Annotated in this window: 49 protein-coding genes (2 of these 49 cut by a window edge); 20 read left to right on the top strand and 29 right to left on the bottom strand. The window is 68.5% G+C overall.

Annotation, left to right across the window (positions count from 1 at the left end; genetic code table 11):
- The 5 genes from AC4D14_RS08285 to csrA form a co-directional block, all read left to right on the top strand.
- Positions 1–426 carry the 3' portion of a flagellar biosynthetic protein FliR gene (locus AC4D14_RS08285; protein ID WP_490901377.1) on the top strand. Its footprint begins 333 nt before the window's first position, so only the last 426 of its 759 coding nucleotides appear in the window; its start codon lies off the left edge, out of view; the stop codon is at positions 424–426.
- Positions 426–1,526 (top strand): EscU/YscU/HrcU family type III secretion system export apparatus switch protein, encoded by a 1,101-nt coding sequence (locus AC4D14_RS08280; RefSeq protein ID WP_490901375.1) that lies wholly within the window; start codon positions 426–428, stop codon positions 1,524–1,526. Before AC4D14_RS08285 ends, AC4D14_RS08280 begins: the two co-directional genes overlap by 1 nt.
- 150 nt (positions 1,527–1,676) lie before the next feature.
- Entirely contained in the window at positions 1,677–3,671 is a 1,995-nt protein-coding gene (locus tag AC4D14_RS08275; RefSeq protein ID WP_490901532.1) for a flagellar biosynthesis protein FlhA, read from the top strand.
- The gene (locus AC4D14_RS08270; protein ID WP_490901373.1) at positions 3,646–4,548 is read left to right on the top strand and encodes a hypothetical protein; all 903 of its coding nucleotides are present in this window, start codon (positions 3,646–3,648) and stop codon (positions 4,546–4,548) included. The genes AC4D14_RS08275 and AC4D14_RS08270 overlap by 26 nt, the downstream gene beginning before the upstream one ends.
- 19 nt (positions 4,549–4,567) lie before the next feature.
- The gene (gene csrA, locus AC4D14_RS08265; protein WP_490901372.1) at positions 4,568–4,822 is read left to right on the top strand and encodes a carbon storage regulator CsrA; all 255 of its coding nucleotides are present in this window, start codon (positions 4,568–4,570) and stop codon (positions 4,820–4,822) included.
- A 179-nt stretch (positions 4,823–5,001) separates the two neighbouring features.
- Here csrA and AC4D14_RS08260 read toward each other — a convergent pair whose 3' ends face one another.
- Both AC4D14_RS08260 and AC4D14_RS08255 read right to left on the bottom strand, forming a co-directional pair.
- Positions 5,002–5,817 carry a sigma-70 family RNA polymerase sigma factor gene (locus AC4D14_RS08260; RefSeq protein WP_490901370.1) on the bottom strand — a complete coding sequence of 272 codons (816 nt, stop codon included), beginning with the start codon at positions 5,815–5,817 and terminating at the stop codon, positions 5,002–5,004.
- A gap of 247 nt (positions 5,818–6,064) precedes the next feature.
- Positions 6,065–6,544, bottom strand: a complete 480-nt coding sequence (locus tag AC4D14_RS08255; protein WP_490901369.1) for a hypothetical protein — start codon at positions 6,542–6,544, stop codon at positions 6,065–6,067.
- Positions 6,545–7,005: 461 nt separating this feature from the next.
- Between AC4D14_RS08255 and AC4D14_RS08250 the strand changes: the two genes are divergently transcribed.
- Both AC4D14_RS08250 and AC4D14_RS08245 read left to right on the top strand, forming a co-directional pair.
- On the top strand, positions 7,006–8,757 hold the full coding sequence (locus AC4D14_RS08250) for an ABC transporter transmembrane domain-containing protein (protein WP_490901368.1): 1,752 nt from the start codon (positions 7,006–7,008) through the stop codon (positions 8,755–8,757).
- A 31-nt stretch (positions 8,758–8,788) separates the two neighbouring features.
- Positions 8,789–10,555 (top strand): ABC transporter ATP-binding protein, encoded by a 1,767-nt coding sequence (locus tag AC4D14_RS08245; RefSeq protein ID WP_490901530.1) that lies wholly within the window; start codon positions 8,789–8,791, stop codon positions 10,553–10,555.
- An 18-nt stretch (positions 10,556–10,573) separates the two neighbouring features.
- Here AC4D14_RS08245 and AC4D14_RS08240 read toward each other — a convergent pair whose 3' ends face one another.
- The 3 genes from AC4D14_RS08240 to AC4D14_RS08230 form a co-directional block, all read right to left on the bottom strand.
- Positions 10,574–11,065, bottom strand: a complete 492-nt coding sequence (locus AC4D14_RS08240; protein WP_490901366.1) for a PTS sugar transporter subunit IIA — start codon at positions 11,063–11,065, stop codon at positions 10,574–10,576.
- A 68-nt stretch (positions 11,066–11,133) separates the two neighbouring features.
- Positions 11,134–12,858, bottom strand: coding sequence for a glycerol-3-phosphate dehydrogenase/oxidase (locus AC4D14_RS08235; protein ID WP_490901364.1), 1,725 nt, complete (start codon positions 12,856–12,858; stop codon positions 11,134–11,136).
- A 50-nt stretch (positions 12,859–12,908) separates the two neighbouring features.
- Positions 12,909–14,048, bottom strand: coding sequence for a GuaB3 family IMP dehydrogenase-related protein (locus AC4D14_RS08230; protein WP_490901362.1), 1,140 nt, complete (start codon positions 14,046–14,048; stop codon positions 12,909–12,911).
- A 393-nt stretch (positions 14,049–14,441) separates the two neighbouring features.
- On the opposite strand from AC4D14_RS08230, the gene AC4D14_RS08225 reads away from it, so the two are divergent.
- Entirely contained in the window at positions 14,442–16,085 is a 1,644-nt protein-coding gene (locus tag AC4D14_RS08225) for a ribonuclease J (protein ID WP_490901528.1), read from the top strand.
- Between the two features lie 118 nt (positions 16,086–16,203).
- Positions 16,204–17,046, top strand: a complete 843-nt coding sequence (locus AC4D14_RS08220; RefSeq protein ID WP_490901361.1) for a PhzF family phenazine biosynthesis isomerase — start codon at positions 16,204–16,206, stop codon at positions 17,044–17,046.
- Between the two features lie 41 nt (positions 17,047–17,087).
- Here the strand turns inward: AC4D14_RS08220 and AC4D14_RS08215 are convergent, their stop codons facing one another.
- Complete coding sequence (locus AC4D14_RS08215) at positions 17,088–17,867, bottom strand: SDR family oxidoreductase (protein WP_490901360.1); 780 nt, start codon at positions 17,865–17,867, stop codon at positions 17,088–17,090.
- 478 nt (positions 17,868–18,345) lie between these two features.
- Between AC4D14_RS08215 and AC4D14_RS08210 the strand changes: the two genes are divergently transcribed.
- The 3 genes from AC4D14_RS08210 (at position 18,346) to AC4D14_RS08200 (ending at position 20,652) form a co-directional block, all read left to right on the top strand.
- Positions 18,346–18,825 (top strand): DUF2243 domain-containing protein, encoded by a 480-nt coding sequence (locus AC4D14_RS08210; RefSeq protein ID WP_490901358.1) that lies wholly within the window; start codon positions 18,346–18,348, stop codon positions 18,823–18,825.
- Positions 18,826–18,833: 8 nt separating this feature from the next.
- Positions 18,834–19,634, top strand: a complete 801-nt coding sequence (locus tag AC4D14_RS08205) for a cytochrome c oxidase assembly protein (protein WP_490901356.1) — start codon at positions 18,834–18,836, stop codon at positions 19,632–19,634.
- Between the two features lie 172 nt (positions 19,635–19,806).
- Positions 19,807–20,652: a phosphatidylinositol-specific phospholipase C/glycerophosphodiester phosphodiesterase family protein gene (locus tag AC4D14_RS08200; protein ID WP_490901354.1), complete on the top strand. Its 846-nt coding sequence runs from the start codon at positions 19,807–19,809 to the stop codon at positions 20,650–20,652.
- 497 nt (positions 20,653–21,149) lie between these two features.
- On the opposite strand, the gene guaB is transcribed toward AC4D14_RS08200, so the two are convergent.
- From guaB to groES, 3 genes are all read right to left on the bottom strand, one after another.
- Positions 21,150–22,715 (bottom strand): IMP dehydrogenase, encoded by a 1,566-nt coding sequence (gene guaB, locus AC4D14_RS08195; protein WP_490901527.1) that lies wholly within the window; start codon positions 22,713–22,715, stop codon positions 21,150–21,152.
- Positions 22,716–22,873: 158 nt separating this feature from the next.
- On the bottom strand, positions 22,874–24,487 hold the full coding sequence (gene groL / locus AC4D14_RS08190) for a chaperonin GroEL (RefSeq protein ID WP_490901352.1): 1,614 nt from the start codon (positions 24,485–24,487) through the stop codon (positions 22,874–22,876).
- Positions 24,488–24,559: 72 nt separating this feature from the next.
- A complete protein-coding gene (gene groES / locus AC4D14_RS08185; RefSeq protein ID WP_028280864.1) occupies positions 24,560–24,856 on the bottom strand; it encodes a co-chaperone GroES in 297 nt (98 codons plus the stop codon).
- Between the two features lie 236 nt (positions 24,857–25,092).
- Between groES and AC4D14_RS08180 the strand changes: the two genes are divergently transcribed.
- Positions 25,093–26,325 (top strand): THUMP-like domain-containing protein, encoded by a 1,233-nt coding sequence (locus AC4D14_RS08180; RefSeq protein ID WP_490901349.1) that lies wholly within the window; start codon positions 25,093–25,095, stop codon positions 26,323–26,325.
- On the opposite strand, the gene AC4D14_RS08175 is transcribed toward AC4D14_RS08180, so the two are convergent.
- Positions 26,322–27,530 (bottom strand): MFS transporter, encoded by a 1,209-nt coding sequence (locus tag AC4D14_RS08175; protein ID WP_490901348.1) that lies wholly within the window; start codon positions 27,528–27,530, stop codon positions 26,322–26,324. The genes AC4D14_RS08180 and AC4D14_RS08175 overlap by 4 nt on opposite strands.
- Before the next feature lie 100 nt (positions 27,531–27,630).
- Here AC4D14_RS08175 and AC4D14_RS08170 point away from each other — a divergent pair, with 100 nt between their 5' ends.
- On the top strand, positions 27,631–28,221 hold the full coding sequence (locus AC4D14_RS08170) for a TetR/AcrR family transcriptional regulator (RefSeq protein ID WP_490901346.1): 591 nt from the start codon (positions 27,631–27,633) through the stop codon (positions 28,219–28,221).
- A 155-nt stretch (positions 28,222–28,376) separates the two neighbouring features.
- On the top strand, positions 28,377–29,075 hold the full coding sequence (locus tag AC4D14_RS08165) for an HAD family hydrolase (protein ID WP_490901344.1): 699 nt from the start codon (positions 28,377–28,379) through the stop codon (positions 29,073–29,075).
- A 60-nt stretch (positions 29,076–29,135) separates the two neighbouring features.
- On the opposite strand, the gene AC4D14_RS08160 is transcribed toward AC4D14_RS08165, so the two are convergent.
- On the bottom strand, positions 29,136–29,951 hold the full coding sequence (locus AC4D14_RS08160) for a shikimate 5-dehydrogenase (protein ID WP_490901342.1): 816 nt from the start codon (positions 29,949–29,951) through the stop codon (positions 29,136–29,138).
- A 138-nt stretch (positions 29,952–30,089) separates the two neighbouring features.
- Between AC4D14_RS08160 and AC4D14_RS08155 the strand changes: the two genes are divergently transcribed.
- Together AC4D14_RS08155 and AC4D14_RS08150 are read left to right on the top strand one after the other, a co-directional pair.
- Positions 30,090–31,229 (top strand): glutamate--cysteine ligase, encoded by a 1,140-nt coding sequence (locus AC4D14_RS08155; RefSeq protein WP_490901340.1) that lies wholly within the window; start codon positions 30,090–30,092, stop codon positions 31,227–31,229.
- A gap of 471 nt (positions 31,230–31,700) precedes the next feature.
- Complete coding sequence (locus AC4D14_RS08150) at positions 31,701–32,033, top strand: alpha/beta fold hydrolase (protein ID WP_490901338.1); 333 nt, start codon at positions 31,701–31,703, stop codon at positions 32,031–32,033.
- 53 nt (positions 32,034–32,086) lie between these two features.
- Here the strand turns inward: AC4D14_RS08150 and AC4D14_RS08145 are convergent, their stop codons facing one another.
- A complete protein-coding gene (locus tag AC4D14_RS08145) occupies positions 32,087–32,248 on the bottom strand; it encodes a hypothetical protein (protein ID WP_490901336.1) in 162 nt (53 codons plus the stop codon).
- Positions 32,249–32,559: 311 nt separating this feature from the next.
- On the opposite strand from AC4D14_RS08145, the gene AC4D14_RS08140 reads away from it, so the two are divergent.
- On the top strand, positions 32,560–33,261 hold the full coding sequence (locus AC4D14_RS08140; protein ID WP_490901334.1) for a TetR/AcrR family transcriptional regulator: 702 nt from the start codon (positions 32,560–32,562) through the stop codon (positions 33,259–33,261).
- 90 nt (positions 33,262–33,351) lie between these two features.
- Here AC4D14_RS08140 and AC4D14_RS08135 read toward each other — a convergent pair whose 3' ends face one another.
- The 3 genes from AC4D14_RS08135 to AC4D14_RS08125 all read right to left on the bottom strand — a co-directional run bounded on the left by AC4D14_RS08135 (position 33,352) and on the right by AC4D14_RS08125 (position 37,221).
- Positions 33,352–34,497: a mannitol-1-phosphate 5-dehydrogenase gene (locus tag AC4D14_RS08135; RefSeq protein ID WP_490901333.1), complete on the bottom strand. Its 1,146-nt coding sequence runs from the start codon at positions 34,495–34,497 to the stop codon at positions 33,352–33,354.
- Complete coding sequence (locus AC4D14_RS08130; RefSeq protein WP_490901332.1) at positions 34,497–36,434, bottom strand: PTS mannitol transporter subunit IICBA; 1,938 nt, start codon at positions 36,432–36,434, stop codon at positions 34,497–34,499. Before AC4D14_RS08130 ends, AC4D14_RS08135 begins: the two co-directional genes overlap by 1 nt.
- A gap of 61 nt (positions 36,435–36,495) precedes the next feature.
- Positions 36,496–37,221 carry a TetR/AcrR family transcriptional regulator gene (locus AC4D14_RS08125; protein ID WP_490901330.1) on the bottom strand — a complete coding sequence of 242 codons (726 nt, stop codon included), beginning with the start codon at positions 37,219–37,221 and terminating at the stop codon, positions 36,496–36,498.
- Between the two features lie 119 nt (positions 37,222–37,340).
- On the opposite strand from AC4D14_RS08125, the gene ptsP reads away from it, so the two are divergent.
- Complete coding sequence (ptsP, locus tag AC4D14_RS08120; RefSeq protein ID WP_490901329.1) at positions 37,341–39,026, top strand: phosphoenolpyruvate--protein phosphotransferase; 1,686 nt, start codon at positions 37,341–37,343, stop codon at positions 39,024–39,026.
- 100 nt (positions 39,027–39,126) lie between these two features.
- Here ptsP and tsaD read toward each other — a convergent pair whose 3' ends face one another.
- The 7 genes from tsaD to AC4D14_RS08085 all read right to left on the bottom strand — a co-directional run bounded on the left by tsaD (position 39,127) and on the right by AC4D14_RS08085 (position 44,976).
- On the bottom strand, positions 39,127–40,203 hold the full coding sequence (tsaD, locus tag AC4D14_RS08115; protein ID WP_490901327.1) for a tRNA (adenosine(37)-N6)-threonylcarbamoyltransferase complex transferase subunit TsaD: 1,077 nt from the start codon (positions 40,201–40,203) through the stop codon (positions 39,127–39,129).
- Positions 40,200–40,673 (bottom strand): ribosomal protein S18-alanine N-acetyltransferase, encoded by a 474-nt coding sequence (gene rimI / locus AC4D14_RS08110; protein ID WP_490901325.1) that lies wholly within the window; start codon positions 40,671–40,673, stop codon positions 40,200–40,202. The genes tsaD and rimI overlap by 4 nt, the downstream gene beginning before the upstream one ends.
- Positions 40,670–41,359, bottom strand: a complete 690-nt coding sequence (gene tsaB / locus AC4D14_RS08105; protein WP_490901323.1) for a tRNA (adenosine(37)-N6)-threonylcarbamoyltransferase complex dimerization subunit type 1 TsaB — start codon at positions 41,357–41,359, stop codon at positions 40,670–40,672. The genes rimI and tsaB overlap by 4 nt, the downstream gene beginning before the upstream one ends.
- 9 nt (positions 41,360–41,368) lie before the next feature.
- Complete coding sequence (gene tsaE / locus AC4D14_RS08100) at positions 41,369–41,881, bottom strand: tRNA (adenosine(37)-N6)-threonylcarbamoyltransferase complex ATPase subunit type 1 TsaE (RefSeq protein ID WP_490901526.1); 513 nt, start codon at positions 41,879–41,881, stop codon at positions 41,369–41,371.
- Positions 41,882–41,972: 91 nt separating this feature from the next.
- Positions 41,973–43,136 (bottom strand): alanine racemase, encoded by a 1,164-nt coding sequence (gene alr / locus AC4D14_RS08095; RefSeq protein ID WP_490901322.1) that lies wholly within the window; start codon positions 43,134–43,136, stop codon positions 41,973–41,975.
- The gene (locus AC4D14_RS08090; protein WP_490901320.1) at positions 43,133–44,251 is read right to left on the bottom strand and encodes a carbohydrate kinase family protein; all 1,119 of its coding nucleotides are present in this window, start codon (positions 44,249–44,251) and stop codon (positions 43,133–43,135) included. Before AC4D14_RS08090 ends, alr begins: the two co-directional genes overlap by 4 nt.
- Before the next feature lie 191 nt (positions 44,252–44,442).
- Positions 44,443–44,976, bottom strand: coding sequence for an ester cyclase (locus tag AC4D14_RS08085; protein ID WP_490901318.1), 534 nt, complete (start codon positions 44,974–44,976; stop codon positions 44,443–44,445).
- Between the two features lie 74 nt (positions 44,977–45,050).
- Here AC4D14_RS08085 and AC4D14_RS08080 point away from each other — a divergent pair, with 74 nt between their 5' ends.
- Entirely contained in the window at positions 45,051–46,412 is a 1,362-nt protein-coding gene (locus AC4D14_RS08080) for a family 4 glycosyl hydrolase (protein WP_490901316.1), read from the top strand.
- Here AC4D14_RS08080 and AC4D14_RS08075 read toward each other — a convergent pair.
- The 7 genes from AC4D14_RS08075 to AC4D14_RS08045 all read right to left on the bottom strand — a co-directional run.
- Positions 46,409–46,909, bottom strand: a complete 501-nt coding sequence (locus AC4D14_RS08075; protein WP_490901314.1) for a GNAT family N-acetyltransferase — start codon at positions 46,907–46,909, stop codon at positions 46,409–46,411. The two genes, AC4D14_RS08080 and AC4D14_RS08075, sit on opposite strands and share 4 nt — an antisense overlap.
- A complete protein-coding gene (mgrA, locus tag AC4D14_RS08070; protein WP_490901313.1) occupies positions 46,909–47,955 on the bottom strand; it encodes an L-glyceraldehyde 3-phosphate reductase in 1,047 nt (348 codons plus the stop codon). The genes AC4D14_RS08075 and mgrA overlap by 1 nt, the downstream gene beginning before the upstream one ends.
- A gap of 9 nt (positions 47,956–47,964) precedes the next feature.
- Complete coding sequence (locus tag AC4D14_RS08065; RefSeq protein WP_490901311.1) at positions 47,965–49,518, bottom strand: FAD-dependent monooxygenase; 1,554 nt, start codon at positions 49,516–49,518, stop codon at positions 47,965–47,967.
- A gap of 2 nt (positions 49,519–49,520) precedes the next feature.
- Positions 49,521–51,275, bottom strand: coding sequence for a malto-oligosyltrehalose trehalohydrolase (gene treZ / locus AC4D14_RS08060; protein WP_490901310.1), 1,755 nt, complete (start codon positions 51,273–51,275; stop codon positions 49,521–49,523).
- Positions 51,272–53,590 (bottom strand): malto-oligosyltrehalose synthase, encoded by a 2,319-nt coding sequence (treY, locus tag AC4D14_RS08055; RefSeq protein WP_490901309.1) that lies wholly within the window; start codon positions 53,588–53,590, stop codon positions 51,272–51,274. The genes treZ and treY overlap by 4 nt, the downstream gene beginning before the upstream one ends.
- Before the next feature lie 121 nt (positions 53,591–53,711).
- The gene (gene glgX, locus AC4D14_RS08050) at positions 53,712–55,898 is read right to left on the bottom strand and encodes a glycogen debranching protein GlgX (RefSeq protein WP_490901307.1); all 2,187 of its coding nucleotides are present in this window, start codon (positions 55,896–55,898) and stop codon (positions 53,712–53,714) included.
- Between the two features lie 141 nt (positions 55,899–56,039).
- Positions 56,040–57,326: the 3' portion of a bifunctional ADP-dependent NAD(P)H-hydrate dehydratase/NAD(P)H-hydrate epimerase gene (locus tag AC4D14_RS08045; RefSeq protein WP_490901305.1), read on the bottom strand. The gene runs 273 nt beyond the window's last position; only the last 1,287 of its 1,560 coding nucleotides appear in the window; the start codon falls outside the window, past its right edge; it ends in the stop codon at positions 56,040–56,042.

Below are 57,326 nucleotides of genomic sequence, written 5' to 3'. Positions count from 1 at the left end.
GACCCGCAGTCGCTGATCAACGGCGCCCAGTTCACGCGCCTTTTCCAGATGATCGCCGTGGCGCTCATGTTCTCCTCCGACGCCTACCAGCTGATCCTTGGCGGACTCGTGGGCAGCTTCACCGCGATCCCCCTCGGCGGCGGCATTTTCCTTCCCGACCCGACCTCGACGCTCGTTGCAGCCCTGACCGGGATGTTCGTTTCGGCCGTGCAGATCGCCGGACCCCTCGCGGTTGTCCTCTTCCTCGCCGACGTTGGCCTCGGGCTGCTGAACCGGGTGGCGCCGGCGCTTAACGTCTTCGCCCTTGGCTTCCCCCTGAAGATCCTGCTCACCCTTTCCCTCGGATCGGTGGTCCTGCTGGCTTTGCCGCGGGTTGTCTCATCGCTGACCCAGGAAGCCCTCACCGCCCTGATGGGACTCGGATAATGGCCGACGACCAGTCCCAGGAGCGCACAGAGCAGGCCACCGAGAAGCGCATGAAGGAAGTCCGGGCCAAGGGACAGCTTTCGAAGTCCTCGGACATGACCGCCTGGCTGGGCATCGGGGCAGCTGCCCTGATGCTGCCCTCCACGCTAGATGCAGCGACCGACGCGGCCGCCGACCAGCTGTTCCTTGTCCGAAGCATCGCCGCCGTGCCCGACCCCGGCGTCGCCCTCGATGCGCTCGGACAGGGGCTGGGCTCGATCGGTGCGACGCTTCTGCCCCTGCTCCTGACGGTGGTCGCCGCGGTCCTGCTCGGTGCCGCCGCGCAGGGCGGGATCCAGTTCAAGAAGTTCAAGGGCAAGTTCGAGCAGTTCAACGTTGTCACAGGCATCCGCAACACCTTCGGGATGCAGGCGCTGTGGAACGGCGTGAAGGCCGTGCTGAAGACCGCCGTCCTCGGCGCTGTTCTCTATTCCGTGATCCAGGGCCTGCTTCCGCTGCTGATGAGTGCCGGTGGGATGAGCATCACTGCGCTGCTTGAGGCGGCGGGCGGCGGTGTCGGTTCGCTCATCCAGTTCGCGGTGGCCGCAGGCATCGCCCTGGCCGTGGCCGACGTCTTCGTTGTAAGCAGGCGGAACCGCAAGAAAACCCGGATGACCCGCAAAGAGGTCAAGGACGAGAACAAGAGCACCGACGGCGACCCGCTCATCCGCTCCCAGCGCCGTGCGCGACAGATGGCCATGAGCCGCAACCGCATGATTTCCGCCGTCGCCAGCGCGGACGTGCTCCTTGTGAACCCCACCCACGTGGCCGTCGCGCTCAGCTACGAGCCGGGCGTCTCGGCACCGCGGGTCGTCGCCAAGGGCGCCGGACCCGTCGCCGCGAAGATCCGCGAGAAGGCCGAGGCCGAGGGGGTGCCGATGGTCAGGGACGTTCCGCTGGCCCGTGCCCTTCACGCGGCCTGCGACCTGGGTTCGGAAATCCCGCCGGAATTCTATGCCGCGGTGGCCGGGGTTCTCGCGTTCGTGCTGCGGCTCCAGCAGCGCGGCAAGCCCTCGGGCGTCCACACGGCCGCCTCGCCGTCGGGATCCTTCCTTGACTGACACCAGCGCCACCCCGGCCCGTTCCGGGCCTGCGGCGCCGCTTCCAGAACCAATCTTCCCGCCGTGGTGCGGGGCCCGTGAGCGAAGGACAACTCCGTGAACCTGCTGTTCTCAAGACTGGCCGTGCCGATCGGCGTCGTCGGCATCATCATGCTGCTGATTGTGCCCGTGCCCGCCGGGCTGCTCGATTTCCTCATCGCCGCAAATATCCTGCTTGCCCTTGTAGTCCTGCTCACCTCAATGTTCGTGCAGAAGCCGCTCGACTTCTCGGTGTTCCCCTCACTGCTGCTCGTTGCCACCCTGTTCCGGCTCGGCCTCAACGTCGCTTCAACACGGCTCATCCTCGGGGAGGCCCACGCGGGGAAGATCATCGAGGCGTTCGGGCAGGTCACTGTCGGCGGGAACATCATCATCGGGGCGGTGATCTTCCTGATCCTCGTCGTGATCCAGTTCCTCGTTGTCACCAAGGGCGCCGAGCGTGTGGCCGAGGTCGGTGCCCGGTTCACCCTCGACGCAATGCCTGGCAAGCAGATGGCCATCGACGCCGACCTCAACGCTGGCCTGGTCACCGACGAGCAGGCCAAGGAACGCCGTGCAGAAGTATCGGCGGAGGCCGACTTCTACGGCGCCATGGACGGGGCCTCGAAATTCGTCAAGGGCGACGCGATCGCCGGCATCATCATCCTGCTCATCAACCTCATCGGCGGGGTGTGCATCGGCATGGCCATGCACGGCATGCCCGCCCCCGAGGCGCTGCGCACCTACGCCATCCTGACCATCGGCGACGGCCTCGTCACGCAGATCCCGGCGCTGCTCATGGCGGTGGCGACCGGCATGATCGTGACCCGTTCCAACGCCGAATCGGACATGGGGACCACCGCCTCCAAGCAGCTGGCCCAGTCGCGCAACGCGCTGCTGATTGCGGGGACCGCCGCTGTCGCCCTTGCGCTCATTCCGGGGATGCCCAAGCTCCCGTTCCTGCTTGTCGGAGCGGCGCTGGTCTTCACCTCGCAGCGGATCAAGGCCGGTGAGGCCGCAGCCGCGAGCGCAGCGCTGCGGGAGGCTTCAGCGCCGGCCGAGGTGCAGCCCGAGACGCCTGAGGAACTCATCCGGCGCCTGCGTGTCCAGCCGCTTGAAATCCTGCTCGCCGCCGACCTCGTCGACACCGTCACCGGCGCCTCGGATGATCTCCTCGCGCGGGTACGGAGCCTGCGCCAGAAGATCGGGATGGACCTTGGCTTCGTCATTCCCCCGGTCAATGCCCGCGACAGCCTCGACCTCCCCCCGGGCACCTACGCCATCCGCATCGGCGGCGTCGAAGCGGGGCGGGGCGAGGCTCCGGCGGGCAAGGTGCTGGCCCTTGGGGACTTCCTCGACGCCCTGCCCGGGACCGCGACGATGGAGCCCGTGTTCGGGCTGCCCGGCAAATGGGTGCCGGCAGCGATGGCGCATAGTGCCCAGATGACCGGTGCCACCGTCATCGACCGGGTTTCGGTGCTCGTCACCCACCTCTCCTCGATCGTGACCGCCAACGCCGCCCGGCTGCTCACCCGTGAGGACGTGCGCCTGCTGACCGAAAGCGTGAAGGAGGCGAGCCCTTCGGCCGTGGAGGAGCTCGTGCCGGCGCTGCTCTCGCTCGCGGAGGTGCAGCGGGTGCTCCAGGGCCTCCTCGAGGAGCACGTGCCGATCAATGACCTTCCACGGATCTTCGAATCCCTCACCCTGCGGGCGAAGGTCTCCTCCGACCCCGAAGGGCTCGTGGAGGCCGCCCGGCGGGCGCTCGGCCCGGCCCTGGCGGTCCGGCACCTCAATGAGGGCCGGCTCAACGTCATCATGATCGAACCGGGCCTTGAGCAGTCGCTGCTTGAGGGACTGCGTCCGGCGGAGGGCGGCAGCCAGATCCTCATCGACGCCAACCGCATCGAGGCGCTGCTCGCGTCGCTCACCTCCGCCGTCGCCGCGGCGACGGCGGAGGGGCACGAACCGGTGCTCGTCTGCGCCCCGCTGATCCGCCCCGCGGTGCGGCGTCTGGTTTCCGCACGGGTCGGCGGGCTGCCGGTACTGTCCTACCAGGAAGCGCAGTCAGCCAACGTCCCCATCGACACGATAGGAGTGGTCCGTGGCGCCGAACCGGTATCACCTTAGCGGGCCAACGATCGACGCCGTGCTGCGCAGGGCGCGCATCGAATACGGCCCCGACGCGGTCATTGTCCGCGCCGAGGCCGTGACCGTCGGCGGTCTTGCGGGGTTCTTCGCCAAGCACCACTACGAGGTGACTGTGGAGGTGCCCGATGCTTCGGCTCCGTCGACCGATCCCCTGCCCATCCTCCCGTCGCGGGGCGGGATCGCGGCCCTGCTCGCCGATGCGGACCGCGCAGAGGCGGAGATCAACGCGGCGGGAACGGCAAGCGCGGTCTCCGTGTCGACCGAGACCCGGACCTTCAATTCCTTCCTTGAGGAACTGACGACGACGGTCAGGCCGCCGGCCCGCCCCGCTGCGGCCCCCGAGCCGCTGACCTCGCCCGGGGCGTGCATCGTGGTGGCCGGACCCGGGCAGGACGCCCTCGACGCGGCGCGGGCCGTGCGGTCCGCGGCCGGCACGACAGCCCTCTACACGGCAGGGGCGCTCCGGGTGGAGGGTATCCCCTTCCTCTCCAACCGGCGGCAGGGCCTCGAAGCGCGGGCGGAGGCCGTGCTGGCCCGCTCACCCCTCGTTATTGCGTTCGGGCTGGGCCGGCCGGCCGAGACGTTCGCGCACATGCCGGCACTTCAGGCGCTCAATGCCGACCAGCTGTGGGTGGCCGTCGACGCGACGCGCAAGCACGAAGTAACGGTCTCCTGGGTTGAGGCGGTAGAGGCGGCCACCGAGGTGAGCGGCGTCGCAGCCTTTTCCTTCGCCGACACGCAGACTCCGGAGAGCGTCTCGGCGCTCAGCCTTCCGGTCGTGTGGATCGACGGCGCTCCGGCCGGAGCGCCGTCACTTCCGTCGGGAACGGCCCGCGGTTTCACCGCCGGTCCCTGAAGAAAGATAGGCTTTCACTGTGCTGGTACTGACGCGGAAATTCAACGAAAAGATTCATATTGGCGACAACATCGTCATCACCATTCTTGAATCGCGCGGTGATGGCATCAAGATCGGCATCGAGGCCCCCCGCGGGATCAAGATCCAGCGCGGCGAAATCCTCCAGGCCGTGATCGAAGCCAATCTCTCGGCCAGCGGCTCGAGCGACGGCGCCGAGGACCAGCTCCGGGAGCTGCTCAAGGCAACGGACAAGGAAGCGGAGAGCGGTTCCTGACCGGTTGGGGTGTGCGGCGCTGCCTCCGCCCTTGTGTGCCGGCCCTTGTGCGTCGGCCATGGGTGTTGCCGATGGGTGTTGCCCATTGGTGTTGCCCGGCAGGTGCCGTCAGGGCCGCGTTGTCAGGCCGGTGTCGGGGCCGCGTCGTCCGGGTGGTTCCTGTCGGGGACGGAGCGCCGTCAGGCCGAGGCGGGCACCATTGCAGGCCGGTGGCGCGGCGCAGCGGCGCCCGAGGCGGTTGCCGCTGCGAGGGAGCCAAGGTAGGCGTTGCGGCGGGCGGACTTGATCCGTGACTCCGGCTCGTGCTTTCCGCCCTCGTGGTCCGGGTACACCGTGGCCATGCCGTCGCGCAGCAGCCGGATGGCTTCGGAGCGCTGCTGGGACACGGCCGAGTGCGTCGATCCGAACTCCTCGGCCAGGTCCTTCACCGGGCGGTCCTCGAAGTAGGTCTGCTCGATGATGTACCGCATCTTTTCGGGCAGGGCCTCGACGGCCGCCCGCAGGTAGCGGGTCTGTTCGGAAACCAGGAGGGATTCCTCCGGTGTGGCGATCGTTGCGGCAAGCGCCTCGGGCATCGTCTCGTCAAGGGCGGAGACGGTCCGCGCAGCGTCGGCGAGCGTTGCGCCAACCGCTTCGGGGCTCACGCCGAGGACGTCGGCGATCTCCGCGGTCGAGGGGTTGCGCTGCAGGGCCCCGGTGAGGACCTCGGTGACGGCGAGGGTGGCCTTGATCTTGCGCCGGGTGTCGCGGCTTGCCCAGTCGGAGGAGCGCATGTCGTCGGCGAATGCGCCGAGGATCCGGCGCCGCGCGAAGGTTCCAAACCGCACCCCGATCTCGGGGTCGAACGACCGCGCCGAGGAGACGAGGGCGAGCGCGCCGGCTCCGGCAAGGTCGTCGCGCGAAAGGTGGGCGGACTTTGCACAGACTTCGGAAACCAGATAGCCCACCAGGGGAAGATTCTTCAGAACGAGTTCGTTGCGCTCTTCACTGTTCAACGTGGCTGCCCCCTTCAAGCGAAATCCGATATAAGCACGGGCGGTGCGGCGTTCGTGAATGTGCCATTCGGTTTGCCGCCCTAAGGGAACGGAAAACCTCCCGTTTTCCAACACTAGGACGGGGAATCCTGCGGAAATCACCAAGTGCAAAAACAGCAGGTAATTCCTCTAGAAATCCTGCGCTGATCCTGCGCTTAACCGTGGATTGCCGGCTAACGGCGGCGGGAGTGCCGCCGGGGGGTGTCGATCAGGCCCAGCCGCGGGCGGCGAGAGTGCGGGCGCGCGCCATCGCCTCGCGGGAGGAAGCGAGCAGTTCGTATCCGGAACCGCTGGTGCGGCGCAGGTCGTAGGCCCACTGGAATTCGTCGGCGGCGGCCTGGTACCGGCCCTCCTCAAAGAACCGCCTGCCGATCTCGTAGCGGACCTGCGCCTCACGCGCCGGGGTCCGGGCCCTGCGCAGCGCCGCCTCCTGCAGCTCCGCGGCTTCCCACCAGCGGAACTGGCGCAGGCGCACGTAGGCGAGCAGCAGCAGCGTCGTGTACCGTTCTCCGCGCTCGCGCAGGATCGCCTGGACTTCGCGCTCGGCCTCATCGAAGCGGTCGAGCAGCGCAAGGATCCATACCCGCTCCACGGGAGGGGCCTCGTCGAGCCTTGACTGCATCTCCGTGCGGTCAAGGACAACGTCCCGCAGGCTCAGCGGATCAGTGCGCCATGCTTCGTCCGGCACCGGATTGTTCCTTCCTTGCTGATTCTCGATTGGTGGGGCGTGGCGGGGGCTTCGGGCTGCGGTAAATGTGCCGGGGCCCGGCTGCGCCGATAAATTGCACCGGATGAGACTATATCGGACACCCGGCGGTGTTCGCCGCCGCCGCTATTGTGGGGCGGTGCGCCGCGCGGGAATTGCCGGGCACCCGATATAGCAAGCATGCTTTCATTTCCGCGCAATTCGGAAATGGCCGGGCCTGCGGCGGCGCTGCTTTATCGCATAACGCCGATTCGGCAGGATGAATTTATCCCGGCGCCATTGTTCGTGCCCGCGGAAAACCGGGCGGGCCGCCCGCCCTCCTCGCGCCGCCGGCAGACGCGCCGCGCGGACGGCGGTCCGAAGTGTCCTGTTCGAGGCTCCCGGCGAGAAGTGATTGGGTAACCTCTATCACTTCTCCGCTTGACGGTCTAGGATGAGTTCTCGTGCGCTCCTATCCCTATCCCGACCCCGGTGCTCCGGAGCTCCGCTCCCCTGCCCGGTACCTCCTGTGGCTTGCCTCAAAGCAGAAGGCGACGCTTGCCGCCGGAGCCTTCCTCGGCGCCGTATGGATGGTGGCGCAGGCCCTCATGCCGTTCATCCTCGGCCGAGCGCTTGACAACGGGATTCTCGCAGGGAACCCCTCGGCACTGGCGGTGGAGGTGCTGATCCTGCTCGGGCTGATGGTCGTCCAGGCCGCGGCCGACACGCTCGGGCACCGGGTTGCCGTGAGCAGCTGGCTTCAGGCCTCCTTCAAGTCGGTGCTGCTGGTTGGCCACAAGATCACCTCCACCGGTGAGGCCCTGCCGAATTCACTCTCCACCGGCGAAGTCGTTTCGACGGCGGCATCGGATGTGTTCCGTCTGGGCGAGGTTTTCGACGTGGCGGCGCGCCTTGCGGGAGCAGTCGCGGCGTGGCTGGCCGTCAGCGCACTGATCAGCCGGACCTCCGGGCTGCTGGGACTGCTGGTGCTGGTGGGCGTTCCGGCCTGCTGCGCGCTGCTGCTGTTCGTGGTGCGCCCGATGCAGGAACGTCAGCGCGAGCAGCGCGCCGCCGCCGGCAAGATGACCGCCGTCGGAGCCGACACCGTTGCAGGCCTGCGCGTGCTGCGCGGGATCGGCGGCGAGCACATCTTCGTGGACCGCTACCGCGCCAAGTCGGCCGTGACCCGCGACTCGGGAATCCGCGTTGCCCACTCGCTGGCGGACCTCGAGGCATCCCAGGTGTTCATCGCCGGGGCGTTCAGTGTTGTGTTCACCTGGGTGGGGGCGGTGCTCGTGCTCGGCGGAGACATCACGCCGGGAGAACTCGTTGCGCTGTACGGGTTCTCGGTGTTCCTGATGACGCCGATCCGCACCGCCGCCGACGCCGTGTCCCGTTTCATCCGGGCCCACGTCGCCGCACGGAAGATCATCGCCGTACTTCGGGTGGAGCCGGGAGTCCGCGACCCTGCCGGCAGAGGTGCCGCCGGCAGTGACCCTGCGGGCAGCGAGCCGCCGCCGGCGGCAGGTGCGCCCTTGGTTGACGCGGCGAGCGGCCTGGCGCTCCGCCCGGGCCGGCTCACCGCGCTCGTTTCGGCCGATGCCGCAGGCGCCGCAGCCCTTGCCACGCGGCTTGGGCGCTTCGACGACAAGGTGCTCGAAACCGCCGAGGTGCGCTGGGGTCCGTCGGTCCTGCGCAGGGTCGCGCGCGGCCATATCCGCCGCCGCATCGTCGTCAGCGAGGCAAGCCCCCAGCTCTTCACCGGATCGCTGCGCTCCGGGCTCGATCCGCACCAGCGCCACGGCGACGCCGCGATCCTTGAAGCACTTGAAGCAGCAAGCGCCCTCGACATCCTCAACGGCGTGGAGGACGGGCTCGACCATGAGGTGACCGAACGCGGCCGCGGGTTCTCCGGTGGTCAGCGCCAGCGCATCGTCCTGGCCCGCGCGCTGCTCACCGGGGCGGAGAACCTCGTCCTGATCGAACCGACAAGCGCCGTCGACGCCCACACCGAGTCGCGGATCGCCGCCCGGCTCCGCGGTGCCCGCGGCCGGCCGGAGCTGACAACGCTGATCGTGACCACCAGCCCCATGCTGCTCGGCGTCATGGACGACGTGGTGTTCCTCGAGGACGGAACGGTCAGCGACGCGGGCCGGCACCGGGACCTGATGGCAAGCAACCCAACGTACAGGAATGTTGTGATCCGCAGTGAGTGAAACCCGGCCGCAGACCGAAGAACCACAGGCAATGGCGCAGCCGCCGGCCCCCGCCCCCGCCCCGGACAAGCTTCCCGTTGCGGGCGGGCCGGCCGTGCGCGCCGAGGCGGCACGGCTGGTCCGTCGGCACAAGCGCGGACTCGGTGCCGTCATCGCCCTGTATGCCGGTTCAGCAGTCGCCGGCCTGGCCGGCCCGCTCCTGCTGGGGCAGGTCGTTGACGCGGTGATCGGCGGAACCACAACCACCTACGTCTCCGGGATGTCGCTGCTCATGCTCGGGTTCCTGCTCGTGCAGTCCCTGCTGCGGCGGTTCGCCGTGCGTGCCGGGATGGTGTTCGGGGAGAACGTTTTCGCCCAACTGCGCGAGGACTTCCTTGAGCAGGTCACCGCCCTGCCGCTGTCCACCGTGGAGAAGGCCGGAACGGGCGACCTCGTGGCCCGGACCACCAACGACATCGACGCCGTGTCCCATACCGTACGCTTTGGGGTTCCCCAGGTCGTTGTCTCAGTGATCACCATCGTGCTCACCCTTGCCGCTGCCGTTGTCGCCTCTCCGGTGCTGTCCATCGCCCTCCTGGTGGGACTTCCCCTGCTGTACCCGGTGACCCGGTGGTACCTGCGGCGCAGTTCCTCCGGCTACCAAAAGGAACGGGAGACCTACGCCGTCGTCAACGGCGTGGTCACCGAAACCATCGAAGGGGCGCGCACCGTTGACGCGCTCGACCTCGGCGGCGTCCGCCGGGGACGCCTAGATGATGCCCTGAAGGCAAGCTACTCGGCGGAGCGCTACACGCTGTGGCTGCGCACCGTGCTCTTCCCCGCCGCCGACATTGCCTTCTGGCTGCCCGTCGCCGCGGTCCTGCTGTGGGGCGGCTGGCTGGCCTCCCTGGAGATCGTCACGCCCGGGGCGGTCGCGGCGGTTGCCCTGCTCGCCGTCCGGCTGATCGACCCGGTCGACCTGCTCATAATGTGGACCGATGAGATCCAGGTCGGTGCCGCCTCCCTCGCGCGGATCATCGGCGTCAAGGACGTGCCTCCAGACCGGTGGGCGACAACGGCCGAGCCCGCCACCGAGGACATCGTGCTCACCGGGGCGACCTACGCCTACCGGCCAGGGCACAACGTGCTTCACGGCATCAACCTGTCCCTGCGGCGCGGCGAACGGCTGGCGGTCGTCGGCCCCTCGGGTGCCGGAAAATCCACGCTGGGACGCCTGATCGCGGGAATCCACCCGCCCACCGCCGGATCGGCCACCGTGGGCGGGGTTCCGCTGGTTGACCGTCCGCTGGATCAGCTCCGGCGGGAGGTCGCCCTCGTCACCCAGGAGCACCACGTGTTCGTGGGCTCCGTCGCCGACAACGTTCGGCTGGGCCGGGCCGACGCCTCGACTGCGGAGATCGCCGGGGCCCTCGGCGCCGTCGGCGCGCTCTCCTGGGCCGAGGCCCTCCCGGAGGGCCTCGAAACGGAAGTGGGGTCCGGTGCCTGGGAACTGACGCCGGCCCAGGCCCAGGAGCTCGCCCTGGCGCGCCTGATCCTGGCCGATCCGCACACCCTCGTCCTTGACGAAGCGACCTCGCTGATCGACCCGCAGGCCGCACGCGACCTCGAACGCTCGCTCAACGTGGTCCTTGAGGGGCGCACGGTCGTCGCAATAGCGCACCGGCTCCACACCGCCCACGACGCCGACCGCGTGGCGGTCGTTGAGGACGGCAGGATCACCGAGCTCGGCTCGCACGATGAGCTGCTGGCGCTCGGGGGCTCCTACGCCTCCCTGTGGCACTCCTGGCGCAGCGAATAACCGCCGCGTCGCGCGGGGTCAGTGGTCGAAGAAGATCAACGACGAGTTGATCAGTTCAGCGACCACCTCGGCGTCGTGGGCGCGGCGCAGGGATTCGCGGAAGTTCTCCTTGAACAGGCTGCGGGCGATCGTAGCGAGCACCTCGAGGTGCTCCGAGAAGGATGAGGCGGGGGTTGCGATGAGCAGCACCAGGGTCGCGGGACCGTCGACGGCGCCGAAATCGAGGCTGTACCCGTACCGGGCCACACCGACGGCGATCGAGGTCTGGGTCACGTACTCGCTGCGCGCGTGCGGCAGGCCCACTCCCCCGGGCAGGCCGGTGGCCATCTGGTGCTCGCGGGAATTCACCTGGTCGAGGAACGCACCGAGATCGGAGATTCGCCCTGCGGCATGCAGCCGGGCCGCCAGCTGTGCGCTCGCATCTTCCTTGGAGGACGCCTCCATCTCGAGGATCACCAGGTCCGGTGTCGTCAGCTCGGCGTCGTGCAGCTCCAGGGACCGTTCACTCACATTGTGCCTCTCATCGTGCCCGCAGCCGTCACCACACCACAGTGTCCACGCCGGGGTGCGGCCGTTCCCTAGCTTACCGGGACGATGTCCTCCGCACCCATGCGGGCACTGTCGGCCGAGACGTCGTCGGGCTGTTCCTGGCTGAGCCGCTCCGCCTGGACGCGGGCGAGGTAGTGCTTGACCTCGCGGGCGACCTGCTGCTCGCTCCAGCCCAGCAGCGGGCCCATCAGGTCGGCGACCACCGGGGCGGCCGAGACGCCGCGGTCCCAGGACTCGATGGAGATCCGGGTGCGGCGGGTGAGGATGTCTTCGATGTGGCGCGCCCCCTCGTGGGTGACGGCGAAGACCGCCTCGGCGGCGAGGTAGTCGTCGGCACCAGGCAGCGGCTCGCCGAGCGCCGGGTCGGACTTGATGAGTTCAAGAATCGAGTCCGCCTGCGTGCCGTACCGCTGGAGCAGGTGCTCCACACGTGCGACGTGGATTCCGGAGTCCTCGGCCATCCGGGCCCGCTTGTTCCATGCCGCCTTGTACCCTTCGGCTCCAAGCAGCGGCACCGAATCGGTGCAGCTCTCGGGGACCCGCTCGTCAAGGGCGCGGGAAGCCTCGTCCACGGCGTCCTTGGCCATGACCCGGTAGGTGGTCCACTTGCCGCCGGCGACAACCACGAGCCCGGGCACCGGGTGGGCGACGACGTGCTCGCGGGAGAGCTTCGCCGTCGAGTCGCTTTCCCCGGCCAGCAGCGGGCGGAGCCCCGCGTAGACGCCCTCGACGTCCTCCCGCGTCAGGGGCCGCTTGAGCACCCGGTTGACGTGCTCGAGGATGTAGTCGATGTCCTGCGAGGAGGCTGCCGGGTGGGCCTTGTCGAGGTCCCACTTTGTGTCGGTGGTACCGATGATCCAGTGCCTGCCCCAGGGGATGACGAAAAGGACCGACTTCTCGGTGCGCAGGATCAGCCCGACTGTCGACTGGAACCGGTCCCGCGGGACAACGAGGTGGATGCCCTTTGACGCGCGCACCTTCAGCTGCCCGCGGTCAGTCACCATCGCCTGTGTCTCGTCGGTCCACACTCCTGTGGCGTTCACGACCTGCTTGGCGCGGATGCTGAACTCCTCGCCGGTCTCCTGATCCTTGACCTGGGCACCGACAACCCGCTCCCCCTCGCGCAGGAAATTCACGACGGTGACCCGGTTGGCTGCCTGCGCCCCGTAATGCACGGCCGTGCGGATCATGTTCACCACGTACCGGGCGTCGTCGACCTGGGCGTCGTAGTAGCGGATCGAGCCCACCATGGCGTCCTTCTTCAGGCTGGGCGCCGCGCGCAGCGTGCCGCGCCGGGTGAGGTGCTTGTGGAAGGGCACACCGCGCGAATGTCCGCCGCCGATGCTCAGGGCGTCGTAGAGCGCGATGCCGGCCCCCACATAGGGGCGTTCAAGGAAGCGCTTCGAGAGCGGGTATAGGAACGGCACTGGCTTCACCAGGTGCGGGGCGATGCGCTGGATGAGCAGTCCGCGTTCCTTGAGGGCCTCCTGCACGAGGGCGAAGTCGAGCATCTCAAGGTAGCGCAGCCCGCCGTGGATCAGCTTGGAGGACCGGGACGATGTCCCCGAGGCCCAGTCGCGGGCCTCGACGATGCCGGTGCTCAGCCCCCGGGTCACGGCGTCGAGCGCGGAGCCGACGCCGACAACGCCGCCACCGACGATGAGGATGTCAAGTTCCTTGCCCGGCCCGCTCGTGGCTTTCAGGGCCTCGATTGCCTCACTGCGGTACTCGGGACTTAGTGCTCCTGCTGCCATGGCCGTAACCCTCCGGAACGTTGAGTTCTGCGTAAGCCAACTCTAGGCAATCAATCGTTTGAAACATAGGGAGAGAGAACAACCTCCACCCGCTGGAATTCCTTCAGGTCGGAGTAGCCGGTGGTGGCCATGGCGCGGCGCAGGGCGCCGATGACGTTCGAGGTTCCGTTGGTGTGGTGGGAGGGTCCCCACAGCACCTCCTTGAGCGATCCGACCGTGCCGATGTTGACGCGGTCGCCGCGGGGGAGCTCGGCGTGGTGCGCCTCCTGGCCCCAGTGCCAGCCCTTGCCCGGGGCCTCCTCTGCACGCGCAAGGGCCGAGCCGAGCATCACGGCGTCGGCGCCCATGGCGATCGCCTTGACGATGTCACCGCTGGCGCCCATGCCGCCGTCTGCGATGACGTGGACATAGCGTCCGCCGGATTCGTCCATGTAGTCGCGGCGGGCCGCCGCCACATCGGAGATGGCCGAGGCGAGCGGGGAGTGGATGCCAAGCGCCCGGCGCGTGGTCGTCGTCGCCCCTCCCCCGAAGCCGACAAGGACGCCGGCCGCGCCGGTGCGCATGAGGTGAAGCGCGGGCGTGTAGCCGGCGGCGCCGCCGACGATCACGGGAACGTCGAGTTCGTAGATGAACTGCTTGAGGTTCAGCGGTTCTTCGTTCTTCGAAACGTGCTCGGCGGAAACCGTTGTTCCGCGGATCACGAAGATGTCGACGCCGGCGGCGAGGACCGTCTTGTAGAACTGCTGGGTGCGCTGGGGCGTCAGCGAGCCGGCGACCGTCACCCCGGCCTCGCGGATCTCGGCGAGGCGGCTGGTGATCAGATCGGCCTGGATGGGCGCCGCATACAGTTCCTGCATGCGGCGGGTCGCGGCGGGGCTGAAGTTCTCCTTGCTCAGCCCCGCGATCTCGTCGAGGACCGGCTGCGGGTCCTCGTAGCGGGTCCAGAGCCCTTCGAGGTTGAGCACGCCGAGCCCGCCGAGCTGTCCCATCGCTATGACCGTTGCCGGCGACATGACCGAGTCCATCGGCGCCGCGATGACGGGCATCTCGAACTGGTACGCGTCGATCTGCCAGCTCACCGACACATCGAGCGGGTCGCGGGTGCGCCTCGAGGGCACGACCGCGACATCGTCGAGGGAGTACGCTCTGCGTCCACGCTTGGCACGGCCGATCTCAATCTCATAAGTCACTGCTCTAGGTTATCCCAGCGGCGTAACCCCGGCGCCGGACGGCTCCACCGGGGCCGGTCCCGGGCGCCCTGATTAGCCGTTACCCTTCGCGCGGAATAGAGTTGCACTAAGGAACAACCCTGCAGCGAAGCGAATGAGCAGCATGGCCGATGGCGTGGTGACCGGTGCACCCTCCTACGAAGGGGGCATTCACGCATCGGCGCAGCTGACCGACTCCGCCCGCGCTTTGAGCCCGGGCGGCCCGTACACGTCCGCTCCAGGTGGCGCAGCGCTGAGCCAGACCTATTTCACGGCGCGGGCATCTGCCCCGCTCCGACCTTAACGAGAGAACATTAATCTGTGAATAAATCACCTGCCGTCCTGAAAGCGCCTCCCGCACTGGCGAAGGGCGCAATGCGGATTGTCGCCCTTGGCGGAATCGGGGAAATCGGCAGAAACATGACCGTTTTCGAATTCGCTGGCAAACTGCTGATCGTCGACTGCGGAGTGCTCTTCCCCGAAGACCACCACCCCGGCGTCAACCTGATCCTCCCCGACTTCTCCTCCATCCGTGACCGCCTCGACGACGTCGTCGCAGTCGTGCTCACGCACGGCCATGAGGACCACATCGGCGGCATCCCCTACCTGCTCCGGGAGCGCGCGGACATTCCCCTGGTCGGCTCCCAGCTCACCCTCGCCTTCGTTGAGGCCAAGCTGAAGGAACACCGGATCACTCCGAAGACCGTTCAGGTCAAGGAAGGCGACCGCCGGACGATGGGCGGCTTCGACCTCGAATTCGTCGCCGTGAACCACTCGATTCCCGACAGCCTCGCCGTCGCGATCCGCACCCCCGCCGGCATGGTGCTCCACACCGGCGATTTCAAGATGGACCAGTTCCCGCTTGACCGCCGCATCACCGACCTGGCCGGCTTCGCCCGCCTCGGCGCGGAAGGGGTTGACCTGTTCCTCACCGACTCCACGAATGCCGACGTTCCCGGCTTCACCACCTCGGAAAAGGACCTCGGGCCTGCGATCGACGCCGTCTTCCGCACCGCACCGCGCCGCATCATCGTCTCGAGCTTCGCGAGCCACATCCACCGCATCCAGCAGATCATCGACACCGCCCACCGGCACCGCCGCAAGGTCGCCTTCGTCGGCCGCTCGATGGTGCGCAACATGACCATCGCGGCGGACCTTGGGTACCTCAACATCCCGCAGGGCCTGCTCGTCGACTTCAAGAAGCTCGAACGCACCGACGACCACAAGGTGGTCCTCATCTGCACCGGATCCCAGGGCGAACCGATGGCCGCCCTCTCCCGCATGGCCAATAAGGACCACGCCATCCGCATTGCCGAGGGCGACACCGTGCTGCTTGCGAGCTCGCTGATCCCCGGCAACGAGAGCGCCATCTACGGCATCATCAACGCGCTGACCGAAATCGGCGCGAACGTGGTGCACAAGGGCAACGCGAAGGTCCACGTCTCGGGCCACGCCAGCTCCGGTGAGCTCGCCTACTGCTACAACATCGTCAAGCCCCGCAACGTCATGCCGGTGCACGGCGAATGGCGCCACCTGCGCGCCAACTCGGAGATCGCCGTCGCGACGGGCGTTGACCCGCGCAACGTCGTCATCGCCGAAGACGGGGTCACCGTCGACCTCCACCGCGGACGGGTCACCGTCTCGGGCAAGGTGCCCGCCGGTCTCGTCTTCGTTGATGGGGCGAGCGTCGGCGGCATCACCGAGGAAACCCTCCGCGAGCGGCGCCGCCTGGCCGAGGAGGGCTCGGTGACCGTGCTCGCCATTATCGACGCCGAAACCGGCACGATGACCGAACCCCCGGAGTTCTTCATCCAGGGCTTCTCCTGCGATCCGGCCGACCTCGACAAGGCCGGCACCGCCGTCGAGAAGGCCCTCGCCGATGGACCCTCCGGCCGCCAGGGCGGACGCGGGGCCCGCACGCTGGACCCCGAAGCCGTCATCGAGCGGGCCACCGCCAACTGGATGCGGCGTTTCTACAACCGCACGCCGGTGATCACCGCGATCGTCGTCGACGCCTAGGCAGTTGCTCGGCCGGTATCCTCCTCACCGGTTCTTTGTTCACCGCTCCTTCCTCCGCCGGGCGGGTTTTGCCCGGCGGAGGCTGGCAGCTGCCTGCCGGACATGCGACGGTTGATCAATGACTGAAATCCTTCGTTTCGCCGCCTTCACCGACAGCCCTTCCGGCGGAAACCCGGCTGGGGTCGTCCTTGACGCGAGCGGGCTCTCCGGGGCCCAGATGCAGCAGATCGCCGCCGACGTCGGCTATTCGGAGACGGCCTTTGCCACGCAGGACGGGCCGCGCGATTTCCGCCTGCGCTACTTCAGCCCGCTCGCTGAGGTGGCCTTCTGCGGCCATGCGACAATCGCCGCCGGCGTCGCCCTGGCGCGGCGGAACGGCCCGGGCGAGCTGCGGTTCGCCACGGCGGCCGGGGAGATTGCCGTCTCAACCACCGCGCACAGTGGAGGCCACAGTGCTGCGCTGCGCAGCGCCCCCACTCGGACCCGCCCGGCGTCCGACGCGGAAACCGCGCAGGCTCTCGCCGCGCTGGGGTGGGCAGAGCAGGACCTGGACCCGGCCTTTCCGCCGCACGTCGCGTTCGCGGGCAACGACCATCTGGTGCTCGCCGCGGGGACACGGGAGCGGCTTGCCTCCCTCGACTATGACTTCCCGGCTCTGAAGAACCTGATGACCGACCGCGGGTGGACAACCGTCCAGCTGTTCTGGCGCGAGAGCGCGGGCGTCTTCCATTCCCGTAACCCGTTTCCGGTGGGCGGAGTGGTTGAGGATCCTGCCACCGGCGCTGCCGCCGCGGCGCTCGGCGGGTACCTGCGCGCACTGGGGCAGGTGAGTGGGCCCGCCACCTTCACCATCCTCCAGGGCGAGGACATGGGCCGGCCCAGCAAGCTGGCCGTCACCGTGACGCCCGACGACGACCGGGTCACCGTGGCGGGAACCGCCGTGCCGCTGGCGGCACCCTAAGCGGAGCCGGTCCAGCCGGGCGGCGGGGTCTTTCCGCCGGCTTAGCGGTTGCTGGCCCACTCCGCGTAGCTCGAACCCAGAACCAGTGGATCTTCGGGGATATTGCTCCTGCGCCGGAGGGCCTCACCCGCCCGACCAGGCAGGGGCAGTCGCAGCCGAACTGCCTTCCGCCCGCGCGCGCGCAGGTAGTCCTGGGCGAACTCGCCGGCCGGCTTCAGTTCTGGTCCCGCGATGTCCTGGGCCATTCCCCGCGTTCCGGAGGTCAGGAGGTCGCACAGGCGGCCTGCGACGGCGGACGGCTCGATCGGCTGGAACCAGGCACCACCGAAGTAGGGGCAGAGCCTTACGGGTGCGAGGGATGAGTGGAGGGAATCGAGGAAGGTGTGGAACTGGGTAGCGCGCTGGACGCAGGCGTCGAGCCCCGAGCCGAGGTAGGCCTGCTCCTGGGCGACCTTTGCCTGGTAGTAGCCAAGGGGCGACCTGTCGACCCCGGTGATGGAAAGCAGGACCGCCCTGCCGACCCCTTCGGCGGCCGCGGCATCCAGCAGGCGCACCGGCCCCTGCACCAGCGTCTGCTGCTGGGCCCTGCGCGACTTCGCATTCGTCACGTCGATCAGCGCCTCCGCACCCCGCAGTGCGGTCCGGAGGCCCGCTCCGGTTGAAACGTCGGCAACCCGGTGCGTTGGCCCCTGTCCCGATGCCGGACCGTTCCGCGGCCCGCTGCGGGACACGACCGTGACGTCTAATCCGCGGCGCAGCAACTCCTCGGTCACGAGAGAGCCGATGGCGCCCGTTCCTCCGATCACAGCCACCGCACCCATGGGGATTCCTTCCTGTCACAGCACCGGGACGAGTCAACTATAGGTGCCCGTTGGGCGAACTCTTAGGGCCGGGACGCTATCCGGAGGTTTCGTCACCGCCTCTTGGAAGAGGGGAAGATAGCTTCGCGGCTTTCGTCCTCCGATATATGCCGCAAACGACATATACGAGAATCGCGAGTGCCGCCAGGAAAAAGAGTAAAAGTGCCCCGAAGGAGAGGATTGCCTCGGACGGAGTCGGGACTATCGGGCTTCCTGCCATCGCTCGTATCCCTCCTCGGTTCCGGACCTTCAATCCACCTGTCGCCCGTTCGGTGAACCGGAATGGAGATTATCACGCCGTGCCACCCCTTCCCGCTCCGTACCCGGCCTCGCGGCCGGCGGCACGGGACCCTAGTGTGGGAAGGGACCGCGCCGCCCGGTGCCGCGGTCGGGCGCTGGGCACGTGCCCCCACAGTTCGGCCCACCATGGAGGACCTCAATGAACGCAGAGCCGGCCTCCACCCGCCTGGGGAAGGACCGTTCCCTATGGGCCGCCGTCATGATCGGTGTCGGGACCATGGCGGCGGTTGACGAGATCGTGTTCCATCAGATCCTCGCCTGGCATCACTTCTATGACCGCTCCACCGGCACCGTCGGCCTGCTTTCGGACGGCCTGCTGCACGCGGTGGAGCTGTTCCTGCTGATTGCCGGCTTCTTCCTGCTCGCCGACACCGTGCGCAGGCGCACCTTTTCCCGGGGCGCGGCCCTGGCCGGTGCGTTCCTCGGCCTTGGCGGTTTCCAGCTGTTCGACGGGCTCATTGACCACAAGGTGCTGCGCGTCCACCAAATCCGCTACGGGGTCGAACTGCTGCCCTACGACCTAGCCTGGAACGCTGGAGCGCTCGTCCTCCTGCTCATCGGGGTGGTGCTTGCCCGCAGGGAGTCCCGCGCCCGGCGGCGGGCCGTTCCAGGGCGCTGAGGCCGGCCGTGCACACCCATCCCGGTTCCCCGGCCGGGGCTCTCGCCCTCCCCCTCGACTGGCTCATGCTCGTCGGCCTTGCAGCGGCGCTGGCGGCCTACCTCGATGCCGCCCGGAGGGCACGCGCCAGAGGCAGACCATGGCCGGCGCACCGAAGCATCCTGTGGGCGTCCGGGATCCTTGCCGCCGGTGCCGGGCTGGTGGGGCCTACAGCAGCCGGTGCGGGCTCGGACTTCACATCCCACATGGCCACACACCTTGCGGCGGGAATGGTTGCCCCGGCGCTCCTGGTGCTTGCAGCGCCCGTCACTCTCGCCCTGTGCGCCCTCACGGTCGAGCGCGCCCGGCGCCTCTCCCGGCTGCTCGGGTCGGGCCCGGTGCGGTTCCTGTCCCACCCCGTAACCGCTGTTGTGCTCAACGCGGGTTCCCTGTGGATCCTCTACGCGACTCCGGCGTTCCGCCTCACCACCCACCCCGTCGGGCACCTGGCCGTCCACCTTCACTTCCTGGCCGCCGGCTGCCTCTTCGCTGCCGCGGTCCTCGCCGTGGATCCTTCACCGCACCGGGCCCCGGTGCCGCTGCGCGCCGCCGTCCTTGTCCTCTCACTGGCAAGCCACAGCGTGCTGTCCAAGTACCTGTATGCCCATCCACCCGTGGGGGTCACCGGCGGCGACGCCGCGGCGGGGGCGGTGCTCATGTATTACGGCGGTACGGTTGCCGATGCCGCCCTGATCACGGCGTTCTGCGCCCTTTGCTATTTCCGTGCGGCGCCCCGGGCCGCGGCGGCGCGACACGGGCGCCGGCAGTAGGCCCACCTGCTCCGCCGCCTTGTCCGGCCGGATCGGCGGGCCCCAGCGCCCGGTCGGGACAGCACTGTCCCCTCCGAGTTCACCGGAACGTCAGCTCCGGGCAGCCTCCTGATTACCCCCTGTCCCTAGCGTGAAGGGGCCCCGCATCCGGGGCGTCCACGAAAGGAACACAATGCTCTTCCGAAGGACAGCCGCTGTTGCGGCCTCGCTCGCCGCACTCGGCGCCCTGGGCTCCGCTCCGGCCACTGCCATACAGGACGGCGTCGAACTGGGCGAGCCCCAGGCTGCCGCTCACGCCCATAATGACTACGAACACGACCGCCCGCTCTACGACGCACTGGAACACGGGTTCACCAGTGTCGAAGCCGACATCTGGCTCGTGGACGGTGAGCTTCTCGTCGCCCACGACCGCGAGGACGTTCGGGCCGGGGCAACCCTCGAAAGCCTTTACCTCGATCCGCTCGATGAGCTCGTCGACGGCCGTGGAGGAAGTGTCTATCCGGGGTGGGACGGCCAGTTCCAGCTGCTGATCGATATCAAGAGTGATGGTGCCGCAACCTACGCCGCCCTTGAGGAGGAGCTTGCCGACCACCGCACGATGCTCACCCGCTATACCCATGGGAAGACCAAACCCGGGGCCGTCACTGCAGTTGTCAGCGGCAACCGCCCGCTCGCCGCCATGACCGCCGCGGACCAGCGCTTCGGCTTCTACGACGGCCGCGCCACCGACCTTGGCTCGGCCCTGCCTCCCGAACTGATGCCCCTGATCAGCAACAACTGGCAGCAGCTCTTCTCCTGGCGGGGCGTCGGCGATATGCCGGCTGCCGAACGCGAAAAGCTTGCCGCATATGTGGCTGCGGCCCACGAACAGGGAGCCCGGGTGCGCTTCTGGGCCACCCCGGACGCCCCGGGTCCTGAACGGGACGCCGTCTGGGCTGAGTTGCTTGCGGCCGGCGTCGACCACATCAATACCGACGACCTCGCCGCCCTTGAGCGGTTCCTCGCCGAGCGGGACTAGACAGTGACGCGGCGGCTCCCGGACACGGAGCCGCCGCACCGGACGCCGCGTACCCACCATCGCCCCCCCCCGCCGAAACCGCACATCACCACGCTTCGAGCGCGCCAAAGGGTGGTGACCTGCAGACTCAACGGGGACACCGGCCGGGACTGTACCGGCGGGCAGGGACTGCGGTGCGCAGCGGACGACGTCGGCCACCTCGGAAGCGGACGCCGCGTACCCGCGTTCGCTCCCCGCCGAAACCGCACATCACCACGCTTCGAGCGCGCCAAAGGGTGGTGACCTGCAGACTCAACGGGGACACCGGCCGGGACTGTACCGGCGGGCGGGGACTGCGGTGCGCAGCGGACGACGTCGGCCACCTCGGAAGCGGACGCCGCGTACCCGCGTTCGCTCCCCGCCGAAACCGCACATCACCACGCTTCGAGCGCGTCAATCGGTGGTGAACTGCAAACTCGACGGGGACGCAGGCGGAGACGGCCGGCCCTACCCTTGCCCTACTTGGAGCCGTAGTTGGGCGCCTCGACGGTCATCTGGATGTCGTGCGGGTGGGATTCCTTCAGGCCGGCCGGGGTAATGCGGACGAACTTGCCCTTCGCCTTGAGGTCGGGAATGGAACGCGCCCCGGTGTAGAACATCGTCTGGCGCAGACCGCCGACCAGCTGGTACGCCACCGAGGCCAGCGGCCCGCGGTACGCGACCCGGCCCTCGACGCCTTCGGGGATGAGCTTGTCGTCACCGGAGACGTCGGCCTGGAAGTAGCGGTCCTTGGAATAGGAGGTGTTCTTCCCGCGGGTCTGCATGGCGCCGAGCGAGCCCATGCCGCGGTAGGTCTTGTACTGCTTGCCGTTGACGAAGATCAGCTCGCCGGGTGCCTCGGCCGAACCTGCAAGGAGCGAGCCGAGCATGACCGTGTCGGCACCGGCCACGAGCGCCTTGCCGATGTCGCCGGAGTACTGGAGGCCGCCGTCGGCGATGAGGGGAACACCTGCGGGAATGGCCGCCTTGGCGGATTCGTAGATCGCGGTGACCTGGGGAACACCCACACCGGCGACGACGCGGGTGGTGCAGATCGAGCCGGGGCCCACGCCGACCTTGATGCCGTCGGCACCGGCGTCGATCAGCGCCTGGGCACCGGCCCGGGTCGCTGCCTGTCCGGCGATGATGTCGACGTGCGACACTGCCTTGTCGGCCTTGAGCCGGGCAACCATCTCGAGCACGCCGGCACTGTGGCCGTTGGCGGTGTCGACGAAGAGGGCGTCAACACCGGCGTCGACGAGCGTCATAGCGCGCTCCCAGCCGTCGCCGAAGAAACCGATCGCGGCGCCAACCCGGAGGCGGCCGTCGTCGTCCTTGGTGGACAGGGGGTACTGCTCGGCCTTGGTGAAGTCCTTCACCGTGATCAGGCCGCGGAGGATCCCTTCGTCGTCGACAAGGGGAAGCTTTTCAATCTTGTTCGTTCCAAGCAGCGCGATTGCCTCGTCACCGCTGATGCCCACATGCCCGGTGATCAGCGGCATCTTGGTCATGACCTCGCGCACGAGGCGGTGCGGGAACTCACTCTCGGGCACGAAACGGGTGTCGCGGTTCGTGACGATGCCGAGGAGGTGCCCGAACTCATCGACGACGGGGAGCCCTGAGACGCGGTACTGGCCGCACAGCTCATCGAGCTGCTGGAGCGTTGCCTCGGGGCCGATGGTCAGCGGGTTGGTGATCATTCCCGACTCGCTGCGCTTCACCCGGTCGACCTGCTCGGCCTGGTCGGCAATGGAGAGGTTGCGGTGGATCACGCCGAGTCCGCCCTGGCGGGCCATGGCCACGGCCATGCGCGCTTCGGTCACGGTGTCCATGGCAGCCGAGAGCAGCGGCGTCTTCACGGTGATCCGCTTCGAGACGCGCGAGGAGGTGTCGGCCTCGGAGGGGATGACGTCGGTGTGGCCGGGCAGCAGCAGGACGTCGTCGTAGGTGAGGCCGATGAATCCGAAGGGATCGTTTGGCTCATTGTGCTCAGACAGATGGGTCACTACAGGTCCTCTTTCAGGGGTCACCGGGGCTGGTGCCATGGGCTCCGTCGCCGCCAGGCTCTTAAATTCTAAAACCATTCACGGCCGCACCCTATTCCGGGCCGTCATCAATCCAAGGCCCTGCAGAATCGCCGTAACGAAACGGCACCCCGGCCCACAAGGGGCCGGGGTGCCGGTGATCGTGCGAAAGCGGGGAACTAGTGGCTGTGGCCGTGGCCGTCCTCGTCGTCCTCCGCAGGCTTCTCGACGACGAGTGTCTCCGTCGTCAGGACCAGGGCGGCGATCGATGCTGCGTTGCGCAGCGCCGAGCGCGTGACCTTGACCGGGTCGATGATGCCCGCGTCGATCAGGTTTTCGTACTCGCCGGTGACGGCGTTGAAGCCGTGTCCGTCGTCGAGCTCCGAAACCTTGGCGACGACGACATAGCCTTCGTGTCCGGCGTTCTCGGCGATCCAGCGCAGCGGCTGCGCCAGGGCGCGGCGCACGAGGCCGACGGCGGTCGCGGCGTCGCCCTCGAGGGCGAGGACGCTGCTGTCGGTGTCGAGGGCCTTGCCTGCGTGGACCAGTGCCGAACCGCCGCCTGCGACGATTCCCTCATCGAGTGCGGCGCGCGTCGCTGAGACGGCGTCTTCGATGCGGTGCTTCTTTTCCTTGAGCTCAACCTCGGTTGCGGCACCGACCTTGATGACGCCAACGCCGCCGGCAAGCTTCGCCAGCCGCTCCTGCAGCTTCTCGCGGTCCCAGTCGGAATCGGTGCGCTCAACCTCGGCGCGGATCTGCGCCACGCGGTCGGCGACGTCGGCGGCGCTGCCTGCGCCGTCGACGATGGTTGTCGCGTCCTTGGTGACCGTGATGCGGCGGGCCGAACCCAGCACCTCGAGGCCGACCTGGTCGAGCTTCAGGCCGAGGTCGGGCGAGACGACCTGCGCACCGGTGAGGGTGGCGATGTCCTGCATCATTGCCTTGCGGCGGTCGCCGAAGCCGGGGGCCTTCACTGCGACGGCGTTGAGGGTTCCGCGGATCTTGTTCACCACGAGGGTGGACAGCGCTTCGCCTTCGATGTCTTCGGCAATGATGAACAGCGGCTTGCCGGCCTGCAGGGCCTTCTCCAGGAGGGGAAGGAATTCCGCGAGCGAGGAGATCTTGCCCGAGTTGATCAGGATCAGCGCGTCTTCGAGGACGGCTTCCTGGCGCTCGGCGTCGGTCACGAAGTACGGCGAAAGGTAGCCCTTGTCGAACTGCATGCCCTCGGTAAGGACGAGCTCGGTGACCGTCGAGGAGGATTCCTCGATGGTGATGACGCCGTCCTTGCCGACCTTGTCGAACGCCTCGGCGAGCAGGTCGCCCACCTCGGTGCTCTGGGCGGAGATCGCGGCGACGTTGGCGGTCTGGTGGCCGACAACTTCCTGGGCGTTCTCGAGCAGGCGTGCGGCGACGGCCTCAACCGCCACCTCGATGCCGTGCTTGAGCTGGCCCGGTGCGGCGCCTGCGGCAACGTTGCGCAGGCCTTCCTTGACCAGGGCCTGTGCGAGCACGGTGGCCGTGGTGGTGCCGTCGCCGGCGACGTCGTTGGTCTTTGTCGCTACTTCCTTGGCCAGCTGCGCGCCGAGGTTCTCGTAGGGATCGTCGAGTTCGACCTCACGGGCGATTGTGACGCCGTCGTTCGTGATCGTGGGTGCGCCCCACTTCTTGTCCAGCACGACGTTGCGTCCGCGCGGGCCAAGGGTCACCTTGACGGTGTTTGCAAGCTTGTCGACGCCGGCCTCGAGGGCGCGGCGGGCTGCATCGTTGAACTCCAACTGCTTTGCCATGGTTTTGTTCCTTTCAGGCTTGTGCAGTGAGAAAACCCCGGCCAGTGCTGGCCGGGGTTCCCTTGAGAAAAACTACTTAACGACGATCGCCAGGACGTCGCGGGCAGAGAGCACCAGGTATTCCTGGCCTCCGTGCTTCACTTCGGTTCCGCCGTACTTCGAGTAGATGACGATGTCGCCCTCAGCGACATCGACGGGAACGCGGTTGCCGTTGTCGTCGACACGGCCCGGTCCAACTGCTACAACTTCGCCCTCCTGGGGCTTTTCCTTAGCGGTATCCGGGATGACCAGGCCGGAGGCAGTTGTCTGCTCGGCTTCCAGTGGGCGGACAACAATACGATCCTCAAGAGGCTTAATAGAGACCGACACTCGGGCTCTCCTTTGCGTTCGTTACTAATGGAATGTGGGCCCTCGGTGGGGCGCCGACCGTCGTCGCGGTGCCGGCTGGCGCTTCCCTCAGGAATTAGCACCCTCCTAGTGAGAGTGCCAACCCCGACTTTATGCAAACAGTTAGCACTCGGTCAAGGCGAGTGCCAGATGCGTCGTCATCTACGGTTGCGGGCGGACCGCGCCGGAGCCGGCGATCCTTCGCCTAGGGTTGGTTCATGGCTTCCGACAACATCCTGCCCCTCCTGACACCCGAGGGGTGGGAGCTGCTCAACTCGCTTGGCCCGTACTCCGAGGCCGGCGCGCTGCAGCTCAGCGAACAGCTGCGCAAGGCCGGCCACTCCCCCGACCTGATCTCCGCCGCCCTGACCCAGTCGCGGCTTCGCGCCAAGGCCTATGCGAAGTTCGGTCCGTTCGCCGACCGGATGGTGTTCACCGCCGCCGGCCTTGAGCAGGCGACGCGCCTCCAGGTTGCGGCGCACCACGCCGCCCGTTTCGTTGACGCCGGGCTTGAGCGGGTCGCCGACCTGGGCTGCGGCCTGGGGGCCGACTCAATGGCCCTAGCGACCCTCGAGCGCCAGGTGACCGCCGTCGAACTCGATGAGACGACGGCGGCCGCCGCGACCCTGAACCTGCTGCCGTTCCCGAACGCGCGGGTGGTCAACGCCGACGCGGCGGCATTCGACATCACCGAATATGACGGCGTGTGGCTCGATCCCGCCCGCCGCAGCACCTCGACGTCGGGGACCACCCGGATCTTCGATCCCGAGGCCTTCTCCCCGCCGCTGTCCTTCGTCGAGGAGCTTGCCGACCGCGGCACAGCGGTCGGCGTGAAGCTGGGGCCCGGGATTCCCCACGAGGCAGTTCCCGCGAACTGCGAGGCGCAGTGGGTTTCCGTTGACGGAGACGTCACCGAGGTGGCCCTGTGGTTCAACGCGCTGCGGAGGACCAACGTACGGCGCGCAGCCCTGGTCCTCGGCGCCCACGGGGCCGCCGAGCTGACCAGCGACGCCGATTTCGACGCCGGACCCGCCGCCCCGGTCGGCGCGGCGGAGGGCTACCTGTACGAGCCCGACGGCGCGGTCATCCGCGCCGGCCTCGTGGCCGACATCGCCGAGCAGCTGGGCGGGCACCTCCTGGATCCGCACATCGCCTACGTCTGCGCCCCCGGGCTTGTCGAAACCCCGTTCGCGCGCGCCTATCGGGTGCTCGAGATCCGACCCTACAACGTGAAGGCCCTCAAGCAGTGGGTGCGCAGCGAGGGTATCGGCGTCCTCGACATCAAGAAGCGCGGCACCTCGGTCACTCCGGAGGAGGTGCGCCGCCAGCTGCTGGCGGGCTCCGGGAAGGCCCGCCGGAAGGCGACCCTCGTCCTCACCCGGATCGGCGAGGACCGGGTGGCCATCGTTGTTGAGCCGGTTCCGGCTCTACCGCCCCGGGGAACCAGCTAGGCCGGGAGCCTGCGGGTGCGCACCACTCCGAGCAGGATGCCGCCGGTCAAAGCCGCCGCCCCGCCCGCGATCAGGGCCGCACGCACGTCGAAGGTGTTGACGAGCACTCCCCCCACCGCCGCGCCGATGCCGATGGCCAGCTGGAAGGCAGCCACCGTCACCCCTGAGACCGATTCGAGGCTCTCCGGATGCGCCCGCGCCATCCAGGACTGGATGAGGGTGGGAATGGCGCCGAATCCAAGGCCCCAGAGCACGATGGCCGCCACGGCGACCGGGGTGCTGGTGCCCAGGGTGGCCCACAGAATCGTTGCCACGCCGATCGCGACCCCCATCACGATGACTGAACGGTGAAGGGCGCCGTCTGCGGCAGGACCGCTGGCGAGGTTGCCGATGAACGAGGCAATGCCGAACGCGGCCAGCGCCAGGGCGAAGCCCTCGGCATTGAGCCCGGCGACGAGGTCACCGGCCAGCCGGATGTAGGTGAACCCGGCGAAGTGTCCGCCCGCGATGAGGAACATGCCGGCCATCCCGACAATCACCAGCGGTGAACGCAGGGTCGCCAGGAAGGCCCGCCCTGGGGAGGGTTCCGGGGCCACCGGCGGGAGCCAGAGGGCGGCCAGGACCATGCCTGCGATGCTTGCCGCGGCCGCCAGGAGGAACAGGGTGCGCCAGCCCCACAGTTCTCCAAGGACCAGGCCCAGGGGAACGGCGAGGATCGTCGCCAGGGAGACGCCGACATTCACGACCATCATGCCGCGGCCGATCTTCTCGCGGCTCACCAGGGCTGCGACGACGGCGATGGCGAGGGCCCAGAATCCGCCGACTGATACGCCGAGCAGGAGCCGTGCGGTCAGCAGGACCGCGAAGGACGGAGCGAGTGCAACAAGGAGGTTGGAGAGCGTAGCCAGGGCGACAAGCCCGATCAGGGCCAGCCTGCGGTCGAGGCGCGGGAGGACCAGTGCAACGATCGGACCGGTGATTGCTGCGGCGACGGCGGTGGCGGTGACGGCCTGGCCCGCCAGGCCTTCGGAGATCTGGAGGTCCGCCGACATGCGTGAGAGCAGGCTCGCGGGCAGGAATTCGCTCGTGACAATCGCGAAGAGCACCACCGACAGGGACGTCACTCCCCACCATGGCGATCTGGTGCGGGCAGGGCGGGGTGCCGGTGCGACCGGATCCGGCGCGGTGGCTGTGCTGGCCTTCATAGAAGCTCTCCTCAGTTTTTGAACGTCCGTTCAAATATGTCGGCCGCGCTGCCGCTTGTCAAATATTGAACAACCGTTCAAGAACGATTAGAATTCCCGCATGGCCCGACCACGCAAATTTGATGAAGGGAATGTCCTCGCCGCAGCGCGGGACCGTTTCTGGAGCACCGGCTATGAAGGAACCTCGATCTCCGACCTAACCGAGGCCACGGGCGTGGGCGCGCAGAGCCTCTACGGAGCGTTCGGCAGCAAGCACGACCTGTTCGTGCGCATCCTCGAGGATTATGGAACCTCCCAGGCAGCCAGGCTCGAAACCGCCCTCTCGTCCGTAGACGCACCCCTGGAGTCCCTGCTCTCCGCCGTCGTCTTCGAGGGGGACGCCACCGCCCGGCCGCCGGCCAAAGGCTGCCTGCTCTCCAACAGCGCCACCGCCCTGAGCGGCCGCGACGAGGATGTGAAGCGCTGCGCCGTCACCTCGCATGCGGCGACCCGCGAGATGTTCAGCCGGCAGATCCGCCGCGCCCAGGACGCCGGGGAAATCGACCCCGGCCTCGACCCTGACGAGACGGCGCTTGCACTTGTGACGGTGCAGCAGGGCATCGAATACCTGCGCAAGTGCGGCATCGGCGACGACGAATACGAAAAGGCGCGCGACGCCGCCGTCGACCTTGTGGTCCGCGGGTTGAGATAGAGGCACCGGCCGGCGCCGGTGCGCCGGTCCTGCCGGCCGGCAATCTCCCGATCCGTACAGGAAGTCTGCTGTGAGGACCAGCCACGAATTCGCCGCAGACCGGCGGGATGCGATCGCTACACTCGGGTGAAAACCCGATCAGCAAGGTGGCCGTCATGAACCCCAACCCATCCTCGCCCCGCCGCGGCGTCCTCTTCGACGTCGACGGCACCCTTGTCGACTCGAACTACCAGCACACCCTGGCATGGTGGCAGGCGTTCCGCCGGTTCGGGCACGACGTCCCAATGGCCGAAATCCACAGGGCCATCGGCATGGGCGGTGACAAGCTGATCGCCCATCTCCTGGGCGGGGACCGGGACACCTCCGTGGACGGGGAGCTCGATGCGACCCACGGCGCCGTATTCTCGACGTTCTGGCCGTCCCTGCGCGCATTCGAGGGTGCCGGAGACCTGCTGCGCAAGTGCTTCGAGGCGGAACTCGTTGTTGTCCTCGCGTCCTCCGCCTCCGGGCAGGAGCTCGGGGTGCTCCGCAGCGTCATTGACGCCGACGCCGCCATCACCGGGGCAACCAGCTCCTCGGACGCCGAGAATAGCAAGCCCTCCCCCGACATCCTGCAGGCCGCCCTCGAGTCCGGAGGGCTTGAACCGGCGAACGTTGTGTTTGTCGGCGACGCGGTGTGGGATGTCTTTGCCGCGACGGACCTGGACATCCCGACCATCGGCGTGACGACCGGCGGCACGAGTGAATCCGAGCTGCGCGACGCCGGCGCCGTCGAGGTCTACAAGGACGTCAAGGCCCTGCTCGAGGCCTTCGACGACGGCCCCCTCCAGAAGCTGCTCGGCCCAGGCGCGTAAGTGCCGGGCCGGGCAGCCGGGAGGTCCCCGCCGGCGTCTTCAAGCCTCAGGCTTCTGGCTTCAGGCCCGCCGGGAGAATTCCCCGGCCGCCTTGACCTGCTCCGGGGTGGGCCGAATGCCCGTGTACAGCACGAACTGCTCCTCGGCCTGGAGCGCGACCACCTCGGCGCCGGTGATCACCGGCCTGCCTGCCGCCCGGGCGGCGCGGATGAGCGGCGTTTCGGACGGCAGCGCCACGACGTCGAACACCACCTCAGCGGCCTCGACGGCCGGGGGCGGGAAGGCGAGCCCGTCGGCGTCGGCGCCGGCCATGCCGATCGGCGTCACATTGATGAGCAGCCCCGCGGTTGAGGAACCCAGCTCGCCCTGCCAGTTGAACCCGTACTGGCCGGCCAGCGCCCGGCCCGCTTTTTCGTTGCGGGCAACGACCGTCACGTTGCCGAACCCGGAGTCCCGCAGCGCCGCCACGAACGCTTTGGCCATTCCACCGGAACCGCGCACGAGCACGTCGTGCCCTGGGTCGACTTTGTGTTCGGCAAGCAGGCGCGCCACGGCAAGGTAATCGGTGTTGTAGGCGGTGAGGGTTCCGTCATCATTGACAATGGTGTTCACCGAGTCGATCGCCTTGGCCGAGGGGTCCATGCGGTCAACGAGGGCGATCACCTCCTCCTTGAAGGGCATCGAAATGGCGCAGCCCCGAATGCCGAGCGCACGCACTCCCCCGATCGCCGCGGGCAGGTCCGTGGTGGTGAAGGCCTTGTAGATGTAGTTGAGTCCCAGCTCGTCATAGAGGTAATTGTGGAACCGGGTCCCGAAGTTGCTGGGCCGGGCCGCGAGCGAGATACACAGGGTCATGTCTTTGTTGAGGATTGGCACCCGCCCATTGTTCCATCCGGAGACCGGACGCAGCGGTGCGGGCCCTGCACTAATATTGGGCTCAGTTCTCATTCGCGATGACGCGCTGCCGAGGCGATACACCAGCACACAGTCCGGTACCGGTCAGGAGCCAGCCCCATGAAGATCGATTTTGCCCAGTCTGCACAGTCAACGCTGGGCGTCGAGTGGGAACTGGCCCTGGTGGACCGCGAGAGCGGCGAACTGGTCTCGGCCGCCGAGGAAGTCCTCCGGGGAGTCAGCGCCAACCACCCCGAACTGCAGGACGACGAGGAACACCCCCACATCAAGCAGGAACTCCTGCTCAACACCGTCGAACTGGTCACGGGCGTCTGCACGACCGTCGCCGAGGCGAAGGAGGACCTCAGCAGGTCACTTGCCGCGGTGCGCGAGGTCACTGACCCGATGGGCGTCGAGTTGTTCTCCGCAGGGTCCCACCCCTTCAGTGCCCCCCGTTCCCAGGCGGTGACCGACAAGGAACGCTACTTCAAGCTGATCGACCGCACGCAGTGGTGGGGCCGTCAGATGGTGATCTACGGGGTCCACGTCCATGTTGGCCTCGACTCGCGCGATAAGGCCCTGCCCGTGCTGGACGGGCTCGTCAATTACTTCCCGCACTTCCAGGCACTGTCGGCCTCCTCTCCGTTCTGGTGCGGTGAGGACACGGGCTACGCCTCGCACCGCGCCCTCATGTTCCAGCAGCTGCCCACGGCGGGACTGCCGTTCCAGTTCCCCGACTGGCAGGCCTACGAGTCCTATGTGTCGGACATGTTCACCACGGGAGTCATCGACTCGGTGAGCGAGATCCGCTGGGACGTGCGCCCCGTGGGCAACCTCGGCACAGTCGAGATGCGCGTCTGCGACGGGCTGTCCACCCTCCAGGACGTCGGTGCTGTTGCCGCCCTCACCCAGTGCCTCGTCGACGAGTTCTCCACGCAGCTCGAGGCGGGGGGAACGATTCCCACGATGCCCCCGTGGCATGTCCAGGAGAACAAGTGGCGCGCCGCGCGGTACGGCCTTGACGCGATCGTCATCCTCGACGCGGCAGGCAAGGAACAGCTCGTCACCGAACACCTCACGGAGGTGCTGAACCGGCTCGAACCGGTCGCCGCCAGGCTTGGCTGCAGCGACGAGCTCGCCGATGTTGAGACGATCATCCGCCGGGGCGCCGGCTACCAGCGCCAGCGCCGGGTTGCCGAGGAGACCGGCGGCAACCTGCGCGCCGTCGTCATGGACATGGTTCAGCAGCTGAGACAGTAGCCTACGGGAGGAACAAACCGATGAGTGATGTGTACTCGCACGACGGAACCCGCATTGCCTACGAAATCCAGGGAGCGGGCCCTGCGATCATCCTCATCGACGGCGCCATGTGCCACAGGGACTCGGGGCCGATGCGCGCCATCGCCGCCGGGCTCGCGCCAACCCGCACCGTCGTGCTTTACGACCGCAGGGGCCGCGGTGCCAGCGGCGACACCGGTCCCTATGCCGTGGACCGCGAGATCGAGGACATCGCGGCCCTGATCACCGCGGTCGGCGCACCGGCCGCCCTGTTGGGCCTGTCGTCCGGAGGGGCACTGGCCGCTCTCGCCGCCGCCCGCCTCGGAGGGGAGATCACCGACCTCATCGTGTACGAGGTGCCCTTCATGCCCGAGCCCGCCCGCCCGCCCGGCGGCCAGCGCCTATACGGCGGAACTCGGCTCGGCGCTGGGTGCAGGAGACCGGGATGGTGCGGTGACGGCATTCCTGACCCGGGTCGGGATGCCCGGGGCCGCGGTCGAGCAGATGAAATCCTCACCTGCCTGGGAGGGGATGACTGCCATCGCCCCCACCCTCGGCTACGACGACGCCGTGATGGGCGACAGCAGCATTCCAGCCGAGCTGGCCTCCATCACCGCCCGCACACTCTCCCTGGCCGGTGGCGCCTCCCCGGAGTTCATGCAGTGGGGCGCACAGGGCATCGCACAGGTGGTCCCCGGGGCAGAGCTTGGCCTCCTCGACGGTCAGGGGCACGACGCCGACCCTGCCCTCCTCGCCAATCGGGTCACCGCATTTCTACTTCGTTGACCCTGCCGCGGTCAGGCGACCGGTAGGGACGGTCCCGGGCGGCAGGCCTGCGGTCAGGCGCCCGGAGGGTCCCGGTCCGGATCTGCATCCTCTTCCTCAAGCTGGCTGGTGATCAGGTCCACCCGGTCGGCCTGGATCAGGCCTTCGTCGTTCTGGATGGCTTCGATGTCGCTGCTGTCGATCTCCTGGGCCGGATCGGGTGTTTCGCTGGTCATGGCATCCTCCCTTCTTCCATCCCTGCTGTTTGGCCGGTTTTCAATGGGATCCCTGCGCCGATCGTACCGCCGCCGACATTCCCTGCCTCGTGACTTCCCCGGTATGGATCCAGGCCGCTTTCGATGGCCGAACCCCGCCTTCCGTGGTAAGGCGCACCGTACGCGGGACCACCTACGCATAAGGACTTTGAGCAGTACCGTGATCGCGTGCCCCTGGCGCACCTAACGCTGTAAGGTAGGAGTCTTGGGGGCACCATACACCGTAAGATGAGCAGGCGGACAGCCCACGCAGCGGGAGAAAGGCGGCGAGGATGACCGAAGCTAGGACGGCGAAACCGGGGACGATGAGACCCGGGAAAGCCGCCAGGGAGCCCGTGTCCCGCGTCCGGGTGATCCGCGTCGCGGTGGCATTGGCCGATGCAGGCGGCCTCGAGGCGCTGAGCATGCGCAAACTCGCCCTTGAACTCGGGGTGGAGGCAATGTCGCTCTACTATCACGTGAACAACAAGGACGACCTCATCGACGGCATGGTCGATCTTGTCTTCGAGGAGATCGCCCTGCCCTCCACGGGTGCCCCCTGGCGGAAGGCCATGGAGGGCAGGGCGCATTCAGCCCGCGCAGCCTGGGCACGCCATCCATGGGCGATCAGCCTGATGCGCACCTCACCGGGGGCGGCAACCCTGCGCCATCTGGACGCGGTGATTGCCTGCCTGCGCGGGGCGGGCTTCCCGATGCCGATGGTGGCCCATGCGATGTCGCTCCTCGACAGCTATGTTGACGGGTTCGCCCTCCAGGAGGCCTCCCTTCCGCTGGGCGACGATGACGTTGACACCGCGAACGCCAGCAGCCTGGCCCAGCAGCAGATGATGTCGGGGGCCTTCCCCCACCTTGCCGAGATGGCGCGCACCCACATCCTGACGCCCAGCTACGCCTACGGGGACGAATTCGGGTTCGGACTCGGGCTCCTCCTCGATGGGATCGAAGCAGCGCTCACAATCGAGCCCGAGGGCTGATCCGCTGTCCCTCAACGCAGAAGGCTCTTCCCCTCCGGCCCGGAGGGGAAGAGCCTTCTGCGGTTCCCGCCAGCTGCGGTGCTGCTGGGTTCACACGGTGGCGCGTGCCTTCACGAGGTCGAGGACCGCGGGGAACAAGGCGTGGGCGGGCTCGAGTCCCGTGATCCTCGTGGTCGCCTCCTCGGCGGGGTGTTCCTCGATGATGCGCGCGAGCTCCTCCACCTCGGGGTCCGCCGCGTCCCTGAACGCGAGCGCTGCCTCGATCGCCGCAAGCAAGGCAACTGGATGGGCACCGCTTTCGGCGAGTTCGGCGGCGGGTCCGACGAACCGTTCGTGGCGTCCTAGCTTCCGCAGCGGTGCCCGTCCGACCCGCACCACGGTGTCGGGCAGGTGCGGGTTGGAGAACCGGCGGAGGATCTTCTGCACGTAGGCCTCCTGCTCGTCCTCGCCGAAGCCGTGCTTTGTGACAAGCAACTGCTTCGTCTCGTCAAGCACGGACCGTACCCTGCGCGCCACCCCGGCATCCGCCATGGCATCCGAGATTTTCTCGATGCCCTCCGCGTAGCCGAAGTAGGCGCAGGCGGCGTGGCCGGTGTTCACGGTGAACAGTTTGCGCTCAATGTAGGGCGCGAGATCGTCCACGTAGGTGGCCCCGGGGATCCGCGGCTCCTTTCCCCGGAACGGCGTACGGTCGATGACCCACTCGAAGAAGGTTTCGACAGTGACGTCGAGGCCCTGCCCGGGTGCCTGGTTGGGCACGATCCGGTCCACCGCCGTGTTGGCGAAGACCGCCCGGGCCTCCAGTCCGCTCCGGTCCCCCGAATAGGCATCCACAATGGCTTGGCGCAGCAGGTCGGTCGCGTTGATCGCGTTCTCACATGCCATCACCTGCAGCGGCGGGGCCTCGGGTGACCGCTGCGCAATGGCGGCGGCGATCACCGGTGCGAGGAACTTCAGGACGCTGGGTCCGACGGCCGTGGTGACAATGTCGGCCGTCGCGATCTCGGTGATTACCTCCGCCTCCTGGGACCGCGAGTTAAGCGCCCGGTAGTTGTCCACCGTCTTGTCGGTGGGTTCCTCACCGACCTCGTGGACCGTGTAGGAGGGCGTCGAGGTGAGCTGGTCGATCAGCGCGTCGGCAACATCGGCGAACACCACCTCGTACCCGGCTTCGTGGAGCAGCAGCCCCACGAAGCCGCGGCCGATGTTTCCGGCTCCGAAATGGACGGCCTTCACTAGGCGTTCACCTTCCCGAAGAGGGCAAGGACCTCATCGACGGTTTCCGCCCGGTCGAGGCGGGCGACCTGCTCCTTGTCGGAGAAGACGCGGGCGATGGCCGAGAGGATCGAAAGGTGCTCGTTGTTGACGCCGGCAACGCCCACCACGAACTTCACCTGCTTGCCGTTCCAATCGATGCCGTCGGGGTAGCGCACGATCGAGACGGCCGAGCGCTTGATGTACTCCTTGGCGGCATTGGTGCCGTGCGGGATGGCCAGGAAATTGCCCATGTACGTTGCGACAGACCGCTCGCGTTCGTGCATTGCCGCGATGTAGCTCGGGTCGACGGCTCCGCGGTCCACGAGGAGCTGCCCCGCTTCGTCGATGGCATCGGCCTGGTTCATTGCCCTTCCGGTGAGAATTACGCTCTGCTCGGCCAGGACCTCTGCCCCAGCAGGCTGAGCCTGCTCCGAGATGTCGGGCGCACCGCTGTCGGGAGCCGGTGTGGCGCTGCCCTCTCGCTGGTTCCGGGCCAGATCGACTATTTCGTCGTACCGCGGGCTGTTCATGAAGTTATCCACGGAGACGTGCGTGGCCCCGGTGGTCAGGGGCCGGGCCCGGTCGGTCAGGTCCTGGTGGGTGACGACGAGGTCGTAGGTGTCGGTGAGGTTCGCGATCGACGAGTTGGTGACCTTCACATCGGTCAGTCCGGCCGCCTTGAACTTGTTGCGGAGCACCGAGGCGCCCATCGCGCTCGAGCCCATGCCCGCGTCACAGGCGAAGACGACGTTCTTGATGGGGCCGGCGGGTGCATCACCCTTGGCGCCGAGAAGGCCCGAAACCGAGCTCTTGCGGCCCTTCAGGCCTTCCATCCTGGTTGTGGCATTGCTCAGGCTGTCGTCGTCGTCGGCCGGGTTCTTTGTCGTCTTGAGGATGACCGAACCGATCAGGAACGACACCGCCGTGGCAAGCAGGACCGAGAGGGTCACACCCACATAGCTGTCCGAGGCAGTCGCCGCGTAAACGGCGATGATGCTGCCCGGGGCCGCCGGCGAGCGCAGGCCCGCACCGGTGATGACGAGGGTGAGGATGCCAGCCATGCCGCCGCCGATCGCGGCGAGGATCATGATGGGCTTCATCAGCACGTAGGGGAAGTAGATCTCGTGGATGCCACCCACGAAGTGGATGAGCGCTGCGCCGGGAGCGGAAGCCTTGGCGATGCCGCGTCCGAAGATCATGTAGGCAAGCAGGACGCCGAAGCCGGGCCCCGGGTTGGCCTCGAGCAGGAACAGGACCGACTTGCCGTTCTCAAGGGCCTGCTGGGTGGCAAGCGGGGTGAGGATGCCGTGGTTGATGGCGTTGTTGAGGAACAGGACCTTGGCCGGTTCGATCAGAATGCTCGTCAGGGGCAGCAGGCCGTTGGTGACGAGGAAGTCGACGACGGCGCCGGCGGCGTTGCTGAAGGCCGTCACCAAGGGTCCGACGGCGAACAGACCGAAGACCGCCATCGCCGCAGCGACAATGCCGGCCGAGAAGTTGTCGACGAGCATCTCGAATCCGGGCCGGATCTTCGTGGCCCACAGCCCGTCGAACTTCTTCATGATCAACGCCGTCAGGGGACCCATGATCATGGCGCCGATGAACATCGGGATGTCGGTGCCAACGATCACGCCCATCGTGGCCGCTGCTCCGACGACGCCGCCGCGGACTCCGTGGACCATGCGCCCGCCGGTGTAGCCGATGAGCAGCGGCAGCAGGAAGGTGATCATGGGACCCACCAGCGCTTCGAGGGCCGGGTTGGGGAAGAAGCCCTTCGGAATGAACAGCGCCGTGATGAGGCCCCACGCAATGAACGCCCCGATGTTCGGCATGATCATCCCGGACAGGAAGGTCCCGAATTTCTGGACGCGTACCCGCGCACTGGGGCGGGGCGCCACTTCTGTTTGTGTTGCCACGTGCATTCCTAACCGTTGTCCCTGCGTCGCTGCGGGGAGTGATGGATAAATGGGTGGAGCTTCAGCCTGTTCGGATGGAGATCCGGTGAAGCCACTCAAGGAACAGCTTCAGCTCGGAATTCGACAGTTGTTCGGGGTGTGAGGCCTGCAGTGCCGCATTAAGCGCGATGGCGGCCACCACCACCGAGGGTGTGCCCTCGGTGTCGATGACCGGGTCCGCTTCGGAGTCTATGGCTATCGCGGAGATGACGGCCTCACGGGTCATCACTGAAAGTTCGAGGTTGCGCTCCGGCGCCGGGTCTGCGATCAGCATGAGCGTGACGCCGATGTTTGCGGCGAGCAGGCTCCGGGCCGCTTCGCCCGGCGGTACAACGAGACGGGCCGCCGCAGCGGCCCGCTCCAGGACCTCCTCGAGGAAGGCCTCGGCCTCAGCGACCATCGACGGCCGGCGCTCGGGACGGATATTGCCGAACATGACCAGATAGAGGTGGGGATGGTCAAGGCCGAACTGCACATGGTTGTCCCAGTGGCGGCGCAGGTCTTCGATCGGCTGACCCGAGGTGGGCAGGTTGCGCTCACCTTCGAGGTACTCGGTGAACCCCTCCGCCACGACGGCATCGAACAGGCCCTCCTTGTCTCCAAAGTGGTGGTACAGCGTTGGCGCGGTGACCCGCGCCAGCTTCGTGACCTGGCGTGTCGAGACCGGAGAGCCGTTGGATTCGGCCAGCAGCGAAGCGGCTGCCCGGAGCAGCCTGATTTTCGGCGCAGGCTCGCCAGCGGTATCCATGCCTGCTACGGTAACACCTATAGCAGCGATATATGAAGTTGGTCACACCAATCCTCCCCAGGGGCGGTACGGTGGGAGTCGACGCGCCGACGACGACGGCAAGGAAACGAGGACGTTCAATGAAGAATTTCTCAGGAGTAGGTGTCAGCCCGGGGCGGGTAATCGGCGAGATCCGGAACATGCCCAAGCCCGTCGGTGAACCCCCGGCCGGTGAAGGCCTGCCGGAGGGAACGACGGCCGAGGAGGCCGTGGAAGCGCTGCGCAGTGCCTCGAAAGCAGTGCAGGAGGACCTGAAGGGCCGCTCGACGCTTGCCAGCGGAGATGCCAAGGCCGTTCTTGAAGCAACGGCAATGATGGCCGCCGATCCAATGCTGATCAAGAACGCGGTCAAGCTCATCAACCGGGGAACCTCGCCCGCTCGCGCCGCGTGGGAGGCGGGCGGGGCTGTCGCGGACATGCTCCTGAACCTCGGCGGATACATGGCCGAACGCACCGCCGACGTGCTCGACGTCCGCTCCCGGATCGTCGCCCAGCTCCGTGGGCTTCCCGCTCCCGGGATTCCCGTCTCCGACACACCCTTCATCCTCATTGCCGAGGACCTCGCCCCCGCGGACACCGCCACGCTCGATCCCACCGTGGTGAAGGCCCTCGTCACATCGGGTGGAGGTCCGCAGTCGCACACGGCCATCATTGCCCGCTCCCTCGGGCTGCCGGCCGTGGTCGCCGCCGAAGGGGTCGACTCGCTTGAGGACGGAACGCAGGTCTTCGTCGACGGCGCCGCCGGAACCATCAGCCTCAATCCCGGCGCCGAAGAAGCCGCAGCAGCCGAGGCCTATGCCGCGGCTGCGGCCGCCCTTGCGGTCTTCAACGGCAGGGGCGTCACCTCCGACGGCCACGAAGTGCCGCTGCTCGCCAACGTGGGCGGCGCCAAGGACGCAAGGGCCGCGGCGGAGGCCGGAGCCCAGGGCGTCGGGCTGCTCCGCACGGAGTTCTGCTTCCTGGGCCGCGACACCGAGCCCTCCTCCGAGGACCAGGTCGAAGCCTACAAGGGCGTCTTCGACGCGTTCCCGGGCAAGAAGGTGGTGGTGCGCACCCTTGACGCCGGCGCGGACAAGCCCCTGCCGTTCCTGACCGACACCACCGAGCCGAACCCCGCCCTCGGCGTGCGCGGCTACCGGACCGACATCACCAGCCCCGGCGTCCTCAAACGGCAGCTCACGGCCATCGCCGACGCCGAAGCGCAGTCCTCGGCGGAAGTCTGGGTCATGGCCCCAATGATCGCCACGGCTGAGGAGGCCGCCCAGTTCGCGGCAATGGCGACCGAGGCGGGACTGAAGACCCCGGGGGTGATGGTCGAGGTTCCCTCGGCCGCGCTCATGTCCGAATCCATCCTGGCGGAGGTCGGATTCGCGAGCATCGGCACCAACGACCTCACCCAGTACGCCATGGCCGCCGACCGCCAGCTTGGATCGCTCGCCGCGCTGAACAATGCCTGGCAGCCGGCCGTGCTCCGCCTGATCGGCCTGACCGTCGAAGGCTCGAACGCCGAGGGGCATGCGAAGCCCGTGGGCGTCTGCGGTGAGGCCGCAGCCGATCCCGCGCTCGCCGTCGTGCTGGTGGGGCTCGGGGTTTCAACCCTGTCGATGACGCCGCGGGCCCTCGCCGGAGTCGGAGCGGTGCTGGCCAGCGTCAGCCTCGACGACGCCCGCAAACTGGCCGAGATCGCGGTGCGCGCCCCGAGCGCCGCCGAGGCCCGTGCCAGGGTCCGCGCGGAGCTGCCCGCCCTCGAGAAGCTCGGCCTCTAGGCCCGGAAGCGGCAGGCGGGCAGGCGCCCTCCCGCCGCTCCGGCCTGCCGCGGAACCTCATACTCCGACCGGTGCCGTACCGGTCGGAGGACAGAACCCGTCAGAGCACGATGCTCGTGACCGGCATCGACGAGTCGGTGGCGAAACCGATGCCGCTGGGCGCCCCGCCGGCCAGAACGATCTGCGCCCCCAGGGCGGCGACCATGGCTCCGTTGTCGGTGCACAGGGCCGGCGACGGGACCGTCAGCTCAATGCCGGCGGCGGCGCAGCGCTGGGCGGTCAGCTCGCGCAGCCGCGAGTTCGCGGCCACTCCACCGCCCAGCAGCAGGCTCGTCATGCCGTGTTCGCGGCAGGCCAGGACGGCTTTCGAGGTGATGACGTCGACGACCGCTTCCTGGAAGGAGGCGGCGATGTCGGCGACCGGTACGGGCCGGCCCGCCGCTTCGAACTGTTCAACGCTGCGTGCCACGGCCGTTTTCAGTCCGCTGAAGGACCAGTCGTACCGGTGGGGCCCCGGGTTCTCGGCCGTGCCCATGTATTTGGGCTGGGTGAGCCCCCGGGGGTAGCGGATGGCTTGCGGGTTTCCCTCGGCAGCGAGCTTGTCGATGGCCGGGCCTCCCGGGTAGCCCAGGCCGAGGATGCGCGCTGTCTTGTCGTAGGCTTCCCCCGCGGCGTCGTCGATTGTCGAGCCGAGCAGCTCCACCTCCGAGGCGATGCCTCCGACCTTCAGGATCTCGGTGTGGCCGCCGGAAACGAGCAGGGCTCCAAGGTTCTCGGGCATCCCCTGGGCGAACGTGCCGCCCAGCATTCCCACGCCCACGTGTGCAACGAGGTGGTTAACGGCGTAGAGGGGCTTGCCCGTGGCGACGGCGAGCGCCTTGGCCGCGGAAACCCCGACCATGAGCGCCCCGGAAAGACCCGGCCCGGTGGTCACAGCAATGGCGTCGATTTCGTCGAGGGTGACGCCCGCCTCGGCAAGGGCCTGCTGGAGGGTCGGAAGGAACGCGTCGAGGTGCGCCCGGGAGGCGATTTCGGGGATCACACCGCCGAAGCGGACGTGCTCATCCATCGAGGACGAGACCGTGTTGGCCAGCAGGCGGGTGCCTGAGACCACTCCCACTCCGGTCTCGTCGCAGGATGATTCGATGCCGAGCACCAGCGGCGCGCTGGACTTCATGAGGTCTTCCCTTCTGCTTCGCCGGGCTGCAGGGCCAAGCGCATCACCAATGCATCGACGCCGTCGCGGTAGTACCTGCGCCGTGTGGAGATCTTTTCGAACCCGAACCGGGTGTAGAGCTGCTGTGCGCGGGGATTGTCGGCCCGCACTTCGAGCAGCACGTTCCGCGCACCGCGGCGTTCCGCCTCCGCCAGGAGTTCGGTGAGCAGTGCGGTGCCGATTCCCTGCCCCTCGTAGCCGGGCAGGACCCCGATGGTCTGGATGTCGGCCGTGACGTCGATGACCATGACGCCGGCGTAACCCACCAGCGCGCCGTCCACTTCAGCAACGATGTACCGGCGGGTGTCCGGCTGGAAGTACTCGTCGTAGAACAGCTGCAGGGGCCAGGCGTCGATGGGGAACAGTTCGTGCTCCAGCCGGCCCACCGCCTCGATGTCCTCGAACTCGAGCGGGCGGATGGAGAGGCTCACGGCCCTACCCGTTTCCGCGGACCGGGCACCTTCGCGTCGGATTCGCGCAGGTACAAGGGAGTCGTATCGAGCAGCGGGATCCCCCCGCGCAGCCGCGCTTCGGCAACGCGCCCGAGCGCCGCGGCTTCCGGATTCATCTGCGTGAACTCCGGCGCCGCATCGAGTTCATCCTCATAGAGGCCGGCGCCGGCGCCGAACACCGGAAGCCGCGGCAGGGTGCCGGCGGCACCCACATGGGGTCCGTCGACGAGCACGGGCAGTCCGTCCCCGGTGGATCCGGCTCCGCTTCCGGGCCCGCGCCGGTACCGCGCCCAGTACACCTCGCGCCGGCGCGCGTCGGTCGCGACGAGGAACTCGCTCCCGGGCTCTCCGGCCGCAGCGGCGGAAAGCGCAATGGCGTCAAGGCTCATGACCCCGTGCAGCGGCAGCCCCCACACGAAGGCCAGCGTGCGGGCGGTGGCCAGGCCCGCCCGGAGCCCGGTGAACGGCCCGGGCCCCACACCGACGGCGATGGCCCCGAGCTCAGGGCCTTCAACCTGGGCGCCGCGCAGCAGGTCCTGCACCGCAGGGGCGAGGACTTCGGCGTGGGAGCGGGTGTCTCCGCTGGTGAATTCGCCGATGACGGCGGTGCCGCGCAGGAGGGCGGCGGACGCCGCGGCGGAGGTGTCAAGGGCAAGAATCAGCACTGTAACAGCCTAGTCGAGCAGCTGCGCGGGAGGTCCCCCGGCCCAGCGCGGACCGTGCCCGGACACGCGGACCAGCCGCGGCTCGTCGACGTCGTCGGAGAAGTCCGTGATGATGTCCCCTGCGCCCGCGCCCTCAGCGGCGTCTGCCCCGGTGGGCCGAAGGATGGTGATCTCGAGCCTGCTTGCGGCCAGGTGCTCGGCCCGGCCCGCCCCCCACTCGACGACGGTCACGTTCGAATCGAGGGTCGATTCGAGATCGAGGTCGTCGATGTCCTCGGCCGTACCGAGCCTGTAGGCGTCGACGTGGACCAGGCCGGGGCCCTCAGCGACCGGGGGGTGGTTGCGGACAAGGACGAACGTCGGGGAGATGATCGGATGCCGGACCCCGAGCGCCGCACCCAGGCCCTGGGTGAAGGTCGTCTTGCCGGCACCGAGGTCACCGGTGAGGATCAGGAGATCACCGGCGTCCAGGGCGCCCGCAAGCGCACCGGCGACGTCCTGGAGTTCCTGCGCGGAGCCCACCCGCACGTCCCTGACCCACAACGGCGCCGGAGCCGGGCCGGAGCCGTCGGGGGCGCGGTCTTCCGCGGCGGGCCGCTCAAGCGGTTCGGATTCACTCACCGTCGGGCTCCTCATTCAGGTAGATGCGCGGGACCCGGCTGCTGATCCTTGTGACGATCTCGTAGTTGATCGATCCCGACGCCGCGGCCCACTCCTCCGCGCCGGGCGCTCCGTCCCCGCCGAAGAGGACGGCCCGGTGCCCGAGGGGGCTTGTCGCTGAACCGGCAAGCCCGGTGGCGCCGAAGTCGACGACGAACTGGTCCATGGCGATCCGGCCGACGGCCCGGTAGATGCGACCGTCAACCAGGACGGGCCCGCCGGTGGCGATACGGGGCACTCCATCGCCGTAGCCGGCCGGGATCAACCCGAGCGTGGTGGGGTGGTCGGTGCGGTAGGCCAGCCCGTAGGAGACCCCCTGGCCGGCGGGCACCTCCTTGCAGTTCGCGACGGTCGTGGCGAAGGTCATCGCCGGGCGCAGGCCGAGTTCGGCCGGTTTCTGCCCTGCGAACGGGGAAAGCCCGTACACGCCGAGACCAACCCGGACAAGGTCGAAGTGGCAGTCAGGGCGGGAGAGGGTGCCGGGGGTGTTGGCGATGTGGCGCACTTCGAGGTCCGCCCCCGCGTCTTCGGCGACGGCGACGGCCTCCCGGAACCGGCACAGCTGCTCGTCGGTTTCGAGGCGGTCCGGTTCATCCGCGACCGCGAGGTGCGAAAAGACGCCGACTACGCGCAGCAGCCCCGCCTCCTGGTGGGCGAGCGCGCGTCCAAGGAGTTCCTCCCACAGCTCGGGAGGGCACCCGTTGCGGCCCAGCCCGGTGTCGATTTTCAGGTGCACGCGGGCCGGCCGCTCCAGCAGGCGGGCAGCGGCGACAACCCGGTCGAGTTCCCAGCCGGAGATCCCCAGGTCAACGCCATGCTCGACGGCGCCAACGAAGTCGCTGTCCGCTGTGTGCAGCCAGGCCAGCAGGGGCGCCTCGATCCCGGCGGCGCGCAGCTCGAGGGCTTCGGCGATATGCGCCGTGCCCAGCCAGGCGGCGCCGGCCTGCAGGGCGGCGCGGGCCACCGGGACGGCCCCGTGGCCGTACCCGTCGGCCTTGACGACGGCCATGACGCGCGCGGGGCTGGCGACGTTGATCAGGTGCCGAACGTTGTGGCGCACGGCGGCCAGGTCGATCTCCACCGATCGCTCGGCGGCTTGCGGGGCAGAAAAACTCACTGACCCATTCTGCCACCGGCGCCCGCGGCTCCCGCATCGGAGTGCCGGGCGATGGTGGCGGAGGCTCTGCGCACCGCTTCGAGGGGGACGTCGGAGACGAAGTCCTCGAGGAACGCGTACCGGCGCAGCCACTGCCGGCGCACGCCGTCGTTGGCTGAACTCACCCGGTGCCACCAGTCGGCGATGTCTCCCCAGCCCGGGGCGGCCAGCGAGCCGCCGACCTGCTGCACCGACAGCGAAGCGCAGAGGTTCGCGAAGCTCAGGCGGTCGGCCAGGGAGAAGCCGGCGAGGTCGCCCATGATGAACGCTGCGCTGAAACAGTCGCCGGCGCCCGTCGGATCGTGGGCCGTGACAGGCAGCGCCGGCACCCATTCCTCCTCTCCCGTGAGTGCGTCAACGGCCATCGCCCCCTGTTGGCCGACGGTCACCACCGCAACGGGCACCAGGTCGGCGAGGGCGTAGAGCGCCGCCCAGGGGTCGTCGGTGCGCGTGTAGGCCATTGCTTCGACGTCGTTGGGGAGGAAGGCATGGAAATGTTCGAGGGAGTTGAGCACCAGCGGCGACCAGGTGCGGGCCGGGTCCCAGCCGACGTCGCCGTACAGTTTTGTGCCTTTTCCGTGTGCGGCGAGCACCCAGGGCTCGAGGCGCTCCTCGACACCGGCAACGGCCGCCCTGCAGGTGGGCGGCACACCGATGAGCTCCGAGGCGGTGAGCGGCGGCGGGTGTCCGTGGGTGACGAGGGAGCGGTCGCGCTTGACGGAAAGCGAGACGGTGACCGGCGAATGCCAGCTTGGGAAAACCTGCGAACGCGAAAGGTCAACGTGCTCCTGGCCGGTGAGGATGTCCCAACTGAACTGGCCGTACCCGTCGTCGGAGAACGCCGCGGCGAGGGCGGTGTTCAGCCCCAGCCGGCTCGAGGCGATCGCCTGGTTGGCGATCCCGCCCGGGCTCGACCCCATGCCGTCGGTCCAGACCTCGGTGCCCGGGCTCGGCATCTGATCCAGCCCGGTGAAGGTGATGTCGAAAAACACCTGGCCGGCCAGGAGGATGTCGAACTCGGGATCGGCTTCCGAGCGCCGGCCCGCCAGGGGATCGAAGCGGTGCTGGTTCGCCATGTACCGCACCTTACTCGGTGTGCCGGGCGCGGAGGCGAAATCACGCTACCCGCTCTGCGCCATCCCGGCACGCGGGTCCCCGCATCGGTCCATCGGGCGTGCTGAACCTGCCCGGGTGGCGCACCGTATATCGGCGGCCGGTGTATCAGCGCACGCACCCAGGCGTCGGAACCCGCGATCCCTGCCGCCGCCTAGGGAGGGGGCGCGCCCTCGGGCAGGGCACCGACCTGGCGCAGGATCGTCGCGTGGTCGTAGTAGTCCGAGGAGCGCCGGATCGTCCCGCCCTCGAGTTCGAAGACTGTCGACCCCCGGACGGCGAAGGCCTTCCCCGCCGTTGCCTCACCGGGAACCAGGCCCTCGTTTGTCCCGGAGAAGGACCACTCCGCCGAGGCCCGGTCGCCGCTGTACGTGGCGCCCCTGAGCTCCCAGACAAGGCCGCCCACAAGCCGGGTGAAGAAGACCTGGGCGAAGCCGGTGATCCCTTCGGGCCCTTGGGCTGTCAGGCCGGTCGGGACATCCTCGTAGGTGGCTCCCTCGGCGTAGAGCGCTCCGAGCCGCGGCCCGTCGTGGGAGTTCCAGGCCTCGATCCAGTCCCGTACCACCTCGCGCGCCGTCGATGTGCTGTCGTCCTCCATCAGTGCTCCCTTCGTCACGGCGATGGAAGGAGCGTACGCCCTGTCGGAGGCTCCACCGGCAGAAACGGCAAGGTGACGGATAAGTGACAAGCCCCGCTCCTGGGACGGGAGCGCGGATGGGGCACAATACTCGGTAAGCCGGGGCGGGCCTGGACGGGAGGCGCATGAAGCTTGTCATCGTTGGAGGCGGCGGCTTCCGCGTGCCCCTTGTCTACCGCGCGCTCGCCGCCGGACGGTTCGCCGGGCTCATCGACTCCCTTGTCCTTGTCGACGCCGAGCCGGCCCGCGCCCGGGCAATGGCCCGGGTGCTCTCGTCAATGCCACTCCCGGACGGCTCCCGGCCTCCCTCCGTCGTGGTCGGGCAGGGACTTGAGAAGGCGCTGCCGGGGGCGGACATTGTGTTTGCCGCGATCCGCAGCGGCGGCCCGGCCGGACGGGTGCTCGATGAACGGGTCGCCCTCGCCTGCGGTCTGCTGGGCCAGGAGACGGTCGGGGCCGGGGGCATCTCCTATGCCCTACGCTCCATCCCGGACATGCTGGGCATCGCCGGCGCGATCCTCGACCAGGCCCCCGGAGCCTGGTTGGTGAACTTCACCAATCCGGCGGGAATGGTGACCGAGGCCCTGGCGCCCGTGCTCGGGCGCCGCGTGATCGGCATCTGCGACTCCGCCTCCGGCCTCGTGGCCCGGGCCGCAGCGGCGGCCGGTGTGGCCCTTGGGCCCGGCTCGCTGCGCGGGGTCGACTATGTGGGGCTGAACCACCTCGGGTGGCTGCGTGGGCTCACTGTCGACGGCGCGGACCGCCTGCCGGGCCTGCTGGCCGACCCGGCGCGCCTTGCGCTGTTTGAGGAGGGGCGCATCTTCGGGCCGGAGCTCCCCCGGCTGCTCGGGGCCCTGCCCAACGAATACCTTTTCTACTACTACTTCCACCGTGAGGCGCTGCGGTCGGTTGCCTCCGCCGGCGCAACCCGGGGCGAGATCCTCGCCGCCCAGCAGGCCGGACTGTACGCCGAGCTTGCCGGAACCGACGAGCCGTACGCGGTGTGGGAAGCGGCGCGGCGGGAGCGGGAGGCCGGGTACCTCGCCGAAGCCCGAAGATCCGGGGACGAACGCGACGAGGCGGACCTGGCCGGCGGCGGCTACGAACGCATCGCCCTGAACCTGATGCACGCCCTGCTCACCGGCGCCCCGGCGGAGCTGATCCTCAATGTCCGCAACGGAACCACCTTTCCGGGCCTGCCTGAGGACGCCGTCGTCGAAGTTCCCGCACGGGTCTCGGCGGACGGTGCGGTTGCCCTGCCTGCGGCTCCCCTCAACGCGCACCAACTCGGGCTGATGAGCGCCGTGAAGGCGGTGGAGCAGGAGACGGTGAGGGCGGCACTGCACCGCGACCGCGACGCGGCGCTGCGTGCCTTCACCGTTCACCCCCTCATCGACTCAGCACACGCGGCGGCAAAGGTCCTTGCCGGGTATGAGCGGGCGTTTCCCCGGCTTGCCGCCGGCTGGGAGCCGCGGCGCCGGGGCTAGAGGGTGCGGTGCATGATGTGCAGGCCGGTGAGCCCGGTCCGGGGGTGCGCGAACGCTTCGGGAACCGTGCCGATGACCGAGAAGCCGAGCGACTGCCACAACGCCACGGCACTCGTGTTTGTCTCGACGACGGCATTGAACTGCATCGAGCGGTAGCCCTGCGCCCGCGCCTCGGCCAGCACGAACTCCGCGAGCGCCCGTCCGATGCCCCGGCCGCCCGCGGACGAGGCTACGAGGAAGGATGCGTTGGCCACGTGGCTGCCGTTGCCGCCGCGGTTGGCGTGGAGCTGGGCGGTGCCCACCACCGCGCCGTCGTCGTCCACTGCGACGTAGACCCGCATCGTCGGATCTCCGCCGCCGGAAAGCCATTCGCGCTTCCCGGCGGCGGAGTCCATTGAGGTGTCCCAGCAGTAGGTTTCACCGGCGCGGACGACCGGCTCCATGACCGCCCAAAGGGCGGGCCAGTCGGAGTCGGCCGCCTCGCGGATGGAGACCATCAGTCCTGCAGGGCCCGGGCCCACAGGTTGATTTCCGATTCGACGGCGAACTCGTCGATCGCGCGGAGCTCCTCGTCGGTGAAGTCGAGGTTGGCGACGGCTCCGACGCTGCTTTCGAGCTGGGCGACGCTCGAGGCTCCCACCAGCGCCGAGCTGATCGGGGTGCCCTTGGCCTGCGGGCGGAGGATCCAGGCGACGGCCATCTGGGCGAGGCTCTGGCCGCGGCTTTCGGCGATCTCGTTGAGCCCGCGCACGCGGCGCAGGTTGTCGTCGGAAAGGTGGTCACCGGAGAGCGACTTGTCGGCGGCCGCCCGCGAGTCGGAGGGCACGCCATTGAGGTACCGGTCGGTGAGCAGTCCCTGCGCCAGCGGGGAGAAGGCGATGGAGCCGGCACCGACGCTCTCGAGGGCTTCGGGCAGGTTGGGGCTGCCGTTTTCGACCCAGCGGTTGAGCATCGAGTAGGAGGGCTGGTGGATCAGCAGCGGGGTGCCCAGCTCGCGCAGGATGGCGGCGGCTTCGATTGTCTTCTCCGGCGAGTACGAGGAGATTCCGGCGTAGAGGGCCCGCCCGGAGCGTACCGCGGTGTCGAGGGCGCCCATCGTCTCCTCGAGGGGCGTCTCCGGGTCGGGGCGGTGGCTGTAGAAGATGTCCACGTAGTCAAGGCCCATGCGGTTCAGTGACTGGTCGAGGCTGGCCAGCAGGTACTTGCGTGAACCGAAGTTGCCGTACGGCCCCGGCCACATGTCGTAGCCGGCCTTGGTCGAGATGACCAGTTCGTCGCGGAAGGGCCGGAAGTCGTCGGCGAAGTGGCGCCCGAAGTTGGTTTCGGCGCTGCCGTAGGGGGGACCGTAGTTGTTGGCCAGGTCGAAGTGGGTGACGCCCAGGTCGAAGGCACGGCGCAGGATGGCCCTCTGGATGTCGAATGGCTTGTCGTCGCCGAAGTTGTGCCAGAGCCCCAGGGAAACAGCGGGCAGGTGCAGGCCGCTGCGGCCGACCCTGCGGTAGGGCATTGAGTCGTAACGGGTATCAGCAGGGGAATACGTCATTGGGCCATCCTATGCGGCTCCCTGCGGCGGGGTGCCGTTCCAGTGCCCGGGCAGGGCTGCTCGGAGCAGTGAGATCGCACGGTGGGCAGGCGCCTCCGCGGCGACGAAACCGTCGGGGCGCACGAGGTAGAACCGGTCGGCGCGCAGGCCCTGCCGGGGTGCCTCCGGGAACCGGTGGACCGGCAGGCCGAGGGCCCGGCCGACGGCGTCGGCGAGCTCGGAATCGGTGTCGCCATAGCTGTGGACCTGCCAGCAGGCATCGGCGAGCACCGCGAAATTGCTGCCGGTCCACGGCAGGCGGCGGCCGACGACCCTCCCCCTCCGGCCGCGGGCCGCGGCTTTGGCTCCTTCGCTCATCCAGTAGTGGATCCGGATCTGCCCGAGGTATCCGGCGAAGCGGGGGGCGATGGGCGCGGCCGGAAGAAGCCGGACGGCCACCGGCCCGGCCATGCGGGGCAGGATCCGCCGGAGTGTCCGGGCGGTTGCCGCGCCGGAGGTGACCCCGGCGAAGACCCGGTCGGTGACGCTGACCAGCCGCAGGGCGACGGGGCGCCGTTCGGCGTCGTAGCGGTCGAGCAGTTCCTCCCCGGCCCGCCCGGAGAGCACATCGGCCAGTTTGAAGGCGAGGTTGTGGGCGTCCTGCAGGCCCGTGTTCATCCCCTGGGCGCCGACGGGGGAATGGATGTGCCCGGCGTCCCCGGCGAGGAACACGGGGCCGGCGCGGAAGGCGGCGGCCACCCGGTGGTGGACGCGGTAGGTGGAGAACCAGCGGGACGTGCTGTAGGTGACGCCGAAGAGCTCGCGCACGCGCCCCCGCGCGACCTCCTCAACGATGTCGGCGGTGCCGGAGCTGCGCAGCACCCCGATCAGCCGGTGGTTGGTCAGCCCCTCCTCCGTCGCTTTCAGGGGGAACGCGAGAAGGAAGTCGTCGCCGCTGAGCCGCAGCTCCACGGTGGCGGCCGAGAGCCCTTTGACTTCGAGGGCGTCGGCCACATAGAAGATGTGTTCGTTGGTGACGCCCTCGAACGGGATGCCGCTGAGCGTCCGCACGGCGGAGGAGCCGCCGTCGCAGCCCACCACGTACCGGGCGGTGACGGTGAGCGGGCCCTCGGGACCGGCGAACTCTGCCGTGACATCGCCGGGCAGGGCGTTGAGCCCAGTCAGCCGCCGGTTCCACAGCACGTCCCCTCCCCTGCGCTGGAGCTCCGCGAGGAGGATCCGCTCGTTCTTGCTCTGTTCGAGGAAGTGCAGCCCCGGATACGGGGTCAGCCCCTCCCCGAGGGTTGCCAGGGGGATCTCCCCGAAGGCCCGCCGGCCGTACCCGGGCTTGATGCTGAGCGCCTTCTGGGCCTGCTCCAGGACCGGGCCGATCACCCCCAGCTGGTCGTAGATCTCCATGGTGCGCGACTGGATCCCGATCGCTCGGGACTCCCGGGTGGGCTCCCCCTTGCTGTCGGTGATTACGGCGTCCACGCCGAGCCTGCGCAGCCAGGCCGCGAGCATCAGTCCGGTGGGTCCGGCGCCGACGATCAGCACGTCGGTGCTCCGGTCGGGGGCGGTCATCGTCAGCCGGCCGCGAGCGAGAGGATGAGGGACGCGTGGCCCGGCAGGCTGACCGTGTCGGCCCCGGTTCGAACGCCGTCCACCGTGGAGAGCAGCACCTCGGCGCCGTTGGCGGCCAGCGGAACCTCGCATTCGGCTGCGCCGAGGTTGAGGAGCACCGCGGTGCGGCCGCGTTTGAGGAGCAGCCAACGGGCGGCCTCGTCGAACTCGACGTCCACCGAGCGGAAGTCGCGGGTGTTCAGGTCCGGTTCGGTTGCACGCAGGCGGATGAGCTCCCGGTAGGTGGCAAGCAGTTCACGGTGTTCGGGCTTTTCGCTTTCGGCCCAGTCGAGCTTGGCGGACTCGAACGTCGCAGGGTCCTGCGGGTTGGGGACGGTGGCAGGGTCCCACCCCATGCGCTCGAACTCGCGGAGCCGTCCCTCGGCGGTGGCCTTGCCCAGTTCCGGCTCGGGGTGTGAGGTGAAGAACGGCCACGGCGTTGTCGCGCCGTATTCCTCACCCATGAACAGCATGGGGGTGAATGGTCCGGCGATGGTCAGCACCGCCGCCTGCGCAAGCTGGGCGGGATTCAGGGCCGCGCTGATCCGGTCGCCTGCCGCCCGGTTGCCGATCTGGTCGTGGTTCTGCGCGCAGACAACGAGCTGCAGCGGGGAGATACGGTCTGCGTCGAGGCGCCGGCCGTGGCTGCGCTCCCGGAAGGAGGAGAAGGTCCCGTTGTGGAAGAACCCCTCCTTCAAGACCTTGGCGAGCGCACCGACGGAGTTGAAGTCCGAGTAGTACCCCTCGGTCTCGCCGGTCAGGTTGACGTGCACGGCGTGGTGGAAGTCGTCGCTCCACTGCCCGGCGAGCCCGTAGCCGTTGACGGTGCGGGCCTCGATCAGGCGCGGATTGTTGAGGTCGGATTCCGCGATGAGGAACAGCGGTTTGCCGAGTTCCGCCGCGCACGCGTCGGTCTCGGCGGCGAATTCCTCGAGGATGTGCACCGCGCGCTCGTCGTGAAGCGCGTGGACGGCGTCGAGCCGGAGCCCGTCAACGTGGTAGTCACGGAACCACATGAGCAGGTTGTCGACCACGTAGCGCCGGACCTCATCGGAGGCCGGACCGTCGAGGTTCAGGGAGTCGCCCCAGGTGTTGCTTCGGCCCTCGGTGAGGTACGGGGCGAACTGGCCGAGGTAGTTTCCGCTCGGGCCGAGGTGGTTGTAGACGACGTCCTGGATGACGCCGAGCCCGCGCTGGTGGGCGGCGTCGACGAAGCGCTGGTAGGCCGCGGGCCCGCCGTAGGTCTCCTGCACGGCGTACCAGAGCACGCCGTCGTACCCCCAGTTGTGGGTTCCGTTGAAGGCGTTGACGGGGAGCAGTTCGACGTATTTGACGCCGAGGTCGACGAGGTAGTCGAGCCGTTCGATGGCGGCGTCGAGGGTTCCTTCGCGGGTGAACGTCCCGAGGTGCATCTCATAGATCACCCCGCCGTTCAGGCCCGGGGAGGACCACTGGGCGTCCTGCCAGTCGTGCGCGGCCGGGTCGAAGGTGCGCGACAGGGCGTGGACGCCGTCGGGCTGGCGGCGGGAGCGGGGGTCGGGGACCGGGGTTTCCGAGCCGTTCACGCGGTACCCGTAGTCGATGTCACTGCCCGACGGCGCGTCGCCGGGGGCCAGCCACCACCCGCCGTGGGCTGCGGTCATGGGGTAGTCGGTGCCGTTGGCGACGAGAACCAGGCTTTCCGCCCGTGGCGCCCAAACGTCGAATTGGCTGCTCATGATGCATCCTCCTGGATCAGTAGCGCGGTCGGGAGGGAGGCGAAGATGTCGGCTGCCGGCACCTCGCCTCCGGTGAAGGTTGTGCCGGTGAGGGCGCAGGTGTAGCTGCCTTCCGGGAGGTGGACGGTCGTGCCGGCCCAGCCGCCGCGGCGCTCAAGGCCGTAGGGCAGCCGCGTCAGCAGGGTGAGGGCCCCGCCGCGGTCGAAAGCGAACACGTGTTCCGCGGCGGGCCCCGAGGCCTGGAGGGGCGCATAGCCGGTGAACAGTTCGGGGCGGTCCCTCCGCGCCTGCAGCGCGCGTGAAACCACGAGCAGTTTCACCGCCCCGTCGGGCCCTACCGCTGGATGCGCCCCGAACTTCAGGTCGGCGAGCGTGCGCTTGCGGGCGTCGTAATCGACATCCCTGCGGTTGTCGGGATCGACCAGGGACGTGTCCCAGAACTCAGTGCCCTGGTAGACATCGGGCACGCCCGGCATGGTGAGCTGGAGCAGCTTCGCGGACAGGGAATTGGACCAGCCCGCGGCCTTGATGCGTTCAACGGTCCCGGACACCACCGAGTTGACGCGGGGGTCGTCGAACGCGGCGTCGACGGCGTCGTGCATTGCCTTCTCGAACGCCTCGTTCGGAGCGGTCCAATGGGTGCTTGAGTCGGCTTCACGCGCGGCCTTCTCGGCGTAGGCGTGGGCGCGTTCCCGGCTGAGCGGCCATGCTCCGATCAGTGACTGCCACAGCAGCGAGGCGAACGCCTCGTCCCCGATCGGCGCGTCGGCGTTGAGCTGGGCAAGCGTCGCTTCCCATTCCCCGGGCAGTTCGGAAAGCACGCTGATGCGCGCCCTTGTGTCCTCGCTGCGTTTGGTGTCGTGGGTGCTCAGGGTGGTCATCGATAGCGGGTTCCCGGTGGAGCGCCGCAGGAGCCGCCGGTGCATCTCGAGCGGGTCGACGGCGAAGATCGAAGGGTCGGCGCCAACCTCGTTGAGGGAGACAAGCCGGTTGTACCGGTAGAAGGCGGTGTCTTCGACGCCCTTGGCCATGACCATCCCGGAGGTCTGCTGGAACCTGCGGGCGAGCTCGCTCAGTTCGGCGTCCTGACCACCTTCGAGGAAGGGGTCGAGCAGCGGGTGGAGGGTCTTGATCGCGGCGGCGAGGTCCGACCGGCGCACCGAGGCGTCGCGGACGGCGTCGGCGAGGTGGTCGGCCCCGCCGGGCAGGTAGCTGCGGTAGACGGGGAAGCAGGTGAGCAGTTCGGCCAGCGCGTCGGCTGCTTCGCTGCTGTCGAGGCCGGCGCCGCCGGGGACGAGCCGGGTCAGGCGCAGGACCTCGGAGCGGAGGATTCCGTCGGTGATGCCGCGCTTGGTGCCGTGGATCATCTCGTGGAACGGCTCCGCCTGAACCAGCGCGGTGAGCCGCTGTTCGCCGGCCGGGTCGGTGAACAGCCGATCGATGTCCGCCAGCGCGTCGTAGCCGGTTGTGCCTTCGCAGGCCCAGTCCGCGGGGAGCTCCTCCCCCGGTTCGAGGATCTTCTCCACCAGGACATAGGCCCCGCCGGTGAGCCGGCGCAGGTCCTCGAGGTACCCTGCGGGGTCGGCAAGCCCGTCGGGGTGGTCGATCCGCAGCCCGTCAACGAGGGCGTCGTCGAACCAGCTGCGGACCTGGCTGTGGCTCTCCTCGAAGACCCAGGGCACTTCGACGCGCAGGCCGGCGAGGGTGTTCACGCCGAAGAAGCGGCGGTAGTTCAGTTCGCTGTCCGCCCGGCGCCAGTTGACCAGTTCGTAGTGCTGGCGGGCGTGGACGTCGACGGCGGTGTCGCCGGGACCGAAGGTTCCCTCGGCGAGAGGGAACCGGTTGTCGTAATACCTGAGTTCTCCATCTACCACTTCGAGCGCCGATTCCTCGTCCGGTCCGTCGCCAAGCACGGGGATCCGGATCCGGCCGCCTGCGGCGTCCCAGTCGACGTCGAACGCCTCGGCCATGCGCGAGTTCCGGCCCTCGCGCAGCAGCTGCCACCACCAGGCATTGGCAGCGGGGGTCTGGATGCCCATGTGGTTGGGCACGATGTCGACGAGCACACCCATCCCGGCGGCCCGGGCGGCGGCGGAAAGCTCCTGCAGGGCCTCCCGTCCGCCGCGCACCGGGTCGACGGTTGTCGTGTCGGTGACGTCGTAGCCGTGCGCCGAGCCTTCCTCGGCGGTCAGGATCGGCGACAGGTACACCCAGTCCACCCCGAGGTCGTGCAGGTACGGCACCAGGGCCGCGGCTTCGCGCAGGTCGAACTCGCTTCGAATCTGCAGCCGGTAGGTCGATCTTGGTGTCTTCACGCATTTCCTCCTGGAGGGCTGGGTGTCCTGTCGGGTGCCGGGCCCGGGCGGGCCCGGCGTGCCGGTCTGGGCGGTGCTGTCAAACAGTGCTGTTGGTGCAGCACTGTTGAGGCAGCGCTGTCTAGGCCGTGCCGGTCTTCGCGGTTACCTCGTTGGCAAGGATGGCAAGCGACGCGGCAACCGAGTGATCGAGATCCTCGGCCTCCGTGTGCGACCTGAGCACGACCATCGACTTGGCTTCGACGGAGATCGTGGTTCCTGCCGGGATGTCCTGGGTGTCGGCGTACTTGCCCGCGGTGTCGATGACCTCGTCCCAGGCCGGCGCGTACTCCTCGGCCGGGATCGTGAAGTCGACCGCCTCGTCGTGGGCGTTGAAGTACATCAGGAAGTTGGCGTCGGTGATGCGCTGACCGCGCGCGTCCCGGCCCCGGATTCCCTGCCCGTTGAGGAACACGCCGATCGAGCGGCCGAAGCCGCTGTTCCAGTCCTCGGGGGCCATGAGCTCGCCGGACGTGTCGAGCCATACGATGTCCGGCAGCGCCTCGCCCTCGCCTCGGCGCACCGGGCGTCCGTCGAAGAAGCGGCGGCGGCGGAAGGTCGGGTGCTCGGAGCGCAGGCGGTTGACTGCCGCAGTGAATTCGAGGAGCGGCTGGTCCATCTTGTCCCAGTGCACCCAGCTGAGCTCGGAGTCCTGGGCGTAGGTGTTGTTGTTGCCGTTCTGGGTGCGCCCAAGCTCGTCGCCGTGAAGGAGCATCGGAACGCCCTGGGAGAGCAGCAGCGTGGCGATGAAGTTGCGCTGCTGGCGTGCGCGCAGCCCCAGCACCTTGGGATCGTCAGTGGGACCCTCGACCCCGCTGTTCCACGAACGGTTGTGTGATTCGCCGTCGTTGTTGTCTTCGCCGTTGGCCTCGTTGTGCTTCTCGTTGTAGGAGACGAGGTCGCGCAGGGTGAAACCGTCGTGGGCGGTGACGAAGTTGATCGAGGCCACAGGCCGCCGGGCCGAGTGCTCGTACAGGTCGGCGGAGCCAGTGAGGCGGGAGGCGAACTCGCCGATGCTTGAGGGCTCCCCGCGCCAGAAGTCGCGGACGGTGTCGCGGTACTTGCCGTTCCATTCGGTCCACTGCGGCGGGAAGTTGCCCACCTGGTAGCCGCCGGGTCCGACGTCCCAGGGTTCGGCGATGAGCTTGACCTGGGAGACCACCGGATCCTGCTGGACGAGTTCGAAGAACGCCGAGAGCCGGTCCACCTCATAAAACTCGCGGGCCAGGGCGGAGGCGAGGTCGAAGCGGAAGCCGTCGACGTGCATTTCGGTCACCCAGTACCGCAGGGAGTCCATCAGCAGCTGCAGGGAGTGCGGGTTCCTCACGTTCAGCGAGTTCCCGGTGCCCGTGTAGTCCATGTAGTACTGCTTGTCGTCCTCAACGAGCCGGTAGTACGCCGAGTTGTCGATGCCGCGCATGGACAGGGTGGGGCCGAGGTGGTTGCCTTCGGCCGTGTGGTTGTACACGACGTCGAGGATCACTTCGATGCCGGCGAGGTGCAGTTCCTTGACCATCGCCTTGAATTCCTGCACCTGCTCGCCCTGGTCGCCCATCGAGCCGTACTTGTTGTGCGGGGCGAAGAAGCCGATGGTGTTGTAGCCCCAGTAGTTGGAGAGCCCCTTGTCCTGCAGGGTGCTGTCGTTGACGAACTGGTGCACGGGCATGAGCTCGATGGCGGTCACGCCGAGTTTCTGCAGGTGCGCCACCACGGCGGGGTGCGCGACGGCGGCATAGGTGCCGCGCTGCTCCTCGGGGATTTCCGGGTGCAGCTGGGTCAGGCCCTTGACGTGGGCCTCGTAGATGACCGACTGGTGGTACGGGGTGCGGGGCCTGCGGTCCCCGTCCCAGTCGAAGAACGGGTTGACGACGACGGCGAGCATCATGTGCGGCGCGGAGTCCTCGTTGTTGACGGAGGTCTCGTCGCCGAAGTTGTACCCGAACAGGGCCTGGTCCCAGTCGAGTTCGCCGGAGACTGCCTTCGCGTACGGGTCAAGCAGCAGCTTGTTGGGGTTGCAGCGGTGTCCTGCGGCGGGTTCGTTGGGGCCGTGGACGCGGTAGCCGTACCGCTGTCCGGGGGCCACCTGCGGCAGGTAGCCGTGCCAGACGTAACCGTCGACTTCCTTCAGCGGCACCTGGGTCTCGGTGCCGTCGTCGTCGAACAGGCAGAGCACGACTGACTCCGCAATCTCACTGTAAAGCGCGAAGTTCGTCCCTGTGCCGTCATAGGTTGCCCCAAGGGGATACGCTTCGCCGGGCCATAATTCCATGTGTTTGTGCTCCTAGGTGTGGATCATTCGGGGAAAGTCTGATGGTCGTGGAGAGGTCATTGGGCGGCGGGAAGACCGCCGCCGGAAGGTTCGGGGCCCCTTAGGGTCTACCGTGCGGAGGTAACGCGCAGTTGAACAGGGTCAATCGGGCGCCCCCAGCAGGCCGGCAAGGACCGCACCGATGTCAGCGGGAAGTTCCGAGACGATCACCGGCCCGCGCCGGGCGGCCCGCTGGGCCGCCAGGCCGTGGATGAGCGAGGCCGCTGCGGCGATCGCCGCCCACTTCGCGGTATCGGGGACCCCCGCCCGTGCCGCGGCCGATGCGTCCTCCGCGGCCCCCGCCGCGAGCGCGCCAAGGATGCCGGCAAGGGTGTCGCCCGCGCCTGCCGTCGCGAGCCAGGGGGTGGCATCGGCCTGGCTGAAAACCTCCCCGGAGGGGGCGGCAATGACTGTGGTGAATCCCTTAAGGAGAACCGTCGCACCGGTCATCCGTGCCGCCTCAAGAGCGTACCGCGCCGGCGCGCCGTCGATGGCTTCCCGGGAGGCCTGCTGGCCGCGCCCTGCGAAGAAGGCCACAAGCTCCCCGGCGTGCGGAGTGAGGATGACCTGGGGGCCCACCGTCCGGGGCACTTCGGACAGCGCCCCGGCGTCGACGACAACGGGAAGCCCGCTGGTGATCGCCTCCCGGGCGCGGCGGGACTGCTCCGGATCCCCGACCGCCCCGGGGCCGACGAGCCACGCCTGGGACCGTGCCTCGCCGATGCCGCCGGTGGAGCAGACGGCCTCCGGATGCACGGCATTAATGAGGCTGCCGACGCTCCGGGGCCCAAGGTAGCGGACCATCCCCACCCCGGTTGCCAGCGCGGCCCCGGTGGCGAGGACGGCGGCACCGGGGTACTGCTCCGAGCCGGCCGCGATCCCCAGGACTCCGCGGGTGTACTTGTGGTCGGTGGTCCGGGGCCTGCGGTACAGGGCGGCGGCGTCGCGGAGCTCGAGGCGGCGTACCGCCGGCTCCCCCCAGGCGCCCGCAGCCCCGTTCGTCAGTCCGAGGCCGATATCGACGACGTTCAGTTCCCCGGCCGCGACCGCCCCGGCTCCGGTAAGCAGGCCCGACTTCGCCGCACCGAAGGTGACTGTGGCATCGGCGTGAAGGACAGCGCCTTCAACGGTTCCGGAGTCGATGTCGACGCCGCTGGGAACGTCGCAGGCGAGGACGAGGGGTTTCCGGGCGCCCCGGGGGCCGGCTGCGGCGTTGATGGCGTCGATGAACGCCGCGGTGCCTCCGCGCAGCGGACCGCTGGCTCCGGTGCCGAGGATGCCGTCGATGATCAGGTCCGCGCCGGCGCACTTTGCGGCGAGGGCCCCGGTGTTCTCCTCGGCGAGGTGCTCCATCCGGCCTCCGCTGCCGGTGAAGGCCGCGAGGGCCTC

It is taken from the genome of Arthrobacter sp. TJ-254 (assembly GCF_058269175.1).
The sequence above is the reverse complement of the archived record's forward strand: the minus strand, read 5'-3'. Positions and strand labels throughout refer to the sequence as shown.

Excerpts from the sequence above, each read along its gene's own strand:
- AC4D14_RS08145 (WP_490901336.1), bottom strand. The coding sequence starts at position 32,248 with ATGACCAGCGAAACACCCGATCCGGCCCAGGAGATCGACAGCAGCGAC.
- AC4D14_RS08200 (WP_490901354.1), top strand. The coding sequence starts at position 19,807 with ATGCTCTTCCGAAGGACAGCCGCTGTTGCGGCCTCGCTCGCCGCACTC.
- ptsP (WP_490901329.1), top strand. The coding sequence starts at position 37,341 with ATGAAGAATTTCTCAGGAGTAGGTGTCAGCCCGGGGCGGGTAATCGGC.
- AC4D14_RS08220 (WP_490901361.1), top strand. The coding sequence starts at position 16,204 with ATGACTGAAATCCTTCGTTTCGCCGCCTTCACCGACAGCCCTTCCGGC.
- AC4D14_RS08235 (WP_490901364.1), bottom strand. The coding sequence starts at position 12,858 with ATGGCAGCAGGAGCACTAAGTCCCGAGTACCGCAGTGAGGCAATCGAG.
- AC4D14_RS08245 (WP_490901530.1), top strand. The coding sequence starts at position 8,789 with ATGGCGCAGCCGCCGGCCCCCGCCCCCGCCCCGGACAAGCTTCCCGTT.
- AC4D14_RS08170 (WP_490901346.1), top strand. The coding sequence starts at position 27,631 with ATGGCCCGACCACGCAAATTTGATGAAGGGAATGTCCTCGCCGCAGCG.
- AC4D14_RS08180 (WP_490901349.1), top strand. The coding sequence starts at position 25,093 with ATGGCTTCCGACAACATCCTGCCCCTCCTGACACCCGAGGGGTGGGAG.
- AC4D14_RS08280 (WP_490901375.1), top strand. The coding sequence starts at position 426 with ATGGCCGACGACCAGTCCCAGGAGCGCACAGAGCAGGCCACCGAGAAG.
- mgrA (WP_490901313.1), bottom strand. The coding sequence starts at position 47,955 with ATGACGTATTCCCCTGCTGATACCCGTTACGACTCAATGCCCTACCGC.
- AC4D14_RS08210 (WP_490901358.1), top strand. The coding sequence starts at position 18,346 with ATGAACGCAGAGCCGGCCTCCACCCGCCTGGGGAAGGACCGTTCCCTA.
- AC4D14_RS08065 (WP_490901311.1), bottom strand. The coding sequence starts at position 49,518 with ATGACCGCCCCCGACCGGAGCACCGACGTGCTGATCGTCGGCGCCGGA.
- glgX (WP_490901307.1), bottom strand. The coding sequence starts at position 55,898 with ATGGAATTATGGCCCGGCGAAGCGTATCCCCTTGGGGCAACCTATGAC.
- AC4D14_RS08075 (WP_490901314.1), bottom strand. The coding sequence starts at position 46,909 with ATGGTCTCCATCCGCGAGGCGGCCGACTCCGACTGGCCCGCCCTTTGG.
- AC4D14_RS08155 (WP_490901340.1), top strand. The coding sequence starts at position 30,090 with ATGAAGATCGATTTTGCCCAGTCTGCACAGTCAACGCTGGGCGTCGAG.
- AC4D14_RS08165 (WP_490901344.1), top strand. The coding sequence starts at position 28,377 with ATGAACCCCAACCCATCCTCGCCCCGCCGCGGCGTCCTCTTCGACGTC.
- groL (WP_490901352.1), bottom strand. The coding sequence starts at position 24,487 with ATGGCAAAGCAGTTGGAGTTCAACGATGCAGCCCGCCGCGCCCTCGAG.
- treZ (WP_490901310.1), bottom strand. The coding sequence starts at position 51,275 with ATGAGCAGCCAATTCGACGTTTGGGCGCCACGGGCGGAAAGCCTGGTT.
- AC4D14_RS08125 (WP_490901330.1), bottom strand. The coding sequence starts at position 37,221 with ATGGATACCGCTGGCGAGCCTGCGCCGAAAATCAGGCTGCTCCGGGCA.
- AC4D14_RS08275 (WP_490901532.1), top strand. The coding sequence starts at position 1,677 with ATGCTGCTGATTGTGCCCGTGCCCGCCGGGCTGCTCGATTTCCTCATC.
- AC4D14_RS08140 (WP_490901334.1), top strand. The coding sequence starts at position 32,560 with ATGACCGAAGCTAGGACGGCGAAACCGGGGACGATGAGACCCGGGAAA.
- AC4D14_RS08225 (WP_490901528.1), top strand. The coding sequence starts at position 14,442 with ATGCGGATTGTCGCCCTTGGCGGAATCGGGGAAATCGGCAGAAACATG.
- tsaD (WP_490901327.1), bottom strand. The coding sequence starts at position 40,203 with ATGAAGTCCAGCGCGCCGCTGGTGCTCGGCATCGAATCATCCTGCGAC.
- AC4D14_RS08090 (WP_490901320.1), bottom strand. The coding sequence starts at position 44,251 with ATGGCGAACCAGCACCGCTTCGATCCCCTGGCGGGCCGGCGCTCGGAA.
- guaB (WP_490901527.1), bottom strand. The coding sequence starts at position 22,715 with ATGGCACCAGCCCCGGTGACCCCTGAAAGAGGACCTGTAGTGACCCAT.
- AC4D14_RS08080 (WP_490901316.1), top strand. The coding sequence starts at position 45,051 with ATGAAGCTTGTCATCGTTGGAGGCGGCGGCTTCCGCGTGCCCCTTGTC.
- AC4D14_RS08215 (WP_490901360.1), bottom strand. The coding sequence starts at position 17,867 with ATGGGTGCGGTGGCTGTGATCGGAGGAACGGGCGCCATCGGCTCTCTC.
- AC4D14_RS08175 (WP_490901348.1), bottom strand. The coding sequence starts at position 27,530 with ATGAAGGCCAGCACAGCCACCGCGCCGGATCCGGTCGCACCGGCACCC.